Source organism: Pseudonocardia sp. CA-142604, from assembly GCF_050948475.1.
Taxonomy (GTDB): Bacteria; Actinomycetota; Actinomycetes; order Mycobacteriales; family Pseudonocardiaceae; genus Pseudonocardia; species Pseudonocardia alaniniphila.
In genome coordinates this window covers 1249569-1306161 of sequence record NZ_CP192045.1, presented here as the reverse complement: position 1 = coordinate 1306161, position 56593 = coordinate 1249569, and the positions used below count along the sequence as shown (strand labels likewise).

58 protein-coding genes, 1 tRNA gene and 1 other RNA gene (2 of these 60 only partly in view) are annotated in these 56593 nt (G+C 69.2%); 30 read left to right on the top strand and 30 right to left on the bottom strand.

Features of this window, described 5'->3' with window-relative positions:
• The 4 genes from ACQPZQ_RS06280 to pcaD form a co-directional block, all read right to left on the bottom strand.
• On the bottom strand, window positions 1-531 hold the 5' end (the start) of the coding sequence (locus ACQPZQ_RS06280) for a sodium:calcium antiporter (RefSeq protein WP_433292933.1). 663 nt of this gene lie to the left of the window's left edge; only the first 531 of its 1194 coding nucleotides appear in the window; its start codon is at window positions 529-531; its stop codon lies off the left edge, out of view.
• Between the two features lie 301 nt (window positions 532-832).
• Window positions 833-2065: an acyl-CoA dehydrogenase family protein gene (locus ACQPZQ_RS06275; RefSeq protein WP_433292931.1), complete on the bottom strand. Its 1233-nt coding sequence runs from the start codon at window positions 2063-2065 to the stop codon at window positions 833-835.
• A gap of 865 nt (window positions 2066-2930) precedes the next feature.
• A complete protein-coding gene (locus tag ACQPZQ_RS06270) occupies window positions 2931-3296 on the bottom strand; it encodes an ArsC/Spx/MgsR family protein (protein ID WP_344725511.1) in 366 nt (121 codons plus the stop codon).
• Window positions 3297-3317: 21 nt separating this feature from the next.
• Window positions 3318-4124, bottom strand: coding sequence for a 3-oxoadipate enol-lactonase (pcaD, locus tag ACQPZQ_RS06265; RefSeq protein ID WP_433292929.1), 807 nt, complete (start codon window positions 4122-4124; stop codon window positions 3318-3320).
• 97 nt (window positions 4125-4221) lie between these two features.
• Between pcaD and ACQPZQ_RS06260 the strand changes: the two genes are divergently transcribed.
• Window positions 4222-5160: a LysR family transcriptional regulator gene (locus tag ACQPZQ_RS06260; protein ID WP_433292927.1), complete on the top strand. Its 939-nt coding sequence runs from the start codon at window positions 4222-4224 to the stop codon at window positions 5158-5160.
• Between the two features lie 20 nt (window positions 5161-5180).
• On the opposite strand, the gene ACQPZQ_RS06255 is transcribed toward ACQPZQ_RS06260, so the two are convergent.
• A complete protein-coding gene (locus ACQPZQ_RS06255) occupies window positions 5181-5741 on the bottom strand; it encodes a hypothetical protein (protein ID WP_433292925.1) in 561 nt (186 codons plus the stop codon).
• 168 nt (window positions 5742-5909) lie between these two features.
• Window positions 5910-6098, bottom strand: a complete 189-nt coding sequence (locus tag ACQPZQ_RS06250; protein ID WP_433292923.1) for a hypothetical protein — start codon at window positions 6096-6098, stop codon at window positions 5910-5912.
• Window positions 6099-6258: 160 nt separating this feature from the next.
• Here ACQPZQ_RS06250 and ACQPZQ_RS06245 point away from each other — a divergent pair, with 160 nt between their 5' ends.
• The 8 genes from ACQPZQ_RS06245 (at window position 6259) to ACQPZQ_RS06210 (ending at window position 14259) form a co-directional block, all read left to right on the top strand.
• Window positions 6259-6882, top strand: coding sequence for an EF-hand domain-containing protein (locus ACQPZQ_RS06245; RefSeq protein WP_433292921.1), 624 nt, complete (start codon window positions 6259-6261; stop codon window positions 6880-6882).
• 74 nt (window positions 6883-6956) lie between these two features.
• A complete protein-coding gene (locus tag ACQPZQ_RS06240; protein ID WP_433292919.1) occupies window positions 6957-7109 on the top strand; it encodes a hypothetical protein in 153 nt (50 codons plus the stop codon).
• A 29-nt stretch (window positions 7110-7138) separates the two neighbouring features.
• Window positions 7139-7993, top strand: a complete 855-nt coding sequence (locus ACQPZQ_RS06235; protein WP_433292917.1) for an alpha/beta fold hydrolase — start codon at window positions 7139-7141, stop codon at window positions 7991-7993.
• Between the two features lie 243 nt (window positions 7994-8236).
• Window positions 8237-8992, top strand: coding sequence for a class I SAM-dependent methyltransferase (locus ACQPZQ_RS06230; protein WP_433292915.1), 756 nt, complete (start codon window positions 8237-8239; stop codon window positions 8990-8992).
• A 123-nt stretch (window positions 8993-9115) separates the two neighbouring features.
• Window positions 9116-9586 carry a DUF6924 domain-containing protein gene (locus ACQPZQ_RS06225; protein WP_433292913.1) on the top strand — a complete coding sequence of 157 codons (471 nt, stop codon included), beginning with the start codon at window positions 9116-9118 and terminating at the stop codon, window positions 9584-9586.
• Window positions 9587-9870: 284 nt separating this feature from the next.
• Window positions 9871-10827: a cyclase family protein gene (locus ACQPZQ_RS06220; protein WP_433292911.1), complete on the top strand. Its 957-nt coding sequence runs from the start codon at window positions 9871-9873 to the stop codon at window positions 10825-10827.
• Between the two features lie 204 nt (window positions 10828-11031).
• A complete protein-coding gene (locus ACQPZQ_RS06215) occupies window positions 11032-12315 on the top strand; it encodes an IS256 family transposase (protein WP_433292910.1) in 1284 nt (427 codons plus the stop codon).
• Between the two features lie 483 nt (window positions 12316-12798).
• Window positions 12799-14259 (top strand): DUF2252 domain-containing protein, encoded by a 1461-nt coding sequence (locus tag ACQPZQ_RS06210; protein ID WP_433292908.1) that lies wholly within the window; start codon window positions 12799-12801, stop codon window positions 14257-14259.
• A 167-nt stretch (window positions 14260-14426) separates the two neighbouring features.
• On the opposite strand, the gene ACQPZQ_RS06205 is transcribed toward ACQPZQ_RS06210, so the two are convergent.
• A tRNA-Ala gene (locus ACQPZQ_RS06205) sits at window positions 14427-14499 on the bottom strand.
• A gap of 83 nt (window positions 14500-14582) precedes the next feature.
• Between ACQPZQ_RS06205 and ACQPZQ_RS06200 the strand changes: the two genes are divergently transcribed.
• A complete protein-coding gene (locus tag ACQPZQ_RS06200; protein ID WP_433292906.1) occupies window positions 14583-16598 on the top strand; it encodes a S9 family peptidase in 2016 nt (671 codons plus the stop codon).
• Between the two features lie 57 nt (window positions 16599-16655).
• Here the strand turns inward: ACQPZQ_RS06200 and ACQPZQ_RS06195 are convergent, their stop codons facing one another.
• On the bottom strand, window positions 16656-17405 hold the full coding sequence (locus tag ACQPZQ_RS06195; protein WP_433292904.1) for a DsbA family protein: 750 nt from the start codon (window positions 17403-17405) through the stop codon (window positions 16656-16658).
• 1 nt (window position 17406) lies between these two features.
• The gene (locus ACQPZQ_RS06190) at window positions 17407-17871 is read right to left on the bottom strand and encodes a MauE/DoxX family redox-associated membrane protein (RefSeq protein WP_433299045.1); all 465 of its coding nucleotides are present in this window, start codon (window positions 17869-17871) and stop codon (window positions 17407-17409) included.
• 190 nt (window positions 17872-18061) lie between these two features.
• Between ACQPZQ_RS06190 and ACQPZQ_RS06185 the strand changes: the two genes are divergently transcribed.
• The 3 genes from ACQPZQ_RS06185 (at window position 18062) to ACQPZQ_RS06175 (ending at window position 19899) form a co-directional block, all read left to right on the top strand.
• Window positions 18062-18790, top strand: coding sequence for a VIT1/CCC1 transporter family protein (locus ACQPZQ_RS06185; protein ID WP_433292901.1), 729 nt, complete (start codon window positions 18062-18064; stop codon window positions 18788-18790).
• 188 nt (window positions 18791-18978) lie between these two features.
• Window positions 18979-19389, top strand: a complete 411-nt coding sequence (locus ACQPZQ_RS06180) for an AtzH-like domain-containing protein (RefSeq protein WP_433292899.1) — start codon at window positions 18979-18981, stop codon at window positions 19387-19389.
• Between the two features lie 105 nt (window positions 19390-19494).
• Window positions 19495-19899, top strand: a complete 405-nt coding sequence (locus tag ACQPZQ_RS06175; RefSeq protein ID WP_433292897.1) for an SRPBCC family protein — start codon at window positions 19495-19497, stop codon at window positions 19897-19899.
• Between the two features lie 57 nt (window positions 19900-19956).
• Here ACQPZQ_RS06175 and ssrA read toward each other — a convergent pair.
• From ssrA to ACQPZQ_RS06135, 8 genes are all read right to left on the bottom strand, one after another.
• Window positions 19957-20328, bottom strand: a transfer-messenger RNA (tmRNA) gene (gene ssrA / locus ACQPZQ_RS06170).
• A gap of 82 nt (window positions 20329-20410) precedes the next feature.
• Complete coding sequence (locus tag ACQPZQ_RS06165; RefSeq protein WP_433292895.1) at window positions 20411-21298, bottom strand: hypothetical protein; 888 nt, start codon at window positions 21296-21298, stop codon at window positions 20411-20413.
• Window positions 21299-21353: 55 nt separating this feature from the next.
• Complete coding sequence (locus ACQPZQ_RS06160) at window positions 21354-22283, bottom strand: amidohydrolase family protein (RefSeq protein ID WP_433292893.1); 930 nt, start codon at window positions 22281-22283, stop codon at window positions 21354-21356.
• Window positions 22280-22765 carry an SsrA-binding protein SmpB gene (gene smpB / locus ACQPZQ_RS06155; RefSeq protein WP_277398644.1) on the bottom strand — a complete coding sequence of 162 codons (486 nt, stop codon included), beginning with the start codon at window positions 22763-22765 and terminating at the stop codon, window positions 22280-22282. The genes ACQPZQ_RS06160 and smpB overlap by 4 nt, the downstream gene beginning before the upstream one ends.
• Window positions 22766-22827: 62 nt before the next feature.
• Window positions 22828-23730, bottom strand: coding sequence for a permease-like cell division protein FtsX (gene ftsX / locus ACQPZQ_RS06150; RefSeq protein WP_433292890.1), 903 nt, complete (start codon window positions 23728-23730; stop codon window positions 22828-22830).
• Window positions 23731-23732: 2 nt separating this feature from the next.
• A complete protein-coding gene (gene ftsE, locus ACQPZQ_RS06145; RefSeq protein WP_433292888.1) occupies window positions 23733-24422 on the bottom strand; it encodes a cell division ATP-binding protein FtsE in 690 nt (229 codons plus the stop codon).
• A gap of 180 nt (window positions 24423-24602) precedes the next feature.
• Window positions 24603-25709 carry a peptide chain release factor 2 gene (gene prfB / locus ACQPZQ_RS06140; protein ID WP_241034929.1) on the bottom strand — a complete coding sequence of 369 codons (1107 nt, stop codon included), beginning with the start codon at window positions 25707-25709 and terminating at the stop codon, window positions 24603-24605.
• Window positions 25710-25734: 25 nt separating this feature from the next.
• Complete coding sequence (locus tag ACQPZQ_RS06135) at window positions 25735-26250, bottom strand: PadR family transcriptional regulator (protein WP_344721485.1); 516 nt, start codon at window positions 26248-26250, stop codon at window positions 25735-25737.
• 257 nt (window positions 26251-26507) lie between these two features.
• On the opposite strand from ACQPZQ_RS06135, the gene ACQPZQ_RS06130 reads away from it, so the two are divergent.
• The 6 genes from ACQPZQ_RS06130 to ACQPZQ_RS06105 all read left to right on the top strand — a co-directional run bounded on the left by ACQPZQ_RS06130 (window position 26508) and on the right by ACQPZQ_RS06105 (window position 35177).
• Window positions 26508-27995 (top strand): xylulokinase, encoded by a 1488-nt coding sequence (locus tag ACQPZQ_RS06130; protein WP_433292885.1) that lies wholly within the window; start codon window positions 26508-26510, stop codon window positions 27993-27995.
• A gap of 254 nt (window positions 27996-28249) precedes the next feature.
• Window positions 28250-29227, top strand: coding sequence for an ABC transporter permease (locus ACQPZQ_RS06125; RefSeq protein WP_433292883.1), 978 nt, complete (start codon window positions 28250-28252; stop codon window positions 29225-29227).
• Between the two features lie 19 nt (window positions 29228-29246).
• Window positions 29247-30254 carry an ABC transporter permease gene (locus ACQPZQ_RS06120; protein ID WP_433292881.1) on the top strand — a complete coding sequence of 336 codons (1008 nt, stop codon included), beginning with the start codon at window positions 29247-29249 and terminating at the stop codon, window positions 30252-30254.
• Window positions 30251-32413: an ABC transporter ATP-binding protein gene (locus ACQPZQ_RS06115; RefSeq protein ID WP_433292879.1), complete on the top strand. Its 2163-nt coding sequence runs from the start codon at window positions 30251-30253 to the stop codon at window positions 32411-32413. Before ACQPZQ_RS06120 ends, ACQPZQ_RS06115 begins: the two co-directional genes overlap by 4 nt.
• Window positions 32414-32501: 88 nt before the next feature.
• Window positions 32502-34202, top strand: coding sequence for an ABC transporter family substrate-binding protein (locus tag ACQPZQ_RS06110; RefSeq protein WP_433292877.1), 1701 nt, complete (start codon window positions 32502-32504; stop codon window positions 34200-34202).
• Window positions 34203-34214: 12 nt separating this feature from the next.
• Window positions 34215-35177: a hypothetical protein gene (locus ACQPZQ_RS06105; protein WP_433292875.1), complete on the top strand. Its 963-nt coding sequence runs from the start codon at window positions 34215-34217 to the stop codon at window positions 35175-35177.
• Window positions 35178-35184: 7 nt separating this feature from the next.
• Here ACQPZQ_RS06105 and ACQPZQ_RS06100 read toward each other — a convergent pair whose 3' ends face one another.
• On the bottom strand, window positions 35185-35739 hold the full coding sequence (locus tag ACQPZQ_RS06100) for a DUF2087 domain-containing protein (protein WP_433292873.1): 555 nt from the start codon (window positions 35737-35739) through the stop codon (window positions 35185-35187).
• A 259-nt stretch (window positions 35740-35998) separates the two neighbouring features.
• Between ACQPZQ_RS06100 and ACQPZQ_RS06095 the strand changes: the two genes are divergently transcribed.
• The 4 genes from ACQPZQ_RS06095 to ACQPZQ_RS06080 are packed head-to-tail and all read left to right on the top strand — an operon-like array spanning window position 35999 to window position 41709.
• Complete coding sequence (locus tag ACQPZQ_RS06095; protein ID WP_433292871.1) at window positions 35999-36988, top strand: ABC transporter permease; 990 nt, start codon at window positions 35999-36001, stop codon at window positions 36986-36988.
• A complete protein-coding gene (locus ACQPZQ_RS06090) occupies window positions 36985-37929 on the top strand; it encodes an ABC transporter permease (RefSeq protein ID WP_433292869.1) in 945 nt (314 codons plus the stop codon). Before ACQPZQ_RS06095 ends, ACQPZQ_RS06090 begins: the two co-directional genes overlap by 4 nt.
• Entirely contained in the window at window positions 37926-39998 is a 2073-nt protein-coding gene (locus ACQPZQ_RS06085) for an ABC transporter ATP-binding protein (protein ID WP_433292867.1), read from the top strand. Before ACQPZQ_RS06090 ends, ACQPZQ_RS06085 begins: the two co-directional genes overlap by 4 nt.
• 37 nt (window positions 39999-40035) lie before the next feature.
• Entirely contained in the window at window positions 40036-41709 is a 1674-nt protein-coding gene (locus ACQPZQ_RS06080) for an ABC transporter family substrate-binding protein (RefSeq protein ID WP_433292865.1), read from the top strand.
• 52 nt (window positions 41710-41761) lie between these two features.
• On the opposite strand, the gene ACQPZQ_RS06075 is transcribed toward ACQPZQ_RS06080, so the two are convergent.
• Window positions 41762-42781: an acyl-CoA dehydrogenase family protein gene (locus ACQPZQ_RS06075; RefSeq protein WP_433292863.1), complete on the bottom strand. Its 1020-nt coding sequence runs from the start codon at window positions 42779-42781 to the stop codon at window positions 41762-41764.
• 9 nt (window positions 42782-42790) lie between these two features.
• A complete protein-coding gene (locus ACQPZQ_RS06070; protein ID WP_433292861.1) occupies window positions 42791-43960 on the bottom strand; it encodes an acyl-CoA dehydrogenase family protein in 1170 nt (389 codons plus the stop codon).
• A gap of 200 nt (window positions 43961-44160) precedes the next feature.
• On the opposite strand from ACQPZQ_RS06070, the gene ACQPZQ_RS06065 reads away from it, so the two are divergent.
• From ACQPZQ_RS06065 to ACQPZQ_RS06055, 3 genes are read left to right on the top strand one after another with little or no spacing between them, the layout of a single operon-like run.
• Window positions 44161-44655, top strand: a complete 495-nt coding sequence (locus ACQPZQ_RS06065) for a VOC family protein (RefSeq protein ID WP_433292859.1) — start codon at window positions 44161-44163, stop codon at window positions 44653-44655.
• 57 nt (window positions 44656-44712) lie between these two features.
• On the top strand, window positions 44713-44955 hold the full coding sequence (locus tag ACQPZQ_RS06060; protein WP_241034947.1) for a ribbon-helix-helix domain-containing protein: 243 nt from the start codon (window positions 44713-44715) through the stop codon (window positions 44953-44955).
• Window positions 44956-44995: 40 nt separating this feature from the next.
• Window positions 44996-45388: a hypothetical protein gene (locus ACQPZQ_RS06055; RefSeq protein ID WP_433292857.1), complete on the top strand. Its 393-nt coding sequence runs from the start codon at window positions 44996-44998 to the stop codon at window positions 45386-45388.
• 19 nt (window positions 45389-45407) lie between these two features.
• Here the strand turns inward: ACQPZQ_RS06055 and ACQPZQ_RS06050 are convergent, their stop codons facing one another.
• Together ACQPZQ_RS06050 and ACQPZQ_RS06045 are read right to left on the bottom strand one after the other, a co-directional pair.
• The gene (locus ACQPZQ_RS06050; protein ID WP_433292855.1) at window positions 45408-46163 is read right to left on the bottom strand and encodes a tyrosine-protein phosphatase; all 756 of its coding nucleotides are present in this window, start codon (window positions 46161-46163) and stop codon (window positions 45408-45410) included.
• A 92-nt stretch (window positions 46164-46255) separates the two neighbouring features.
• A complete protein-coding gene (locus ACQPZQ_RS06045) occupies window positions 46256-46585 on the bottom strand; it encodes an NIPSNAP family protein (RefSeq protein ID WP_241034950.1) in 330 nt (109 codons plus the stop codon).
• Between the two features lie 223 nt (window positions 46586-46808).
• Here ACQPZQ_RS06045 and ACQPZQ_RS06040 point away from each other — a divergent pair, with 223 nt between their 5' ends.
• The gene (locus ACQPZQ_RS06040) at window positions 46809-47933 is read left to right on the top strand and encodes a polysaccharide pyruvyl transferase family protein (protein ID WP_241034951.1); all 1125 of its coding nucleotides are present in this window, start codon (window positions 46809-46811) and stop codon (window positions 47931-47933) included.
• A 10-nt stretch (window positions 47934-47943) separates the two neighbouring features.
• On the opposite strand, the gene soxR is transcribed toward ACQPZQ_RS06040, so the two are convergent.
• Window positions 47944-48414, bottom strand: a complete 471-nt coding sequence (gene soxR / locus ACQPZQ_RS06035; RefSeq protein ID WP_241034952.1) for a redox-sensitive transcriptional activator SoxR — start codon at window positions 48412-48414, stop codon at window positions 47944-47946.
• Between the two features lie 48 nt (window positions 48415-48462).
• Here soxR and ACQPZQ_RS06030 point away from each other — a divergent pair, with 48 nt between their 5' ends.
• The 3 genes from ACQPZQ_RS06030 to ACQPZQ_RS06020 all read left to right on the top strand — a co-directional run bounded on the left by ACQPZQ_RS06030 (window position 48463) and on the right by ACQPZQ_RS06020 (window position 51293).
• Window positions 48463-49185, top strand: a complete 723-nt coding sequence (locus ACQPZQ_RS06030; protein ID WP_433292852.1) for an SDR family NAD(P)-dependent oxidoreductase — start codon at window positions 48463-48465, stop codon at window positions 49183-49185.
• A complete protein-coding gene (locus ACQPZQ_RS06025; RefSeq protein ID WP_433292850.1) occupies window positions 49182-50255 on the top strand; it encodes an S-adenosylmethionine:tRNA ribosyltransferase-isomerase in 1074 nt (357 codons plus the stop codon). The genes ACQPZQ_RS06030 and ACQPZQ_RS06025 overlap by 4 nt, the downstream gene beginning before the upstream one ends.
• 282 nt (window positions 50256-50537) lie before the next feature.
• The gene (locus ACQPZQ_RS06020) at window positions 50538-51293 is read left to right on the top strand and encodes a transglycosylase SLT domain-containing protein (protein ID WP_433292848.1); all 756 of its coding nucleotides are present in this window, start codon (window positions 50538-50540) and stop codon (window positions 51291-51293) included.
• Between the two features lie 8 nt (window positions 51294-51301).
• Here ACQPZQ_RS06020 and ACQPZQ_RS06015 read toward each other — a convergent pair whose 3' ends face one another.
• The 7 genes from ACQPZQ_RS06015 to ACQPZQ_RS05985 form a co-directional block, all read right to left on the bottom strand.
• Complete coding sequence (locus tag ACQPZQ_RS06015) at window positions 51302-52207, bottom strand: hypothetical protein (protein ID WP_433292846.1); 906 nt, start codon at window positions 52205-52207, stop codon at window positions 51302-51304.
• Window positions 52208-52522: 315 nt separating this feature from the next.
• Window positions 52523-52750, bottom strand: coding sequence for an RNA-binding S4 domain-containing protein (locus ACQPZQ_RS06010; protein ID WP_241034956.1), 228 nt, complete (start codon window positions 52748-52750; stop codon window positions 52523-52525).
• 42 nt (window positions 52751-52792) lie between these two features.
• Complete coding sequence (locus ACQPZQ_RS06005) at window positions 52793-53773, bottom strand: anti-sigma factor RsbA family regulatory protein (protein WP_433292844.1); 981 nt, start codon at window positions 53771-53773, stop codon at window positions 52793-52795.
• Between the two features lie 154 nt (window positions 53774-53927).
• Window positions 53928-54935, bottom strand: coding sequence for a 1-aminocyclopropane-1-carboxylate deaminase (locus ACQPZQ_RS06000; protein WP_433292842.1), 1008 nt, complete (start codon window positions 54933-54935; stop codon window positions 53928-53930).
• Between the two features lie 26 nt (window positions 54936-54961).
• A complete protein-coding gene (locus ACQPZQ_RS05995; RefSeq protein ID WP_433292840.1) occupies window positions 54962-55642 on the bottom strand; it encodes a GntR family transcriptional regulator in 681 nt (226 codons plus the stop codon).
• Between the two features lie 65 nt (window positions 55643-55707).
• On the bottom strand, window positions 55708-56142 hold the full coding sequence (locus ACQPZQ_RS05990) for an antibiotic biosynthesis monooxygenase family protein (RefSeq protein WP_433292838.1): 435 nt from the start codon (window positions 56140-56142) through the stop codon (window positions 55708-55710).
• Window positions 56143-56272: 130 nt separating this feature from the next.
• Window positions 56273-56593, bottom strand: partial view of an FMN-dependent NADH-azoreductase gene (locus ACQPZQ_RS05985; RefSeq protein WP_433292836.1) — the end only. 333 nt of this gene lie beyond the right edge of the window; only the last 321 of its 654 coding nucleotides appear in the window; the start codon falls outside the window, past its right edge; it ends in the stop codon at window positions 56273-56275.

Sequence of the window (56593 nt, the reverse complement as noted above, 5' to 3'; positions counted from 1 at the left end):
ACCACCGCCACCCCCGGCCTTCCCGGCGGCGGCACCGACGAGTTCGCGGCTCGGTGCCGCTTCGATCACATCCGCGCTCCGGAACGTGGGCACCGCCCGCTGGCGCTCGCGGTAGGCGATGTAGGCGACGAACACCACGAACAGCAGGATCAGAACGATCGCCGTGGCGGTTCCCAGGCCTCCAAGTAGTGCGGGCCAGATCAGGATCAGCGGGGCGATCGCGAACAACGCGATGTAGTCCTTCGGGATCTCCACCCGGCTGGGTGCGACGATGGCCGCGATCGCGAGCACCAGGCCCGTCATCGAGATGACGGTTCCGAAGACGACGCCGAGCGCGACGTCTTCGAGGCCCTCCAGGTTGAGCACCACACCGAAGGCGAGGTCGTCGAACTCGATCCCGGTGAACAGGATGGCGAGCAGGAAGAGCGAGATCGCCAGGCCGCGCGCAGCGCCGACCAGGTAGGTGATCAGCTTCTCGGCACTGTAGATCAGCAGCGCCGCGCCAGCGGCGAAGATGAGGATGGACGTCATCCGGTTGCTCCCCCTTGAGCGAACGGACAGGCCGGTCCCCCGGGCTCCGGCCTGTGACGGTCAGTTGTCGATCGTCTCGTCACCGGGAGTAAGCAATGTTCCGGTGCCGCATCACCGATCGTCGCAAAGCATGATCCGCCGAACGACCGCCATTCGAGGTGTCGGAACGGCCCGTTCGTGGGCTTGCGTTCTCGGTTTCACAGGCCGCTTCGCAGCTTCGTTCGCAGGGTCGAGCGCCATGCTGCCGGCCCGATCAGCGATCCATCGCACGGTTGGCAACTCCACGAATCCGGGCCGTGGTTCAGATCGGCATCTCCGGCCGGAGGCCGAGCCGCATGCGCCCGACGTTCTCCCACGTGCGCTCGAACTGGAGTGTGACGTGGGTGCGGATCATGTTGAGGTCACGGAAGTAGCGCTCGATCCGTTGGCCCTTCCTCGAGGCGCTCGATCCGCTGGTGCGGAAGATCGTCTCGACCGCCTTGGATGCGAGCTCGACGATCTGCTGCTCGATCACGACGAGACGCCGGTCATCCTCGTCGCTCACGAGTTCGCCGGTCTCCATCGAGCGTCGCGCCAACTCCGTCCACATCTGCCCGACCTGGTGCAGCGCCGCCTCCGCGGTGTCGGCGTACGCCGTCGCCTCTCCCAGCAGCCGCTGGAACACCGGCAGCTCGGAACGCATTGGCGACATCGGACCCCACTGGTGCCTCGTCGTGAGGTTCTCGACGTACTCGTCGATCGCCGCCTGTGCGATGCCGACGCAGACCGCGGTCGGCTCGGAAATGAGCAGGGACGCGAGCGACCCGTAGAACGACGGGCTGGAGTGCAGGCCCCGCCCGGGGAACGGGACGACGGGGTGGAAGGCGTTCGGCCGCGGCGCCGTGTGGCGCTCGGGGACGAAGAGGTCCTCGACGACGACCCGTCGCGAGCCCGTGCCGCGCATACCGAGCGTGTCCCAGTTGTCGATGATCTGCAATTGGTCCTGGGGCATCACGGCGGCACGCGTCTCGACGACCTCGCCGCCCGGCTCTGTCACGACAGCCACGTGCCCGTTGAAGTGCGTCGCCACGTCGCAGCCGGACGCATAGTCCCACCAGCCGGTGACCCTGTATCCGCCGTCGACCTTCAACGCCGAGGTCGGGATCGCGGAGCCCGGACAGCGGACATCGCCGTCCCCGAACAGCTCGATCTGACTCTGCTCCTCCAACGAGCCGATGAGGACGGTGTGCGTGGCCGTGAGTGCGTAGACCCAGCCGCTCGAGGGGCAGCCGCGCGACAACTCGATCGCGACATGCAGGAAGGTGTCGAGATCGAACTCGTAGCCGCCGAATCGCCGCGGTTGCATGACGCGGTAGAAGCCGGCGTCGAGGTAGTCCTGCAGCGTCGCGTCGGGAAGCCGTCCGAGTCGTTCACACTCGTCCTGGCGTTCGCGCAGCTTCCCGCGCATCGCCACCGCCCTGTCGATCAGCTCACCCGGCGTGAGGTCGGGCTCCGGTGGATCGATGGAACGACGATCGGCGTCCTGCAGCGTCATCAGCTTCTCCAAGGTCGGTCATCGCAAGGCCAAATTCGCAACCGGGTGAGTTCGGCGCCGTTATGAGCGCGTGCCACCGAGGTGCGCGATGCGTCGCGCCTGCGCCCGCCACGAGCGCCGACCGGCAGCTTCCTTTTCTGCGCGAGTAGGGCCTGGATCGTCCGGCTCACCGACGCGATGAGAGTGGAGCAGATCGCCCGAATCCGTTTCCCTTCCCTACCTACACCGACATACTAAACCGAGTCGCGCTCCGCGCTGCCCGCGAGTTCGGGATGACGGAAATTTGCGATCACGGCGCGTCCTATTGGCCATCATGACCGTTTTCGGCGAGGCCGGTGAGGTTATGCGCATTCCTCCACATCCCCGCTGAGACGTGCGCAGCCGGCGAAGATGACTTCCTCCACGAAGCGCGACAGGGGACGGGCCTGGCTGGTCGGTCCAACCTCGGAGCCCGTCCGGCGACGGAGACCAGCAGGGGTTTCCGTCGCCGCACGCTCAGCCGTCGTATCCGGGAACAGCCGGTCACGGTGCTGGGGTTGCCGCCGATGTTGGGCTGGTTGCCGGCCACGGAGCGGCCGGTCAGCGCGACCGTCCCGGATTCCCGAATTCATGTTCCGGGAGGGTCGTGCCGGCGATGCACGCCCGCGATCAGCTTTGCGGGCACGCTAACGACGGCCTCCGCACATGTGACCCGCCTCGCCCGGCAGTCATTCGTTGGAAACACTGGTTCAGCCACCGGAGGGACCCCCGGCGCTATCCACCCATGGACAGCGCACAACGGCTGGTCATGATGGGCACCCGGCCGTCCGACAATGACGTTCAGGGCCGCGTGACCTTCCACGCCGCCCGTCGCGCTGAGGCTGCTTCAGCCCTCCCGGGACAGGGCATCCCGTACAGCCTCTTCGGTGCGCGCGACGACGGCCGTCCCGTCGTCCGCGGTGATGATCGGCCGCTGAATGAGCTTCGGATGCTCGGACAGAGCCTTCACCCACCGCTCCCGCGAACCTGCGTCCCGGGCCCATTCCTTGACCCCGAGCTCCTTGGCGACGGCCTCCTGGGTCCGTGTGATGTCCCACGGCTCGAGCCCCAGCCGGTCGAGCACTTCCCGGATCTCGTCCTCGCTCGGCACGTCCTCCAGATAACGGCGGACGGTGTAGTCGGCCCCCTCGGCGTCGAGCACCGTGATTGCACTCCGGCACTTGGAACAGGCCGGATTGATCCAGATCTCCATGCGGCCACGGTATCCGCGGTATCAGGGCTGTTCGTCGAGGAAGGTCACCACGGCGTCCAGGAACTCCGTCGGCCGTTCGACGTTCGCCATGTGCACTGTGGGCAGGACCGTGTACCGCGCGCCGGGAATGGTGGCGGCGAGCTCTTCCCCGTGGCCGGCGGAGGTGACGGTGTCGTGCTTGCCCGCGATGACCAGCGTCGGGGTGCGGATGAGCGAAGCTGTGCGGCGGAGGTCGTAGTCGCGCACCGCAGCCCAGCTGCCTGCCACGCCCTCGCGCTGCGTGGCGAGCAGTGTGCGGCGGAAGCCGTCGACAACCCCGTTGCTGTCTTGCAACATCCGGGCCGGGAACCAGTTGTGCAGGAACATGTCCGCGGCGGCTTGCATGTCGGGGGCCGCCAGCAGTTCGGCGATCGGCTGGTCCCATTGCTGCGGCGGGCCGAGGTACGCGGCGGTGTTGGAGAGCACGAGTCGGTCGACGCGCTCCGGCACATGGATCCCCAACCATTGCGCGACGATTCCCCCGAGAGACAGGCCCAACACGTGCACCCGCTGCAGGTCCAACGCGTCCAGAAGTTCCACCACGTCGCGGCCCAGCCGGTCCAGCGAGTACGGGCCGCTCGGGACGTCGGAGGCGCCGTGGCCGCGCGCGTCGTAGCGCAGCAGCCGGAAGTGTTCGGTGAGAGCCGGCACCTGGCCGTCCCACATGTGGAGGTCGGTACCGATGGAGTTCGAGAGCAGCAGCACTGGCTTGTCCTGCTCACCGTCGAAGCGGTAGGCGATGCGAACGCCATCACCAGTGGTGATGGAGGTGAGGGTCTGAGAGTCCATGTCAGCTCCACGATCCAGCGACGATGACCCCAGCCTACGAACGTGGTTTCAGATTTCTATTACAAAGATCAGACGTGCTCTGTAGGCTGTTCCGACAATGTCCAGCTTTACGCTCCACGAGTTGCAATGCTTCGACGCCGTCGTGAGCGATGGCGGCTTCCAGGCCGCCGCCGAGCGGCTGCATCGCTCCCATCCTTCGGTCTTCGCGGCGGTGGCCAAGCTCGAGCGACAGCTAGGCCTGAGCCTGTTGGACCGCTCGGGATATCGGGTGCACCTCACCGAGGCAGGCGAGGCCTTCCACCGCAAGGTGCGCTTCCTGCTGCACGAGGCCGAGGAACTGCAGACGTACGCCGCGCAGCTGGCGATGGGCGAGGAGGCCGAGCTGCGCGTGGTGCTCGGGGACCTGTGCCCGTTACCGCCGGTGCTGGCGCTGCTCAGCCGCTTCTTCGCGCAACACCCGCAGACACGACTGCACCTGCAGTTCGAGACGGTGACCGGCCCGTGGGAGCGGCTGCTGGAGGACGAGGCCGACCTCATCGTGCACCGTGTCCCCAAGAGCGACGTGCGGATGGAGTGGATCGACCTCGGCCGCGTCGCGATGGTGCCGGTCGTGGCGCCCGGATTCCTCCCCTTCCCCCCGGCCACCGACATCACACCGCAACGGATGCAGTCCTTCACCCAGTGCGTGATCCGGGATTCGGCCCGGCACCCGTCCGAACATGGTCATTTCCTGGTCGAGGGCGCACCCCGATGTTCCGTGCCGGACCACCTCATGAAGAAGGAACTGATCCTGCACGGCATGGCATGGGGGCACTTGCCGCGGTTCATGATCGAGGCGGAGTTGCGCGACGGACGCCTGCTGCCCGTCGCCGGGCGCCACTTCCCCGGCGTGGTCGAGGAACTCGCGGCGGCGCGCCGGCGCGACAGGCCCCACGGGCCGGTCGCCGACCTGCTGTGGGACTTCCTGGCCGGCCAAGCACCGGTGCTGCAACCGACGCTGGGACGTGTGCCCAGGGCGAAGGGAACACGCGCCTAGCCGACCTGCAAGCCGCAGGTTCACGGCTCTCGATCCGGATCGCCGATTCCCAGGTCCTTGCGCATGGACTTGCGCAGATCGAACACCTGCCCTTTCGCCTTCTGCAGCATGGTGGTCGCCCGCTCCAGCGACTCATCGGTCTCCGCATGGCCACGTTCGATTCGGCGCACCATCTCGTAAACCTTCCACAGGATGTGGTTGACCTTCTCCGCCAACGGCAACAGGGCGTCCGGCAACACGAGCTGCGCTTCACCCCATTGCTCCCGCATAGCGTCACGGGCGGCCTCCATGGCGTCATTCGTCCGCTCCGTGTCGACGGCCGTACGGAGAGCGTCGATATGGAGAAGCAGCGTCGAATGGAATTGCCAGTCGGCCATATTCAGCGCGACGTAGCACGTGTGGCGTTTATCCAGCAGAGCCTGCCGTCTGCCCCGGTCCTCTTCGGCCCGCCGGGTGCGATGATCGTGCTCCAGCTCAGCCATCCGAGCACGCGCGTTCACGTGCTGGGTGAGTAGCGCGGAGCTCAGAGTTCCGATGACGCCGAGCGCAGCGATAAGTAATGCAGCGAGCGAACCTCCCACGCATCCTCCCTCGTTGAGATCGGCCCATACTCCAGTCGCCGACCGACACAACCTCGCGGTCCGAGCCGGTCGTTCGGGGAGGCTAGCGTGTCCGCCGGTAATCGAGGGAGGTCGATGCAGTCGTCGCCAATGGATTACGGGACAGCCGTCACCATTCGTGTTCCTCGATCACGTCGAGGCGCTACGCACCGCCGCCGAGCGATTCGGGTCAAGCGTCAGCCAGAGGAATCCGGCGAGCCACAGGGCCGCCTGCGGCGCGGTGGGCGTCGGCAGCGGCAGGCGCTCCGCCGAGCCCGGCAGCCACGTCTGCAAGGTGTGCAACAGAACGGTTGCGCGCTCGGTGCGCGGCGAGCGCACGGCCAACTCCTCTCCGAGTCGCCATTGCTGGTTGTCCCAGCCTCCGTCGAAAGACGGAAGTTGCCGCAACGTGAATCAGGAACGAGGCCAGGTGGTCCCCGCTTGCGACCGCCCATATCCCCCTAAAGAGTCCAGTGGAGCGGCTCCATCCGAGCGGGCGATGGCGCTGGCCGGTGTTGACGACCAAGGTGTACAAGCTCCCTCAACACTGGGCTTTCAGGAAGGGTCGATCGTGACTACGGCGACACCGGACATCGTCTCTCTGAAGTTGGGACGAGTCTTCGACAGCTACAACTCCGACAACGACGAGACCCTGGACTGGGCGGACTTCGAGCGGCTGATCGACCGATTCTGCGCCACCTACAAGATCGACAGCGTCGACTGGCGTGCCCGATCTCTGCGGGCCATGTGTCAGATGTACTGGTCGGAGCTGCTGCGGCACGCGGACGTGCCCGAGGAGGAGCTGACAAAGGACCAATTCGTGAACGCCAGCCGCAGGCTCAGCCAGGACACGAGCCGCTTCAACATGATCGATGGCGTCCCCCACGCCCTGTTCGACTGCATCGACACCGACGCGGACGGCTCGATCTCCGATGGTGAGTTCACGAGAATGCTGAGCGACATCTGGGAGGTCCAGGGGCCTGAGGCAATGGGCGCGTTTGCTCAGGTCGACACCGATGGGGACGGGACGATCGAGCGAGACGAGTTTCTTCGAGCGTTCCGTGAGTACGTCGTATCCGACGACGCGGGCGCCGCACGCAGCCTGTTGTTCGGACGCATCTGACCCGAGCACTACCGACACGTCTGACCGACGCAGACTCGTCCGCGCGGTCGTCTCGGCGCCTTCGGCGTGAACTCGTGGCGACCGAGCATGGCGAGGCCTACTCCGCGGACATGATCGGCACCCTGCTCGTCAGCGCCCCTCGGGCGTCCCGCGAATGCAAGGACGAGGGGAAGCGTGGCGAGGGCGAACTCATCGGTGTGAGCGCGTGCCCGCGGACCCGCCGATGAGTTCCGCAGCCCTGGCGGGTCGTAGTGACATGCCGACCCACACGCTGGAGACTCCCGATGTCGATCTCGTCTACGACGTGGTCGGCCCGTTGCCGACCGCTGACGGTCGGCCGCCGTTGATGATGATCGGTCAGCCGATGGACGCGAGCGGCTTCCGCGCGCTGGGCGGGTTCTTCCCGGACCGCACCGTGATCACCTACGACCCGCGCGGGGGCGGGCGCAGCGTTCGTAAGGACGGACAGGCCGTGCAGACCCCGCAGGACCAGGCCCGTGACGTGCACGCGGTGATCGAGGCGGTCGGGGGCGGGCCGGTGGAGATGTTCGCCAGCAGCGGTGGCGCGGTGGTCGCGCTCGCGCTGGTCGCCGCGTTCCCGAGTGATGTCAGGGTCCTGGTCGCGCACGAGCCGCCGATGAACCCGGTGCTGCCCGACGCCGAGGCGGCGCATCGGGCCCGCGCGCACTACCTGGAGACCTACCAGGCGAAGGGTTTCGGGGCGGGGATGGCCGCGTTCCAGGCGATGTACGCGTGGGAGGGCGAGTTCACCGAGGCGTATTTCGCTCAGCCGGACCCGGATCCGGCCCGGTTCGGGTTGCCGGTCGAGGACGACGGTTCGCGCGATCACCCGTTGTTGGCGGGGTGGGCGGTGGCGATCACCGACTACCACCCCGACGTCGCCGCGCTGTCCAACGGGCCGACCCGTGTGGTGATCGCGGTGGGCGAGGAGACCGGTGACGTATACACGGCGCGTACTGCTCGTGCAACGGCGCGGGTGCTGGGCGGGGAAGCGACGGTGTTCCCGAGTCATCATCTCGGGTTCGTCGATGGTGCTGGTCGGCCGGAGGAGTTCGCCGCACGTCTGCGCGAGGTACTCCACGCCGAATAGCGCGACGCGGACGGGCTGCTTCCGTTGGAAGCACCTGGCCCCGCCGGGTCGTGCGCCAGGGGACGGCGGCGACTCACCGAACAAATCGGCGGCCACGCCGTCGCTCGTCGGAGTCACCGGGGGCTCGGGCGAGCGGCGCCGTCGATGTGGACTACCTGTCTACGACGGGCGAAGGCCTCCTGATCGAACCGCGACGCGGAGGCGCCCGGCGCTGGACAGACCGGGTATGTCAGGGTTCACCGCGTGTCTGCCGCTCCTGAGAGTTCCGCTGGTCCTGCGGACCGAGCCGTGGCAAACGGCTACGACAGGATCGCCGAGGGGTACACGGCCGAGAACGAGACCAACCTCCTGAACGCGTACTACGAGCGACCCGCGATGCTGGAGCTTGCCGGGGACGTGACGGGCCGACGGATCCTCGACGCAGGCTGCGGCTCGGGCCCCCTGTTCGCCGCGCTGCGCGATCGAGGCGCCATCGTGACCGGTATCGACTCGAGTGCCGGGATGGTAGAGCTTGCCCGAAGGCGGCTCGGGGCCGACGCCGACCTGCGGGTCGCCGACCTGGCCGACCCGCTGCCGTTTCCCGACGGCACGTTCGACGACGTCATCGCGTCCCTGGTTCTGCACTACTTGGAGGACTGGGGGCCGACGCTGGCGGAGCTGCGACGCGTTCTGACGCCTGGCGGCCGGCTCATCGCCTCGGTCGAGCACCCGTTCGCCATCTTTCACATGCATCACGTCGCCGGGGAAAAGATCAACTATTTCGAGACCCGTGACCGGACCGAGGAATGGACGACGGGCGGGCAGACTGCCCAGTTGACCTTCTGGGATCGGCCGCTGCACGCGATGAGCGACGCCTTCGTCAGAGCCGGCTTTCGCATCAGCGTCATCAGCGAACCACCGCCCGCGCCAGGCGCCCGCGAACTGTTCCCCACCCAAGTACCGGACACGCCATCGGGGGCTTTCATCAGCTTCCTGTTCTTCGTCCTGCACGCCGACTAGCTACCGCATGTTGCTGAGGCTGCACGTCGGTTGAACGTCAGTAGACGACATGTCTGGCACCGACTGTGATCGGCATGGTTGCGATGCCCACGCGGTGTCGGTGACCACGGCTATCGTGCCGCCGTGACTTCCCCTGTCCCTGCACCACCCCGGCCGCTGTGGCCTTCCGGGTGTGCGCTTCTCATACGCACCGACTTCAGCAACGGGCGATCATGGGACGCCCTCTGCGAAGGCGTCCGAACTCCATCGGAGGACGATTTCCTGGCCACCGTCGACATCGTCGACGACGAGGCATACCGGGGTCTGACCGCAACCCAGCTGCGCGGCCTGCTCCCCAACCCGTACGGCGGCGGCCCCTACTTCTTCTTCGTCGCCGACGCCGACGCAGTGTCCGCGGCCGGTCACCCACTCCTCGTCGTGCCGGTGCCCTACCCCGAGCCGGAGTACGCCTACCTCAACGAGACCCCGCGAGCCGCGTTCCGGGTAGTGGTCGCCAGGCTGTGGTCGGTGGAGAACAACTTGTCCCTGGCAAACATGGACTGGGCCGAGTTCGCCGACAGCGTGGACGAGGACGGGGTGTTCCGCGGCTTCTAGTGTCCGCGTCGGACCATCGCCTCTTCGCTCACAGCCCGTCGCCGAAGCGACGGCCGACTGAGGTCAGCTCCACTCGGATTCGGCGACATAACCGCTGAAAGGTAATGGGTGGAGCTGAGGTGATTCGAATCCCTGACCCTTTGGGCTGCCAGCCACCCGGCCGCTGATCCGATGCTCGCCTAGCGCCTCATTGCTACCGGTGCCACAGCAGCTCACGTCGAGGCAGGGGACGGATAACCTGCCTGCGGTGCTACGACCACGTGACCTGAGGAGTCGATGCAGGGATGACAGCCGGGCGGCAGATGCCGGCACGGGACGACGTGCTCGGGTACTTCAACACACTGTCGAACTGGGGGCGGTGGGGCGACGACGACGAGCTCGGCACGCTGAACCTCATCACGGACGACGTTCGGCTGGCGGCGGCGCGGGCCGTACGCCACGGCAGGAGCGTGTCATGCGCATGGGAGATCGCAGTGCCCGGGGAAATGGAGCGGTCGACGACGACATGCCCGTGCGCCGCCGACATGCCGGGAGCCGAGGACATGCCGGTGCCCGAATTCCACGATGACCGACGCTGGGGCTTCTCGTCCGAGCAGCTTGGCATCACGTTCCACGGCAACACCGTCACCCACGTCGACTCGCCGTGCCACATCTTCTGGGACGGCACGATGTACAACGGGCGGTCTCACTCGCTGGTCGACGCCACAACGGGATCGGCGTGGGCAGCCGTCACGGCGGCGGCGAACGGGATCATCACGCGTGGTGTCCTGCTGGACGTCGCTAAGGCTCGGGATGTGCCGTGGTTGGAACCGGGGCAGGGTGTGTTTCCCGACGACCTCGAGGAGGCCGAGCGCCGCCAGGGTGTTCGGGTGCGATCCGGCGATGCGGTCTTCCTGCGGACCGGCCGCGGCCGCGTCCGGCACGAGGCCGGTGTGACGCACGGGTTCATGCAGGCCGGCTGGCACGCGTCCTGCCTCCCGTGGCTGCACGAACGGGAGGTCGCGCTGATCGGCGCCGATACCCCTCAGGACGTTCAGCCGTCGGGGTACGAGGGGGTGTTGATGCCGATCCACGCCGTGGGCCTCGTTGCGATGGGTTTGTGGCTGCTCGACAACTGCGACCTGGAGATGTGCGCGACGACGGCCGCCGAGCTCGGCCAGTGGGACTTCCACCTCTCAGTGGCGCCGATCCGCTTCGCCGGTACGTCCGGCAGCCCGGTCAACCCGATCGCGACATTCTGACGCGTCGCCGGCTCCTCAGTCGGCGAGCGCGTGAGGCAGCTCGGTGGCAGGTGCGAAGCCGTTGCTATCAGCCTTGGCCCCACCACCAGACATCGGAGCAATGCTTGAAACCTGTGGATCACGAGGGTGGGTCGTACCCTCCCGGTGATCTTGAGGCTCTCAAGCAAGGCCGGCGCGCCAACGCCGGTCGGGAAGGTACGACCCGTGCTCACCGTAGTTCCTGGAGCTGCCGACGCCGATGACGACCGCCGGTGCGGTGGTGCGTCGTTGATCGACGAGCTCGTCCGCGAAGGCGCCCGCAGGATGCTGGCCGAAGCACTGCAGGCCGAGGTCGACGACTACATCGCCCGCCACATCGGCGAGCGCGATTCCAGCGGGCGCCGGCTGGTGGTGCGCAACGGCTCCCACCAGGCTCGCGAGGTCCTGACCAGCGCCGGGGCGGTGGAGGTGATCGCGCCTAGAGTCAACGATCGGCGCGTCGATCCCGAGACGGGCGAGCGGGCCCGGTTCTCCTCGGCGATCGTGCCGGCTTGGTGCCGCAAGACCCCGAAGGTCACCGAGGTGCTGCCGCTGCTCTACCTGCACGGCCTGTCCAGCGGAGACTTCGTGCCCGCCCTGGGGCAGTTCCTCGGCTCCTCGGCCGGCCTGTCGGCGCCGGTGATCACGAAGTTGACCGAGACATGGAAGGCCGAGCAGCGCGCGTTCGCCACCCGGGATCTGTCGGGTGTGGACTACGTCTATCTGTGGGTTGACGGGATCCACGTCAACATCCGCCTCGAGGAGCACAAGCTGTGCTTGCTCGTGATGATCGGCGTTCGCGCGGACGGGCGGAAGGAGCTCGTCGCGCTGACCGACGGCTACCGGGAATCTATGGAGTCCTGGGCGGATCTGCTGCGCGACTGCGCACGGCGCGGTATGCACGCCCCGGTCCTCGCGATGGGCGACGGCGCGCTCGGGTTCTGGGGCGCGCTGCGCGAGGTGTTCCCGACCACGCGGGAGCAGCGCTGCTGGTTCCACAAGATCGGCAACGTTCTGGGTGCGCTGCCCAAGAGCGCGCATCCCGGGGCGAAGAAGGCCCTCGCCGAGATTTGGAACGCCGAGGACAAGCAGCACGCCCTCGACGCCGTCACGTCGTTCAAGGCCGTCTACGGCGCGAAGTTCGGCAAGGCGGTCGCGAAGATCACTGATGACCTCGAGGTGCTGTTGGCGTTCTACGACTACCCGGCCGAGCACTGGATCCACCTGCGAACCACGAACCCCATCGAGTCGACCTTCGCGACCGTGCGGCACCGCACGAAGATCACTCGCGGTCCCGGCTCACGCGCGGCCGGGCTCGCGATGGCGTTCAAGCTCATCGAGGCCGCCCAGGACCGCTGGCGAGCGGTCAACGCCCCGCACCTCGTCGCGCTCGTCCGCGCCGGCGCGGTGTTCGTCAACGGCAAGCTCGTCGAACGACCCGACGAAACCCATCAACCCGAAGCAGCCTAAAAGATCTTCATCCACAGGTCTTGACGATTGCTCAGACATCGGCCGCGCGGCCTGTAAGCCGGACCATGGCCGTTGGATCTGCCGACCACCAGCCGGGAGCGCTCCGCCGTCGTGACCTGGGGCGATACCTGTGGCTAGTTCTGGTCATCTTGCAGCCGGACCTACCGTCCTCGCCGCTGGACCCACAAGACTCGACACACGTCCGTCGGGCCTCCCCACCTCTCCTCGCGTTGACGCGCCCCGGCCTCGTTCGATCCGGGTGAGGTGCTGCGGCCGCCGGAGCGAGACGATCGTTTGTTGTCCTCGATCCGGGCTGCAAGGACGAGGTAGAGGCAAGCATGTCTGAGACGGCGAACCGCGACGACCCAAGCTCACCAGACGGCCTGCAGGGCTCGGAGGGCACGTTCTCGGTGTGCACGTTCGGTTACGTAGATGCGCTGGCCCGCGCCGGCCGGCACCAAGATCCGAACAGGAGGTGGGCAGATGGACGCGCAACGGATCGCCCGTCCTAGCATCGCCGAACGAAAAGCCAAGGGTAAGGACGCCCGGGGACGGACGCCTCCGTCGGGCCACTCGGGGTGGCGCCCTGCGGCGGACCGCCCTGACCCGGTTGCCCTGCTCGATGAGCAGAACGTCACCCGGGAGCCCGACCTTGTGCCGGTCCGCCATGGCCGGATGATGATTTCACCCTTCACGTTCTACCGGGGCGCGGCGAGGGTAATGGCCGCCGACCTCAAAGACACGCCGACGGCAGGTCTTGTTGTCCAATTATGTGGCGATGCCCATCTGTTGAATTTCGGCGCCTTCGCCTCGCCGGAGCGGAGGCTGCTGTTCGATTTGAATGATTTTGATGAGACGCTCCCCGGGCCATTCGAGTACGACGTTAAGCGCATGGCGGCGAGCTTCGCGATCGCGGCGCGTAACAACGGATTCTCAGCGGCCGACACACGCGCATCGACGCAAGCGTCGGTTTCGGCGTACCGGGAGGCAATGGCCGAGTTCACGGAGATGCGGACGCTGGATATCTGGTACGCCCACCTTGCCGAGGACGAGCTCATGAACGCGATCCGCAGCAAGGTCGCCGCGACAACGAAGGCGAGTGGAAAGAAGGGGAAGGCAAAGCAGGAGGCGAAGGCAGCCAAGAAGGCCCAGAAGAGGGCGAAGAAGAGTAGGGCGAAGGCGCATACCCGCGACAGTCTGCAGGCGCTTTCGAAGCTCGGCGAGGTGGTCGATGGACGGTATCGGATCGTCAGCCGACCGCCGATCGTCGTCCCCCTCCGCGAGTTGAAGGAAGCTTCGGGCATGTCACACGAGGACGTGAGCCACGCTCTCCACAAACAGCTTCTCGCCTATCAGGCGACGTTGCAGGACGATCGGCGTCACCTGCTGGCGCGTTTTGAGATGGTGGATATGGCCCGCAAGGTCGTGGGTGTGGGCAGCGTCGGCACCCGTGCGCTCATCGTCTTGCTCCAGGGACGCGACTCGCAGGACCCACTGTTCCTGCAGGTCAAGGAGGCCACGAGATCGGTGCTGGAGGGTCACCTGCCGAAGAGCCGCTACAAGCAGTCCGGCGAGCGGGTCGTGCAGGGACAACGGATGATGCAGGCCGCGAGCGACATCTTTCTCGGCTGGACACGCGGGGTGGATGTGAAGAGGCACTACTACTGGCGGCAGCTGCGTGACATGAAGGGCTCTGCGCTGGTCGAGGCGATGACACCGCTGGCGCTCACGTTCTATGCGCGCATCTGTGGGTGGACCCTGGCGCGGGCGCATGCTCGGTCGGGAGATCCGGTCGCCATCTCCGAGTACCTCGGCGACGACGACGCGTTCGACCAATCGATCATCGACTTCTCCGAGCGCTACGTGGATCAGAACGACCAGGACTTCCAGAACTTTGTGAAGGCGGTCCGATCCGGCCGACTGGAGGCGCTAGAGGGCATGTGACGAAAGAGCCTCGGCGCCGTGAGGACTCCGCGGACGGCTCGGTCAGAGCCCTGACCGCGGGCTCGACCACTCGCCCCGTCCGCGAACGTGATGGATAGACACTCACTTAGTCACTCAGACTGCTGTCGGACCAACCGTAAGATCGGTGATCATGTGTCTGACCTGGGTGGAGCTGAGGGGATTCGAACCCCTGACCCCTTGACTGCCAGTCAAGTGCGCTACCAGCTGCGCCACAGCCCCTTGCCCGAATGAAGTTACACGACTCCTCTCCGGCCTCGTCACGGGGGTCGCCGCTGGCGCTGTTGCTGATCTACGGTCAGGCAGTGAAACCCGCCGACATCGGACAACTCGTCTCTGCCGCCGATCCGAAGGTCTCCCCCGACGGGCGGTTGATCGCCTTCGTCGTCACCCGGGTCGACCTGGAGAAGAACCGCTACCGCAGCGCCGTCTGGCTCGCCACGGCCGACGGCTCCGCGCCGCCCTACCCGCTCACCACGGGCGAGCACAGCGACAGGCAGCCGAGATGGTCGCCGGACGGGCGCAGGCTCGCGTTCACCAGCCGCCGTTCGGAGGAGGAGGGCGTCCACACGCTGCATGTGGCGCCCATCGGCGTCCCGGGCGAGACGCTCACCATCTGCGAGCGCCCGGAGGCCATCGAGGAGCCCGTCTGGTCCCCGGACGGCACACGCATCGCGTTCGCGTCCCGGGAGCGCAGCGGCCGCTACAGGGACGGCGACGACGAGCGCGGGCGGCCGCCGCGACGCATCGACCGGCTGTTCTCCCGCCTCGACGGCACCGGCTGGATCATCGACCGGCCGCGCAGCGTGTTCGTGGTGCCGGCGGACGGGTCCACCGCGCCGCTCCTCGTCGCAGGCGGCCCGTACGAGCACGGCGGGCCCGCGTGGTCGCCGGACGGCACGCGGCTCGCGGTGGCCACCACGCGGGCCAAGGACTGGGACCTCGACGACGTCAGCGACATCCACCTGTTCGACGTCGCAGCACCCGGCGGTGACGGTCGGGTGCTCACCGATCGCAGCCTGTCCCACAGGCTGCCCTCGTTCAGCCCGGACGGCAGTGAGATCGCCACGCTCGCCGAGGACACCCGCATCGTGCCGTCGCACTCGCAGGTCCTCGTGACCGACGTGGAGACCGGCAAGCAGCGCGTGCTCAGCGCGCAGCTCGACCGCCAGTGCGCCCCCCACCCCGGGTCCCGCAACCCGCTCTGGCACGACGGGCACCTGCTGTTCTCGATCGAGGACCACGGCTCGGTGCACGTGTACCGCGTGCCCGCCGACGGTTCCGGGGAGCCGCAGTTGCTGGCCGGGGGCACGCGGCAGATCAGCGGGTTCGACCTTGCCGGCGGCACGTTCGCGTTCGTCGCCTCCACGCCCACCGCGCTGCCGGAGCTCTTCGTCCGCACGTCGGACGGGGAGGAGCGGCAGCTCACGTCGCTCGGCGCGGCCTTCCACACGGCGGTCCCCGTGGCCCCGCCCGAGCACTTCACCGTCCCCTCCCCCGCGGGCGACGGCGACATCGACGCCTGGGTGGTGCGGCCGACGGGCGTACCCGCCGACGCGCGGGTGCCCGTGCTGCTGTCCATCCACGGCGGTCCGATGTCGCAGTACGCGAACACGTGGTTCGACGAGTTCCAGCTGTGGGCGGGAGCCGGGTACGCGGTCGTCTACTGCAACCCTCACGGCTCCACGGGCCACACCGACGCGTGGTGCCGCTCCATCCGCCCGCCCGAGGCCCCGGAAGCGCCCGGCACGGGCTGGGGCGGCATCGACGCCGACGACGTGCTCGCCGTGCTCGACGCCGCGCTGGAACGTGACCCGTCGCTCGACGCGGGCCGTGTGGGCGTGCTGGGCGGCTCCTACGGCGGCTACCTCACGAGCTGGCTGATCGGGCACACCGACCGCTTCGTCGCCGCGTGCAGCGAGCGCGCCGTCAACAACGTGCAGTCGCTGGAGACGAGCTCCGACATGGCGGGCTTCTTCCGCTACGAGTTCGGCGCGAACCACCTCGACGCGCCGGAGCTCTACGAGCGGCTGTCGCCGATCAGCTACGTCCGGGACATCACGACACCGGTGCTCATCCTCCATTCGGAGGACGACCTGCGCTGCCACATCGAGCAGGCCGACCAGCTCTTCGTCGCGCTCCGGCTCCTGGGCAAGCCGGTGGAGTACTGGCGCTTCCCCGAGGAGGGCCACGAGCTCTCGCGCAGCGGCTCGCCCCGCCACCGCGTGCAGCGCGCCGAGATCATCCTCGACTGGTTCGGCAGGCACCTCGGCGGTGAGCGCCCGCAGATCTCGTGGGACCACCCGTCGCGCAGCGCGTAGCAGAGGGGCGGGCCACGCGGTCGTCCGCGTGGCCCGCCCCGGTCGGTCAGTGGGCGCTCAGCGTCCGGCGGCGATGGCGTCCTTGAGCCAGTTGGTGTTGTTCAGGTCGATCTTGGCGCCCTTGACGGCGACGGTGGGCGTGCCGAACTGGCCGTTGGTCTGCAGCGCCGGATCGGCGGCCGCAGTGTTGGTCTCCGCGGTGACGGCCGCGGAGTTCGTGCCGTTGTTCACGCACGTCGCGAAGTCGCCCGTGGCCCCGAGCTGGGTGCCGAAGTCGATGAGCTGCTGGTTGGTCAGGCCCGCGCCCCCCTCGGGCGGCTGCTCGGCGAACAGCTTCTCCCGGTAGGCCGGGTAGATCCCCGCGGGCACCGCGCACAGGGCCGCGTTGGCCGCGCGGGTGGAGTAGCCGGGCGGGGTGGTCGAGGGGTCGAGGATCGCGATCGTGTGGAACCGCACGGTGATCTGCCCGTTGTTCAGCGCGGTGACGATGTCGTTGCCGTAGCGCTCCTCGAACCGCTCGCACTGCGGGCAGAGGAAGTCCTCGTAGGTGTCGATCGTGACCGGGCCGTTTCCCGCGGTGACGACGGCGCCGGACGCCGTGGCGGTGTAGGTGGGCGTGACGGAACTCGAACTCCGGTTGTTGAGCAGCACCGTCACGCCGATGACCACAGCCACCACCAGGACCACCGCCACCACGATCAGCGGAGTGCGGTTTGGCTTCGGAGGGACGCTGATGCCGGCAGCGGCGAGGCGGCGGGCGGCCTCCGCCTGCCGGCGCTTCTTGTCGCCACGCTGCGCTCCGCCCATGTCAGGTCGTCCTTCCCGTGTTCTCGAATTGCGAGTCGAGCGACAGCAGCGTCCGCGGTCGCACGACCAACCAGGCTGCCAGCGCGATGAAACCCGCGTCCCTCAGTAGTTCCTGGAGGTAGGCCGTCTGGCCGGCTGCCACGGCGCCGCCGCCACCGAAACAGCCGCAGTCGATCAGCAGCCCGCGTGCCCACGCCTGGGAGACGCCTGCGATGAACACCAGGAGCAGCACGATCGACACCGCGGCCACCGCACGGAGACCGATCCCGGCCAGCACGAGGAGCCCGAGCGCGATCTCGAACCACGGCAGGATGGCCGCGACCACCTCGACGGCGGCGGGAGGCAGCACGTCGTACGCGCGAACGGCGACGTAGGTCTGGTCGGGATCGATGGCCTTGAGAACGCCCGAGGTCAGCCAGACAGCGGCCAGCCCGAGCCGCGCGACCGTACCGATGACGTCGAGCAGCCGTCCCCGAGTCACACGATCAGCCTAGCCGCACCGACCCCTCGCACGTCGGGCAGCGGCACGCGGACCTGCTTACGGACGGGTGACGTCGCCGGCCGGCGCTGGAGCGGACAACCCGTCGAGCGAGTTCGACCGAGGGCAGCCTCACCATGGTCCAACCTGGACGGTTGACGGCAGTTACGCTGGCCAAATGACGCAGCACCCCAGCTCGGCAGAGTTGGCCGCGCACGCGCAGGACCACCACCACGCCGACGTCTCCGGTGGCTGGTTGCGGGCCGCCGTGTTCGGCGCGATGGATGGCCTCGTCACGAACATCGCGCTCATCTCCGGTGTCGGAGGCGGCGGCGCCGACCGCCACGTGATCATCCTGACCGGAATGGCCGGGCTCGTGGCCGGAGCGTTCTCGATGGCCCTCGGCGAGTTCGCCTCGGTCGGCACGCAGAACGAGGCCGTCGCCAACGAGGTGGCGGTGGAACGGGAGGAGATCCGCAGGCACCCACTCGCCGAGGAAGCCGAACTCGTCGAGATGTACCAGGAGATGGGGCTCAGCCAGAAGACGGCGGAGGCGATGGCGCGCGAGGTGCACGCCAACCCCGAGCTCGCGGTCAAGGTCCACGTCGCGCAGGAGCTCGGCGTCGACGTCGACGAGCAGCCGTCTCCGTGGACGGCGGCGATCTCGTCGTTCCTCTGCTTCGCCGTGGGCGGGGTCATCCCGCTGCTCCCGTTCCTGTTCGGCTCCTCCTCGCTGGGCGTCGGGCTGCTCGTCGGGGCGGTGGGGCTGTTCGTCGCGGGGGCACTGACGTCCCGATTCACCACTCGTGGCTGGCTCTTCAGCGGGCTGCGGCAGCTGGCGTTCGGCGTCATCGCCGCGGGCGCCACGTATCTGGTGGGTATGGCGATCGGAGTCAGCGCGATGTAGCGCCGCGGTCCCGGTGCTCGGAACGGGTCGGCCGGAACGTCGGGGACAGACCGGTCTCGGCTACGCGCCGGCCGACGTGATGCTGATCCTCTTCCGGCCGACCACACCACGTGGCTGGGGCAGGGTGAGGAGATGGAGTTGCCAACCCCGCCCGGCACCCGTGAGCCCGCCATCGAGGGGGCGCCCGCATGACGGATCAGCAGGTCGTGCTCGACCGGTCGGAGGTCGTCGCGGAGGTCCGAGCGGCCTTCGACCGGTATGAGAAGGCCCTCGCCGAGGGCGACGTGCCCGTGATGAACGAACTCTTCTGGAGCGACCAACGGTGCGTCCGCTTCGGAGTGGCGGACCGGCAGCAGGGCGGAGCGGAGATCGAGGCCTGGCGTCGCGAGCACCCGTCGGTGCCGCCCGGCCGGGTGCTTCGTGACACCCGTGTGCTGGCCGTTGACGACCGGACGGCGGTGGTCACCACGCTGATCGGCTATCCCGACAGGGCAATCGAGGGCCGGCAGAGCCAGACGTGGGTGCGCTTCCCCGAGGGATGGCGCGTCGTCCATGCACACGTCTCCGAGCTCCCGCTGGACCAGCCCGGGTCGCCGTGAGACCGGCGTTCTCGTCGCGCGGGCGACCGCCCGGAACCCGCGGTCGTTCCTCGTGGCGGCGTCCGCCGGGGGGTGGGAGGCAGTCCTCCCGGGTACGTCCTCGTCATGGCTGAGTTCGAGGCGGAGCGCGCGATGCCCGCCGACGCGCAGACGGTGTTCGGGGTGGTGTCCGATCTCGGCCGGCTACCCGAGTGGATGCCCGACCCGGTCGACGTCCGGTCGACAGGTGAGGGTGAGGTCCGCGCGGACGTGCCCCCGCGCGGCGTCCACGAGCAGGGACTCGTCGACGTGAGCCCGGACCAGCTGCGTGTGGAGTGGGGCCACGCGCCCGAGTACGCAGGTTGGCTCCAGGTGGAGCACGCCAACCCCGGTCATTCGTCAGTGGTGATCCACCTGTCGTTCCTGGGCCACCAGCCCGAGACGCACAAGGGCAAGGCGGCGGCCGAGGTCCGCCAATGGCTCGACGACGCCTTGGAGCGGCTGGAGCGCCTGGTCGTCGCGCAGCGCTGAGGGCGCCACAGACACGACAGAGCCCCGCCGGCCGGATGGCCGACGGGGCTCTGTCAGGGGTGGAGGTGCCGGGAATCGAACCCGGGTCCTCCGTCGCTTCACAAGGGCTTCTCCGTGTGCAGTCCGCGCTGCCTCTACTCGGATCCACCGGTCGTGCGGACCAGCCGGTGTGACGATCCCAGTCGCTGTTTGGTGTCCCTGTCCGCCCCGCGACCGGGCGGACAGGTAAGTCCCCTAGCTGATGCCGGGGTCCGGGTCGGGGAACGCACCCGGTCCGACAGACTCACACTCGCTCAGGCGGCGAGGGCGAAGTCGCGCTGATTGGAATCGGCGCTTATAAGGTTGCGACACGTGGTTAACGAGATCATTGTCGCCTTTCTCGACACGCTTCCCCTTGATCGACGTCCGAAGTCGAAACCGTTCACCCCCTTCGGCGCCCACTCTCGGGCGTCCGTACAGAGTAACGCCTGACGCGTCCGGCTTCATCCCGGTTCCGCCCGTGACACGCGCGTCAGCGGCCCCGGCCGAGGATGCGGTCGGCGATCGCTCGCACCGGGCTGCGTTCGGTGTCTCTGGCCTGGTCGTGCGCCGTGTCGGGCTGCCCACCGGAGGGCGGGATCGTGCATTGCCCGGCGGGGTCGAGGTCCGCCAACGGTTGCTCGCGCTCCCCGCTGCGCTGGCTCGGAATCGACGCGTCTGGCGGCGGTGCTTCGCCGGGCTCAGCACTAGGCCGATCGGCCTGCGAGGCGCCCGTAGGGACGTCCGCTCGGCCGGGCTCGGTGCCGCCGACGACGCTACGACTCACGGGCGGTGTCGCAGGCCCCGAGACCTCGCGACCGGTTCCCTCATGCGCAACGCCGGAGGCCGACGCCGGACGGTCCTCCGCTCGTCCGGCGAAGTTCATCCGGTCCGTGCGAGAGGCGGGATCGGCGTTCTGCGGTGAGCGATCGTCGAGGTTGATGCGGTCGGTCCGGCCGGCGGGATCCGGCGCAGCCTGCGTCCCGCTGCCGTTGCCGAGGTTCATCCGGTCCGTCCGGACGGCGGGGTCCCCGTCCCGCGTGGAGTCCGCCGCGTCCTCCCCACGGTTGTCGGCAGGGCCGCGCGGCCCGTCGGGGTCGATCCGGTCGGCCGCGCTCCGCCGCTCCTCGGCCACCTCCCGGTCCTGCTGGGCACGGGCGGCCTGCTCACGGGCCTGCGCCTCCTCGTGCCGAGCCCGCGCCGCCCGTTCCGAGGCCTCGGCCTCGCGCCGCTCCGCGCTCGCACTGCGGATCTCGGCTTCGTGGCGGTGTTCGGCGGCCTCCAGGCGGTTCTCCTCTTCCTTGCGCCTGCGCACCCGTGCCGCAGCGAAGCCTGCGAAGGCCAGCACCGCGAAGATCAGCACGATGACGACGACAGCCACCCCGATTTCCATGCCGTCTGTTACCCCGTGTCGATGAACAACAACCGGGCAATCGTCAGAGACCGAGCAGCCGCCGCGGGGTGTCGTGCAGTACCGATCGCAGGAAGGCGGGGCCGAGCCGATCGTCGGCGGCGGCCCAGCCCGCGACGGCCTGCACCTGCTCCACGTACGCGTACGGGATGTTGGGGAAGTCGGAGCCGAAGACGACCCGGTCGGTGACCTCCGAGAGGCGTGCCGTCCAGTCGGACGGGAGCGGTGCCGTCCGCAGGCTGAACGCGGTGCCGACCATCGTGGTGTCGATGTGCACCCGTTCGTAGCGGTGCACGAGCCCCAGCGCATCGCCGAAGTCGGGCATGCCGGCATGGGCCAGCACCACCGGCAGCCGCGGATGTTCGGCGAGCACCTCGCCGAACACGTCCAGTCCGGTGTGCACGCCGGGGCGCGGGCCGTTCCCGCAGTGGACGACGGCGGGCACGCCCGCGTCGGCGAGCAGCCCCCATGCCGGCCGCAGCAGTGGGTCGCGCGGGTCGAACGCACCGACCTGGACGTGCACCTTCACCGCCCGCGCACCGGCCTCGACAGCCGCGCCCAGGTAGTCGGCCACGTCCGGCTCCGGGTAGAGCGTGGCGGTGGGCACGGCGTCGGGGGTGGCGGCGGCGAACTCCGTGACCCACTCGGTGAGCCAGCGGGCCATGCCCGGTTTGTGCGGGTACACCAGCGGCGCGAACGCCCGTACGCCGAGCTTCTGCAGCGTGGCTACGCGCTCCGCCTCGGGCGTGCGGTAGTGGATCGGCCACTCCATCCCGTAGTGGACCTTCGCCTGGTCGAAGTAGGCCCAGACCTTGCGGAGCACCGACTCGGGAAGGAAGTGGACGTGCACGTCGACGATCCCCGGCAGGCCGAGGTCGGCGAGGAATCGCGGAATGTCGTCGTCGGACACCGGCGGAGCCGGAACAACATCAGCGGCGGGCACCGCCTCCGTCATCGCAGCTCCCGTGCCCGCCCCTTGGCCGCGCGGCCGTAGGCCCGCTGGATCTCGCGGTCGGCGTCGCGCTTGGCGAGGTCGGTGCGCTTGTCGTAGGCCTTCTTACCGCGGGCGAGCGCGATCTCGCACTTCACCTTGCCGTCCTTGAAGTACAGGGACAGCGGCACCAGCGTGAGACCACCCTCGCGGATCTTGCCGATCAACCGCTCGATCTCCCCGCGGTGCAGCAGCAGCTTGCGGGTGCGGCGAGGCTCGTGGTTGGTCCAGCTGCCCTGGGAGTACTCGGGGATGTGCAACCCGCGCAGCCACACCTCGCCGTCATCGACGGTGGCGAATGCGTCGACCAGCGACGCCCGACCGAGACGCAAACTCTTCACCTCGGTGCCGAGGAGCGCGACGCCGGCCTCGTACGTGTCGATGACCGCGTAGTCGTGCCGTGCCTTCCGGTTCTGCGCGATCATCGAGCGGCCTTTCTCCTTCACCTGTCCAGAGTACGCGGACGGGCCACCCGGTTGCCGCACTCCGAGGGGTGGCGGCGAACGGGCTACAGGCGGACGTACAGGCGGAGTGTGACGTAGCCGGTGACCGCGGCGATCCCGGCGCCGATCATCACGAGGATCGGCGAGACCCAGACGATGTCGGCCACCTCGATCGGCGGCACCACACCGTTGGAGACGATCCCGCTGAGCAACTCGTCGATGAAGAGGAACTTCCCGACCAGCAGCCCACCCGCCGCGATGAGGGCGCCCACCACACCGGTGACCACGGCCTCGATGAGGAACGGCAGCTGGGTGTACCAGCGCGTTGCGCCGACGAGCCGCATGACCCCGACCTCCGTGCGCCGGGTGAAGGCCGACACCTGCACGGTGTTGGAAATGAGCAGCAGCGCCGCGACGGCCTGCACGAGCGCCAGCGCGAAGGTGACATCGCGGACGCCGCCGAGGAAGTCGAAGAGCTTCGCGACCACGTCCCGCTGGTCGATCACGTTGCGGACACCGACCTGGCCCGTCATCGCCTGGCGGACGGCGTCGGCGCCCGCCTCCTGGTCGGCCAGCCGCACACGCAGCGTGGACGGCAACGACTGGGGGCGCACGAGGTCGGCGAGCGACTGCCCTGCGAACAGCTGCTTGTAGCGCTCGTAGGCCTGCTCCTGGTTCTCGTAGCGCACGGATTCCACGAGCGGTGAGTTCTCGAGGGTCGACTTGAGACCGGAGCAGATCGGCTGGCTGCAGTCCTGGTCGTTGGCCGAGACGTCGGAGGTGAGGGCGACCTGCACCTCGACCCGGTCGCTGTAGAGCTGCTCGGTGCGGTCGATCGTGCGAACGGCCAGTAGCCCCGTGCCCACGAGACCGAGCGAGATCGCGGTGGTCAGCACCATCGCGATCGTCATCGTGACGTTGCGCCGCAGGCCGGTGATGACCTCGCGGAAGACGAAGTCGGTGCGCACCTCTACCGCCCTACGCCGTAGACGCCGCGTGACTCGTCGCGAACGACCTGTCCGAGGTCCAGCTCGACGACCCGCCGACGCATCGAGTCGACGATGGAGTGGTCGTGCGTGGCCATCACGACCGTGGTGCCCGTGCGGTTGATCCGCTCGAGCAGCAGCATGATGTCCTGGCTCGTGTCGGGGTCGAGGTTCCCGGTGGGTTCGTCGGCCAGCAGCACCAGCGGCCGGTTCACGAACGCCCGGGCGATCGCCACGCGCTGCTGCTCACCGCCGGACAGCTCGTGTGGCATCCGGTCGGCCTTGCCCGAGAGCCCGACGAGATCCAGCACCTCGGGCACGACCTTCTTGACCGTCGTGGGCGGCTTGCCGATCACCTCGAGCGCGAACGCGACGTTGCCCCCGACCGTCTTGTTGGGTAGCAGCCGGAAGTCCTGGAACACGCAGCCGATCCGCTGGCGCAGCCGTGGGACCCGCCGCCGTGGCAGCTTCGCGACGTTGAGGTCGGAGACGAAGATGTCGCCCCGCGTCGGGACGTCCTCGCGCAACAGCAATCGCAGAAAGGTGGACTTCCCCGAGCCCGACGGGCCGATGAGGAAGACGAACTCACCCTTGTCGACGGCCACCGACACGCGGTCCAGAGCGGGCCGCGTCGAGGTCTTGTAGAGCTTGGTGACACGTTCCAGGCGGATCACGGGAGCGGAGGTTACCGGCGGGTGGGAGTGGGGCCGATACCCGACCCATCCCCTTGGCGCCGGGGACCGACCGCTCGGCACATCGTGCCCGTTCGCGCGAATCAGCCCCGGGGCAGCAGCGCTCCGCGCGACAGGCCTACACGCCTGTCGCGCTCGTCCGGGGGGACGGGCAGGCCCTGCTCAGGCGTCGACGGTGTGGCTGCGCCGCCAGCGGATGCCGGCCTCGATGAAGCCGTCGATCTCGCCGTCGAGGACCGCGGTGGGGTTGCCCACCTCGTAGTCGGTGCGCAGGTCCTTGACCATCTGGTACGGGTGCAGCACGTAGGAGCGCATCTGGTTGCCCCACGACGAGCCGGTGTCCTTGAGGGCGTCCATCCTGGCCCGCTCCTCCTGACGCTGGCGCTCCAGCAGCTTGGCCTGCAGCACCATCATCGCCGTGGCCTTGTTCTGGATCTGCGAGCGCTCGTTCTGGCAGCTCACGACGATGCCGGTGGGGATGTGGGTGATCCGCACGGCGGAGTCGGTGGTGTTGACGCCCTGGCCGCCGGGACCGGACGACCGGTAGACGTCGACGCGCAGGTCCTTCTCGTCGATGTCGACGTGGTCGCTGGACTCGACGACCGGGGTGACCTCCACGCCCGCGAAGGACGTCTGGCGGCGGCCCTGGTTGTCGAACGGCGAGATCCGGACGAGCCGGTGGGTGCCCTGTTCGACCGAGAGGGTGCCGTAGGCGAACGGCGCGTGCACCTGGAACGTGGCCGACTTGATGCCGGCCTCCTCCGCGTAGGAGGTGTCGTACACGTCGGTGCCGTAGCCGTGGCGCTCCGCCCAGCGCATGTACATGCGCATGAGCATCTCGGCGAAGTCGGCCGCGTCGACACCGCCTGCCTCGGCCCGGATGGTCACGAGGGCCTCTCGCTCGTCATACTCGCCGGAGAGCAGGGTGCGTACCTCGAGTGAGGAGATGTCGTCGCGCAGCTTGGCGCGCTCGGCGTCGGCATCGGCGATGGCGGCCGCGTCGGACTCGTCCTCCGCGAGCTCGTAGAGCACCGGCAGGTCCTCGAGCCTGCGGCGGAGCTCCTCGAGGCGCCGGAGATCGCCCTGAGCGTGCGCGAGCCGGCTCGTGACCTTCTGGGCTGCTTCGGCGTCGTTCCAGAGGTCGGGCTGGCCTGCCTGGTCGGAGAGGTCGGCGATCTCGGCGCGCAGCGCAGGCAGGTCGGTGACCGCCTCGATGCTCTCCAGGGTGGTGGAGAGGTCCTTGAGGTCGGCTGCGGCGTCGGGGTTCACAACGCTCCAGGTTACGCGTCGCGACTCATTCCGCCGGGATGGCATCCAGGAGCTTGAGCATGGATCGCGTATGGGCGACCGCGAAGTCGGCCACCGCCTTGCGATAGGGGTCGGCCTCGCTCCGGGCCACGGCGCGGGCGGCGTCCAGGCGTGCCGAGTAGGCCTCGCGACTGCTGCGCACCAACTCGGCACGCTGCTTCGCCGTCAGCGACCCCGCGTACAGCAGACGCAGCACGAGGGGGCTCCGCAGCGGGTCGGCGCCACCGCCCCCGGCGAGCCAGGCCTTGAACGACCGCCGCCCGGCCGCGGTGATCGCGTATTGCTGCGATGCACGGGGACCCTGCTTCCCGAGTCTCAGCAGCCCCGCCTCCGCGAGCACCGGCAACTCCCGGTAGACCTGGCTGCGGGTGACGGAGAAGAAGGAGCCGAACCGCTGCCCCGCGGCCGCGACGAGCTGGCCCCCTGTCATCGGTCCATCGTGCAGAAGTCCGAGCAGCGCGGCGGCAGTGGCGTTGACGGCGGTCGCTCTCGCGGGCGGCATCTTCACACCGTGCCACCCCGCGGCCCGGGGCGCACCCTCCACAATGGTCCCCGTTCCGAAAATGGCATCTCGATCGGTCGGAGAGCAGTACGGTCGGTGACAAGATCGTCACTCTGCACGGTGTGACGCAGAGTGTGACATTCACCTTCCATCTTCCATTTCCGAGCTATCGGGACGAATGCGGAGATCGGTTCCGAGCGGATATCCGGACGCGTGGCAGGGCCTGCGGAACCGTCGAACGGTGTTGGATGGGAATCATGGACACCCGGGTCATGGTGGTGGACGCAGGCACGAGCGCGGTCAAGGCGGCCGTGCTGCACGACGTGCAGGTGGTGGCGTCGTCCGAGGTCGCGCTGGCCATCGACCGGCCCGCGCCGGGCCACGCCGAGCAGTCGCCCGACGCGTGGTGGGAAGCGTTCGTCACGGCCGTCCGGAAATGTGCCACGGAGGGCCCGGCGCCGGAGGTCATTGCGATCACGGGCCAGATGCAGGATCTCGTCCTCCTCGACGGCCGTGGCCGCTCGATTCGACCGGCGCTGTTGTACGCCGACCACCGCGCCACCGCAGAACTGTCCACATTGTTTGCCGAGATCGGTCCGGCGTGGCACGAGGCCACCGGAAATGTCGCCGATCCGTCGAGCTCGGCCGCGCAGTTGCGGTGGATGTCCGAACACGAGCCCAGCGCACTGGAACGCACGCGCGAGATCGTGCTGGGCTCGCCGGGCCTTATCGCGCGACGCGCCACGGGCGAGCACGTCTGCGACCTCACCACCGCCTCCACCACCGGCCTGCTCGACATCGGGGCGAGCACGTGGTGGTCGCCCGTCCTCGCGGCTCTCGGTGTCGACGAGGGGCGCCTGCCGCGGCTGGTCGACGGGACAACCGTCACCGGGCGGCTCGATGCCGGACCCGCGGCGGAACTCGGCCTGCCCAGCGGGTTACCGCTGGTCCACGCGGCGGGTGACGTCGGTGCGGCCACCGCCGGGCTGGTCGGTGACCAGCGGGACACGCCGAACGTCTCCCTGGGCACGAGCGGTGGGCTCGCCATCCTCACCGACTCGACTCCCGGGCCGAACGGCGCACTCCACCGTATGGTCGGCCCTCGGGGCGAGGGCTCCATCCTGATCGGTTCCCTGCTCTCAGCAGGCGCCACTCTCGACTGGGCGCGCCGAACGTACCTTCCCGGCTGCGACCACACGCGGGCCGACGAGCTCGCGGCGGCGGCCGGACCGACCGACCTCCTCATGCTTCCCTCGCTCGCGGGCGAGCGTTCCCCCGTCCGCGACGCCGCAGCACGCGGTGCCGTGATCGGCCTGCGTCCCACCACGACACCCGCGGAGCTCTACCGGGCCGCCCTGGAAGCAATCGCGTACTCCCTGCGGGAGATCGCGGCACTCATGCCATCCGCGGCCGGAGTGGACGAGCAACCGATGCCGCTCTCCGGTGGCGCCGGCCGCTCCCCCCTGTTGCGCCAGATCATCGCGGACGTCCTCGGCAGACCGGTGCTTCCGGTGGCCGCACAGCACGCGAGCCTGATCGGCGCTCAGCGAGCTGCGGCGCTCGCGCTCGGTGAGCCGGTGCCGGCATCGGCCATGGAGACGGCCGACCGCAGCGCGACGCTGCAACCCGGGCCGCAGCAGCACCACTACGACGCGCTCGCATCCGCCCACGCACAGCTCTGGCAGGCCTTGTCGCCGTCGTTCACCGCCATCGCGGACCTGCGGAGCGCCCCACCACGGTCGTGAGCCCGTCCCGTCCGCCGATCGGACGGGGCATGTAACGAACCGGCTCGCCGCGCCGAGCCGTATCGGCCTGGATGTCCCGAATCAGGACACGAATACGCATCTGGACGTTACGTGTGCTTGTCCGAGCCGGAAAACTCACACCGAACACACACAGTGGCCTCCAAGGTACCCGCCAGTAGTTCGGCGGGCCCACCCGTTTTCGCGCCGAGCGGACAAGCACCGGTGAGACCCATCCGGCGTCAGCAAGGAGATCGATGGCTCGCTTCCTCGTGCGCCGCCTGTTCAACTACGTCGCGCTCTGCCTCGTCGCCACGTTCCTCGCCTTCGCCCTCGCCGCACTGACGTTCGACCCGATCGCGAAGCTGCAGGAGCGCAACCCGCCACCGCCGCAGTCCGCCATCGACGCCAAGCGGGCCGAGCTGCGTCTCGACGAGCCGATTCCGCAGCGCTTCGTCCTCTGGCTCGGCGACGCCGTGCGCGGCGACTTCGGCCAGACCGTTGTCAACACCTCCATCAGCGACGAGCTCCCCCGCCGCATCGGTGTGAGCCTGCGCCTGTTCCTGCTCGGCACGGTGGTCGGGATCGGGATCGGGGTGATCCTCGGGGTGGCCAGCGCGATCCGTCAGTACAAGTTCAGCGACTACTTCGCCACGCTGTTCTCCTTCGTCATCCTCTCCACTCCGGTGTTCCTGCTCGGGTTGCTGCTCAAGTACGGCGCGCTCCAGCTCAACACGGCTGCGGGAGCCCAGCTCCTCGTGTTCACCGGGGAGACCTCACCCGGGTTCCAGGGAAGCTTCGGCGCCGCCCTGCTCGACCGGATCCAGCACCTCATCCTGCCGACGCTGACCATCGCGCTGGGCCAGATCGCGTACTACAGCCGCTACCAGCGCAGCGCGATGCTCGACGTGCTGGGCAGCGACTTCCTGCGTACCGCGCAAGCCAAGGGGCTCACGCGGCGGAAAGCGCTCTTCAAACACGGGCTGCGTACGGCTCTCGTGCCGATGGCCACGCTGTTCGCATTCGGCTTCGGACTGCTGATCACCGGAGGCACGTTCACGGAGCGGATCTTCGGCTGGTACGGCATGGGCGACTGGCTGGTCTACGGAATCGAGCAGGACGACACGAACATCACGGCAACCGTCACACTGTTCGTCGCCGTGCTGGTGCTGATCTCGGGCTGGCTGTCCGACGTGTTCTACGCCCTTCTGGACCCCCGGGTCCGGCTGCGTTGACGGCGATCAGGAGATTCCGATGACCACCACAGACGTCGGCGCCGGAACGCACGTCCCGTCGGGCGGCGGAGCACCCGTCGAGGTTCCGACGGGGACGCCCTCGAACGAGACCGAGGGAATCACTCGCGGGCGGCTCGTGCTGCGCCGGTTCCTGCGCAACCGGCTCGCGCTGGCGGGCCTTCTCACGCTCGTCCTGCTCTATGCGGTGTCCTCGCTCAGCCCGTTGTTCGCGCCGTGGGCCTACAACGAGTACGACTACACCGCTTTCCTGCAGCCGCCGTCGGCCAGCCACTGGTTCGGTACCTCGCAGATCGGCGAGGACGTGTTCGCCCAGACCATGCGCGGGCTGCAGAAGTCGCTGACGATCGGCCTGCTCACAGGACTCATCTCGATCGTCATCGCGTCACTGGTGGGAGCCTCCGCCGGATACTTCGGCGGCTGGGTCGACCGCGGGCTGATGTGGCTGGTCGACCTGCTCCTCGTGCTGCCGTCGTTCCTCATCATCGCGGTGATCTCCCCCGCGCTGCGTGGCAGCAGCTGGATCCTGTTCGTGCTGCTGCTGGGCCTGTTCGCCTGGATGATCACGGCACGGATCCTGCGTGGAATGACGATGACGCTGCGCGAACGCGAGTTCGTGAAGGCCGCGAAGTTCATGGGGGCGCCGTCGTCGGTGATCATCCGACGGCACATCCTGCCGAACATGGCGTCGCTGATGATCATCGATGTCACGATCACGGTGGGCGCGACGATCCTCCTCGAAACCGGGCTGTCCTACTTCGGCTTCGGCGTGCAGCCGCCCGACGTCTCGCTCGGCACCCTCATCCGCGACGGGAGCAACTCCGCGGTCACGACGCCGTGGCTGTTCCTGTTCGCCGGCGGCCTGCTGGTCATCGCGGTGCTGGCCGTCAACTTCATCGGGGACGGCCTGCGTGACGCACTCGACCCGAACTCCCGCGGAGGCCGCCGCCGTCCGAAGTCGGCCCAGAAGAAGTCGGCACGGAAGACGAAGAAGGTCGCCACCCAATGACGATGATCGACTCCGACATCCTGGCCGACCCCGGCCTCCCGCCCGGCCCGGGGGACGCACTGCTGGAGGTCGCCGACCTCGATGTGTCCTTCCCCAGCGAGGACGGCCGCGTGAGCGCGGTGCGAGGGATCAGCTATCGGGTGGCGCCGGGCGAGGTGCTGGGGATCGTCGGCGAGTCCGGGTCGGGCAAGTCCGTGTCATCGCTGGCCGTGATGGGGCTCCTCCCGCCGTCGGCGAAGATCAGCGGCTCCATCCGGCTGCGCGGCCAGGAGCTGCTCGGCCTGTCCGACACCGAGCTGTCGCGGATCCGCGGCCGGAAGATCGCCATGGTGTTCCAGGACCCGCTCTCGGCCCTGACCCCCGTCTACACCGTGGGCGACCAGATCGCCGAGGCCCTGCTGGTGCACGGCGGCCGGTCGATGACCGCGAAGAACGCGGCAAAGCGCTCCGTGGAGCTGCTCGACCTCGTCGGCATCCCGAACGCGGCCGAGCGGGTGAAGTCCTTCCCGCACGAGTTCTCCGGGGGGATGCGCCAGCGTGCCGTGATCGCGATGGCGATCGCCAACGACCCCGACCTGATCATCGCCGATGAGCCGACCACCGCTCTGGACGTCACGGTGCAGGCCCAGGTGCTGGAGGTGCTCAAGACCGCGCAGGAGGTGACCGGCGCAGGGATCGTGCTGATCACACACGACCTGGGCGTGGTCGCGGGCACAGCCGACCGCGTGGTGGTCATGTACGCGGGCAGGGCGGTGGAGACCGGCACCGTCGACGAGATCTTCGCGGCACCCCGCATGCCGTACACGCTGGGGCTGCTGGGCTCCATCCCCCGGCTCGACGTCGGGCGGGGCCAGCCGCTGGTGCCCATCGAGGGTCAACCGCCATCACTCGTGGCGCTGCCGCCGGGGTGCCCCTTCGGCCCCCGCTGCCCCCTGCACGTCGACGCATGCGACCAGGCCGAGCCGGAACTGCTCGTCGCGCCCGGCACGACCGCGGACCACCGCGCGGCCTGTATCCGCACGGCCGAGCTGGCCGAGGCGGACGCCGAGGGCGGCGAGCTGGCCGCCGAGGTGTTCGACGCCCACGTCCTGGACAGCTCGGAGGCCGACGCCGTGCCACGCACCGACCGCGATGTGGTGCTGGGCGTGCACGAGCTGGTCAAGCACTACCCGGTCCGCACCGGCGGGATCTTCCGGCGCACCGTCGGCACCGTGCGCGCCGTCGACGGCGTGACGTTCGACGTCCGCGCAGGCGAGACCCTCGGCCTCGTGGGGGAATCCGGTTGCGGAAAGTCGACGACCATCCTGGAGATCCTCGGCCTGGAGCCGCCGATGGGCGGCACGGTGCAGGTGCTCGGCTCCGACACGAGCGCCCTGTCGAAGGCCGACCGCAAGCGGATCCGCCGCGACATGCAGATCGTGTTCCAGGACCCGATGGCGTCGCTGGACCCGCGACTGCCCGTCCGCGACCTGATCGCCGAACCGCTCGAGGTGCAAGGCTTCTCGAAGCAGCACATCGCCGAGCGCGTGCCGGAGCTGATGCGGCTGGTCGGGCTGCGGTCCGAGCAGATCAACCGCTACCCCGGCGAGTTCTCCGGTGGGCAGCGCCAGCGGATCTGCATCGCCCGCGCGCTCGCGCTGGAGCCGAAGGTGCTCGTGCTCGACGAGCCCGTGTCGGCGCTCGACGTCTCGATCCAGGCCGGGGTGCTCAACCTGCTCGACGAGCTGAAGGCGCGGCTGGGGCTGGCCTACCTGTTCGTGGCGCACGACCTGTCGGTGGTGCGGCACATCGCTGACCGCGTCGCCGTGATGTACCTGGGCAAGATCGTGGAGATCGGCGCGGTCGACGAGGTGTTCGCCGCCCCGCAGCACCCGTACACGCAGGCCCTGCTCTCGGCGATCCCGGTGCCCGATCCCGAGGTGGAGCGGCGCCGCGAGCGGATCCTCCTGAAGGGTGACATGCCCAGCCCGGCGAACCCGCCGTCCGGCTGCCGGTTCCGCACCCGCTGCCCGCTGTTCCTCACGCTCGACGCCGATCGCCAGGCGCGTTGCATCGACGAAGAGCCGCCGAGGGTCGCCGCCCAACCCGCCCGGCCGGGCACGTCCGTGGTCGATCACGAGGCGGCCTGCCACTGGTCCGAGATCAAGACCGTCGTCTAGCTCCATCCGCCCCCGAACGCCCGTCATTCCCGGATGACGGCGCCCACCCGTCAGCAACTCCGCGACCGCGGATGGACCAGGAGGAACGATGAGACCGTCACGTCGAGGAGCGGGGTTGGTGGCGCTCGCCGCGGCCACCGCGCTCGTGCTGAGCGCCTGTGGCGGCGGGGGAGGTGGCGGCGGCACGGCCGGTGACGTCACCGGTGGCACGCCTCCGCAGGCCGGGAACGACATGAACCCGGTCGCCTACGACCAGGTGCGCGACGGCGGCGACTTCTTCTGGTCGATCAGCAGCATGCCACCGCAGTACAACCGCAACCAGCTCGACGGCACGGAGCGGGACACCGCGGACGTCATGAATTCGATGATGCCGCTGATCATGAAGGGTGACGCGCAGAGCGTCTACCAGATCGACCCGGACTACCTCGAGTCGGCCGAGCTGACCAGCACGAGCCCGCAGGTGGTGACCTACAAGCTCAACCCCAAGGCCACCTGGTACGACGGGCGGCCGATCGACTGGACCGACTTCGAGGCGCAGTGGAAGGCGCTCAACGGCTCGAACCCGGCCTTCACGGTGTCCGGCACGACCGGGTACGACGTGATCCAATCGGTGGCCCAGGGCGCCACGCCGCAGGAGGTGGTGGTCACCTACAGTTCGCCATTCGCGGACTGGAAGGGCAACTTCATCCCGCTCTACCCGCGGGAGACCAACTCCGATCCCAAGGTCTTCAACGAGGGCTGGATCAACCAGCCGATCGTCGGGCAGACTGCCGGCCCGTTCAAGTTGGAGAGCGTCGACCTCACGGCCAAGCGGCTCACCGTGGTGCGCAACGAGAAGTGGTGGGGCCAGCCGGCCAAGCTCGACCGGATCATCTACGTCGGGCTGGACAGCGCGGCGCAGCCGGACGCGTACGCCAACGGCTCGCTGAGCTTCCTGACGATCGGTCCGAGCGTGGCAACCTTCCAGCGCGCTCAGCAGGTGCCCGACACCGTCATCCGCACGGCGAACGGCCCCAACTACCGCCACATCACGTTCAACGGCGCCCCGGGCTCCCTGCTCGAGGACCCGAAGCTGCGGTTGGCGATCATGAAGGGCATCGACCGCAACGTCATCACACAGTCGCAGATCGGCCCGATCGTTCCCGCCGCCAAGCCCCTCGGCAACCACCTCTACGTGGAGGGCCAAGAGGGTTACGAGGACCACTCCGGCGTGGTCACCTTCGACCCGGAGAAGGCCAAGTCCGAGCTCGACGCCCTGGGGTGGACGCTGCAGGGCGACGTGCGCGTGAAGGACGGGAAGCAGCTCGCGATCCGCGACATCATCCCGACCGGCACACCGGTGAGCGAGGCGGAAGCCCGGATCGTGCAGCAGCAGCTCGGCGCCATCGGCGTGAAGGTGAACATCGAGGCGGTGCCCCTCGACAACTTCTTCGAGCAGTTCGTCAACGTCGGCAACTTCGACATCACCCACTTCGCGTGGCTGGGGACGCCGTCGCCGATCAGCTCGTCGAGCGGCATCTACCGGTTGGTTGAGGGCACAGTCGGCCAGAACTACGGCCGCATCGGCAACCAGAAGATCAACGACCTGCTGGTGCAGGCCAACGCGGAGCTCGACCCGGCCAAGCAGCGCGTGATCGTCAACGAGATCGACCAGGAGCTGTGGAACATCGGGCATTCGCTGCTCACCTACCAGCGCCCGGACGCCGTGGCCGTGAAGCCCAATGTCGTCAACTTCGGCGCGAAGGGATTCGCGGACTACAAGTACACCCTGATCGGCTTCACCAAGTGAGGTCATAGGCGTTTGACCAGCAGCACCGCAGCGGGCGGGGGGCGTCTTCGTGCGCTCCGCCCGCTGCGGCATGCGCTGCTCACCACCGGAATCGTCCTCGCCGTGTGCGGGGTGCTGGCCGGCGTCGCGGCGACCACGTTCGCCGCGACGTCGGCGCATATCGGGGTGGCGACCGGCCGGGCCGAGGGCGTGGTCGACGCAGTGCACGACTCCGCTGTGCAGCTCCGCTGGACCCCACCCGGACTGGCCGAGCGCGTCGACCTCGTCGAGGTGAGCAGCACCCCACCGGCACCCGGCGCCCACACCGAGGTGGCGTTCGACCCCGCCCATCCCGAGAAGCCCCTGATCCCGGGCGCCCAGGTCCTCGTGGACGCCGATCGGGCGCTCACGACGATCTCCTTCACCGTGGTGGTCGCCGCGCTCGTGCTGGCTGTGCTCGCCTGGCAGGTGGTCACGCGCAGGCGTGCGTTCGCGCAGCCGGGACGCTCGGTTCCGGTGCGCCGCGTTCGCTGGCAGGCCGGACTTGCCACCCGCAGCTATCTCGAGACCGACACCCGTCCGCAGCGGTGGATACCCGTGCACTTCGACCCCGTGCTCGTCGGCCTCCCCTCCCCCACGGTCGTCCGGCTGCACGGCGATCCGCTGCGCGACCGCATGGTTGCCGCCACCGTCGCCGGGCCGGACGGGGACCACCCGCTCGTCCCGTCGGGAGCGGTGCGTGCGGAGGAGCCGCGCGGGCACCGCACCGACAACCCGTCTAGGCCGGATGCCACTGTCGCCGTACGCGCCGCAGCGCTGGCCCGGATGAGCCGGCAGCTGCGGGCCGACCTCCCGCTGGTCGTCCCGGCTCCGTTCATCGGCCTGCTGTGGACCTACGTCGACCGCGGTGGGCTGCTGACGTGGGTGGCGGTTACCGCGCTGGCGGCATCGCTGGGCCTGTGGCTTGCCGCGATGCGCGGCTCCGACCCGAGCTGAAGTTTCCTCAGTCGCTCTCGTCGAGCACGTCGATCCAGCCGCCCGACCGCCAGTACTCGCCCGCGTCCCGGGCCAGCAGCTGGTGGTCCACGAGGTAACGGCGCAGCGTGGCGTGGTCGGCGGCACCGCCGTCGGTCCACGCTCGCAGCACGGCGTCGACCTCCCGCTCCGGGTAGCGGACGCCGGGCTCGAAACTCTGCGCCACGTGCTCCAGCACCATCCGGCGCTTGGCCCCCTGCGCGGGGAACGAGAGCAGCCGACCGTCGCGCACGAACCGGGAGACGACCTGCTCGACACCGGGGTCCGCGTAGCCGAGGTCCTCGACGGGCACGACGGGCGCCGCGGACCGCGCGGCCTCCTTGAACAGCTCTGCCCGCACCTCGAGCTTGTCGTCGACGAGCCCACCCGCCTGCAGCTTCTGCAGCGCCCGCCCGACCTCACGAGGGGCGAGGCCGGTGGTGGCTCCGACGTCGGCGGCTGTGCGTGCGCCCAGCACGAGTGCGGCGACGACACGCAGGCGATCGGGCTCGGCGAGCAACCCGACGATCTCGGCAGGAGTCACGGCAGGCGAGGTTACCGGGGCCGCGAGGGGCAGAGGCGCACGAGTTCCTCATATCGGCCGCAGGCCGCGGCCGGCACAGATGGAACACAGAGAACAATCGGCGAGAATCGAGGCCGCAACCGTAATCCATAATTCTCAGCACGGACAAAAGGCACAATGGCCTTCAACCTCTCCGGCCGACGCCCACGATCCGACCGCGCAGGTACCATTGACCATTGATCGATACCGACCTTCATGAGAGAGAGCGAGTACCAGCTGCGTGCTGAGATACCTCCTCAAGAAGACTCTCGGTTGGCTACTCATGATCGTGGTGGCCACCAACCTGACCTACTTTCTCGCCAACCTGTTTCTGGATCCGAGGGCCAACTACCTGCAGTTGAGGCCTCCTCGCACCCCTGAGGAGATCGACCGCTCACTCGCCCAGTACAACCTGAGTCCGGCCACTCCACTGCTCGACCGCTGGTGGCACTGGATCACCGATATCGTCCTGCATTGGAATTGGGGCTACTCCCCGGTCGGAGACAGCGTCAACACCCAGATCGCCTTCCGGATCGGCGTCAGCGCACAGCTCGTACTGTTGTCGACGATTCTCTCCGCGATCATCGGCATTGCCCTCGGTGTCTACACGGGATCGCGCCAGTACCGCTTCGCCGACCGGTTCCACCAAGGCTTGTCGATCATCACGATCAACGTCCCCACGGTCGTCGCGTCACTCGTGGTGGTGCTCCTCGCGATCATGCTCAACCAATCGCTCGGCAGCACTCTGCTCTTCGTCGCGGGGGCACAGTCGCCGACGGTCAGCGGGTTCTGGCCGCTGGTGCTGGACCGGATCCAGCACCTCGTCCTGCCCACCATCTCGCTGACGCTCACCAGCTACGCCGGCTACCACCTGCTGCAGCGCTCGCTGCTCCTCGACAACATCAACTCCGACTACGTGCGCACCGCGCGGGCCAAGGGCCTGACCCGCCAGGAGGCCATCCGGCGCCACGGCCTGCGCACGTCGCTGATCCCGGTGGCCACCTCCGTCGCGTTCGCGGTACCTGCGCTGTTCACCGGCGCGGTGATCACGGAGACGATCTTCGGCTGGCAGGGCATGGGCCAGTACTTCACGTCGACGATCAGCAAGAACGACGTCAACGGCGTGGTCGCCGTCGCCGCGTTCGGTGCGCTGATGACCGCGATCGGCGCGATCCTCGCCGACATCGCCGTGGTGGTCCTCGACCCGAGAGTGCGGGTGACCGGCTCGTGACCACGAACCTCCCCGGCCGGGTTCCGCCGGTCGACCTCGACAGGCAGCCGCCCACCACCGGGAGGAACCTTCAGCGCCGTGGCGGACGGCTGAGCAGGCGCCGCCTCTACCTGCGCCGGTTCCTCCGCAGCAAGGGCGCGGTGGCCGGGCTGGTGATCCTGGCCCTTCTCGTGCTGTTCGCGCTGCTCGGCGGCCTGTTCACGCCGTACTCGTACAGCGACGTCGACTTCGCGGCCCTGACGGTCCCGCCCTCGCCCGACCACATCTTCGGCACGAACAACGCCGGCAACGACACGTTCGCCCAGGCCGTGCACGGGCTGCAGCGGTCGCTGGTCATCGCGGTCTCGGTGTCGCTGCTCACCACGATCATCTCCGCGTTCGTCGGTGCCGTCGCCGCCTACTTCGGCGGCAGAACGGAGCGCGCCGTCCTCGGGATCGTGCACTTCCTGCTGGTCGTGCCCTCGTTCCTGATCCTCGCCCTCGTCTCGCAGAAGGCGGGCGGCGACTGGAGGGTGCTCATCGTCGTCCTGACGGTGTTCGGCTGGATGTACAACGCACGCGTGGTGTGGGCGCTCGCCACCTCGTTGCGCGAGCGGGAGTACGTGCTGGCGGCACGGTTCATGGGCGTCAGCCGGATCCGGATCGTCCTGCGCCACCTGATCCCCAACATCGGGTCGTTGCTGGTGGTGACCTTCACGATCGGCGTGGTCGCGACGGTGCAGGGCGAGACGGCCCTGTCGTTCATCGGGTTCGGGGTGCAGCCGCCGGACGTCTCGCTGGGCACCATGCTCAACGACGGCGCCGACACCGTGTCGAGCGCGCCGTGGCTGTTCTACGTCCCGGCAGTCCTCGTCACGCTGCTGACCGTCTCGATGGCGCTGATCGGAGACGGGCTGCGCGACGCGCTGGATCCGACGTCCCGATCCGGGGTCGGGGCGTGACCACCGTTCCGGACACAGATCCCGTGCTCTCCGTCCGCAACCTCGAGGTCTCCTTCCCCTCGGAGGCCGGGCGCGTGGCGGCCGTCCGGGGCGTCGACTTCGACCTGCACGCGGGCCGCACGCTGGGAATCGTCGGCGAGTCGGGCTCGGGCAAGTCGGTCACGTCCATGGCGGTGATGGGCCTGCTCCCCGACTACGCCGCGGTGTCCGGCTCCGTGACCTTCGGCGGCAAGGAGTTGCTCGGCCTCGACGACCGGCAGATGTCGGCGATCCGCGGCCGGGAACTCGCGATGATCTTCCAGGACCCTCTCGCGTCGCTGACACCGATCTTCACCGTGGGGCGTCAGATCGTCGAGGCGTTGCAGATCCACCAGAAACTCGACCGGACCGCGGCCTCGAAACGGGCGGTGGAACTGCTCGACCTGGTCGGCATCCCGAACGCTGCGGCCCGGGCACGCTCGTTCCCGCACGAGTTCTCGGGCGGGATGCGCCAGCGCGTGGTGATCGCGATGGCGATCGCCAACGACCCACGCGTGCTCGTCGCCGACGAGCCGACCACCGCCCTGGACGTCACGGTGCAGGCACAGATCCTCGACGTCCTCGCGCTCGCCAAGGCCGAGACGGGAGCGGCCCTCATCCTGATCACCCACGATCTCGGCGTCGTGGCCGGCACCGCCGACGACGTGCTGGTGATGTACGCGGGCCGTCCGGTGGAGAAGGCGCCGGTCGGTGCGCTGTTCGCCCGGCCCCGCATGCCGTACACGATCGGGCTGCTGGGGGCCGTCCCGCGGGTGGATCGCACCGAGCGACGCCCACTCCTGCCGATCACCGGCAACCCGCCGCTCCTGGTCGACCTGCCCGAAGGCTGCCCGTTCCGGCCGCGCTGCCCGATACCGGTGGCGGAGTGCGCCGCCGAGGAACCCGCGCTGGAGCCGGTGCCGCTCGACGGAGAGCACGCCGCTGCCTGCATCCGGTCCGCCCACATCGACGACGGCCGGGTCGACGGCGTGGCGATCTACCCCGTGCCGCCCGTGCCGGCGCCCCCGTCGGCGGCGATCGCCCGCGAGCAGCGCCCCGCCGTGCTCGAGCTCGACGGACTCAGCAAGACCTTTCCCCTGCTGAAGGGGAAGCTGCTGAAGCGGCGCATCGGCTCGGTGTACGCGGTCTCGGATGTCGACCTCGACATCCGGCAGGGCGAGACGCTCGGGCTGGTCGGCGAGTCGGGCTGCGGGAAGACCACCACGCTGCTGGAGATCATGAACCTCCGCGTCCCGGAACGGGGCAGCATCCGCATCACGGGCGTCGACGTGGCGAGCCTGAAGGGCCGGGGCCAGGAACGGGCTCTGCGGCGGAAGCTCCAGATGGTGTTCCAGGACCCGATGGGAGCGCTCGACCCGCGGCTGACGGTCTTCGACATCCTGGCCGAACCGTTGCGGGCCGTGGGCGAGGCGGACCGGGAGGCGACCGAACAGCGGATCGACGAGTTGATGGCGCTGGTCGGACTCGACCCCGAACACAGCGACCGCTTCCCCACCGCCTTCTCCGGGGGACAGCGCCAGCGCATCGGCATCGCCCGCGCCCTGGCCACCAACCCGTCGCTGGTCGTGCTGGACGAGCCGGTCTCGGCCCTGGACGTCTCCATCCAGGCCGGCGTGATCAACCTCCTGAACGTCCTCAAGGCCGAGCTCGGGCTCTCCTACCTCTTCGTCGCGCACGACCTGTCCGTGGTGCGCCACATCTCGGACCGGGTCGCGGTGATGTACCTGGGTCGCATCGTGGAGATCGGTGCCGTCAACGTCGTGTTCGACGACCCGCGGCACCCGTACACGCAGGCGTTGCTCTCGGCGATCCCGGTTCCCGACCCGCTGGTCGAGCGCACCAGGGAACGGGTGGTGCTGCGCGGCGACCTGCCCAGCCCCACCGACTCCTCCCCCGGTTGCCGGTTCGTCAGCCGATGCCCTCTGCACCCGACCCTCGACGACGGGCAGCGCGCACGGTGCACGCAGGAGACTCCCGAGCTCACGGGGAGGGACGACGTCGACCATCTGAACGCCTGCCACTTCCGCTGACGCCCCCGGCACCCCCTCATCCAGGAGGAACCCGACCATGCACGTCCTGAAGCGAACCGCTGCCGTCGCGGCCACCGCGGTGCTGTCGGTGACGCTGGCGGCCTGCGGCACCGCCGGGTCGACCGGCGGCGAGGTCAGCGCCCAGTCCCTGGCCGGCCAGGTTGCCTACGACCCGCAGCCCTACGACAACATCAGGGACGGTGGCACGCTCACCACCTCGTTGCCGGAGATCTCCCCCCAGTTCAACAGCTGGCAGAGCGACTCCACCGGATACACGCAGACGGTGTGGTCCTGGTACAACCCGATTCTCGTCACGTTCACCGCCGACGGGCAGGCCGTCTTCAACCCGGACTATCTCACCGACGTGAAGCAGGAGACCGTCGACGGGAACACCAGGGTCACCTACACGATCAATCCGAAGGCCACCTACAACGACGGCACGCCCATCGACTGGACGTCGTTCGATGCGGTGTGGAAGGCCGACCGCGGCAAGGATCCGGCCTACTTCGTCGCCTCCACCGACGGTTACGACCGCATCTCGTCGTTGACCCAGGGCGTGAACTCCCGCCAGGTCGTGGTCACGTTCTCCGGGATCAACCTGTGGTGGCAGGCTCTCTTCGGTTCCCTGCTCAACCCCGCCGCCCTCGCCCCCGGCGTGTTCAACCAGGGGTACATCAACAACCCGCACCCGGAATGGGGCGCCGGACCGTACACGGTGAGCAAGTTCGATCAGCAGAACGGCACGATCACCTTCGAGCGCAACCCGAAGTGGTGGGGTAAGAAGGGCAAGCTCGACTCGAGGACCTTCATCGCCATGGAGGACTCGGCGGCCATCAACGCCTTCAAGAACGGGCAGATCGACGCCGTGTCGGCCGGCTCGAAGGACCGGCTCGCACAGGTCGCAGGACAGCCGGGCACAGAGATCCGCAAGAGCGCTTCCCTGCAGATCGACTTCTTCACGCTCAACGGCACCACCCCTGTCCTCTCCGACATCCGGGTGCGAAAGGCGATCTTCGAGGCCGTTGACCGCGCGGAGATCGTCAAGGTCCAGCTCCAGGGCCTCGGCTACACGGCGGACCCTGTCGGTTCGATGAACCTGCTGCCGTTCCAGGAGGGATATCACGACGATCTCGGCCAGGTCGTCAGGTTCGACCCCGAGCAGGCGAAGAAGGACCTCGACGCGGCCGGATGGACCGTGGGACCGGACGGTGTCCGGGTCAAGGACGGACGGCCGCTCGAGTTCAGCTACGCCAGTACCGGCGACGACCCCATCGGGAAGGCGATCGCAGGCGCCACCGCGGCGATGATGAAGAACGTCGGCATCAAGCTGGACATCCGCCAGGTCCCGTCGAGCGACTTCTCCAAGATCATCTCCGGAAAGCAGTTCGACATGTTCTACGCCGGCGAGTCGGAGGGCAGCCCGTACGGGATCGCTTTCATCTGCCAGCTGTACTGCTCGGACACCCAGTTCATCAAGTCCGGCGTCAACGACCCCAAGAACGACGCACTGGTCCGGTCGGTGAACACCCTGCCGACGGCCCAGGAGCAGTTCGCGCGGGCCGCGGAAGCGGAGGTGGCGGCGTTCCGGACATTCGGCGTGATGCCCACGGTCAACCTGCCGGACATCCAAGCGGTCAAGACGGGCCTGGCCAACTACGGCCCGGGGCGCTACTTCAGCACCACCCCGGAGAACATCGGCTGGCAGAAATAGCGCCTCTGCGTGGATACGAGTGCACGCGCGCTCGTATCCACGCGGAGGGATGTCAGCCGGACATCGTCAGATCGGCGATCCGCGCGCGATGGGAGTCGGCGTCGCCGTACTGGCCCGCCAGCCGCTTGGCGCGCTTGTAGAAGAAGTGCGACTCGTGCTCCCACGTGTATCCGATACCGCCGTGGTACTGGATCATCGCCGCCGTCGACCCGATGGCGACGTCGCTCGCCTTGGCCTTCGCCACGGAGACGGCGAGCGGGGCGTCGGCCAGGCCGGTGTCCACGGCGTGGGCGGCGTACAGCACGGCGTGCTCGGCCATGGTCACGCCGATGTGCAGGTCGGCCAGCGCGTGCTTGATCGCCTGGAACGACCCCACGGGCACACCGAACTGCTGCCGTTCACGGTCGTAGGCGACCGTGCGGGAGAGTGCCTCGCGCGCGATCCCGGCCAGGTCGGCGGCCACGAGCACGGTGGCCCGCGCCACGAGCTCGTCGAGCACCTCCGCGCTCGCCCCTGGCAACGCCTCGCCCGCGTCGGCCTCGACCGAGGCCAGCCGTACGGTGCCGTCGTAGGAGCCCTGCCGGGTGGCGGATCCACCGTGGACGAGCGTGAGCCCGTCGCCGGAGCGCGCGACGACGACATCCGCGATCTCGCCGTACTCCACGGTGCGGAGCACGCCCGGCGCAGTGCCGCGCAGGGTCAGGGCTCCGACGGCGTCACCGACGGCGAGCCGCGGCAACCAGGCGGCTCGCTGCGCGTCCGACCCGGCCAGCCGGATCGCCTCCGCTGCGAGCACGGTGCCCCGCCACGGCCCGGGCGCCACGCCTGCGCCGAGCGCACGGGCGATCACCTGCGCCTCCACCAGCCCGAGCCCGAGGCCGTCGTGCTCCTCGGGCACGAGCACCGCCAGCCAGCCCTGCTCGGCCGCGGCCTTCCACAGTGACGCCGGGTGCCCGTCGCCGTCGGTGTCCTCGACGACGGCCCGGACGGCCTCGAGGTCGAACCGGTCGGCGAGGTAGCCGCGCACGGCGTCGCCGAACTCGCGCTGGTCGTCGGTCGGTGCGAAGAACATGACCAGCTCCTATCGCGGCAGGCCGAGCACGCGCTCGGCGGTGATGTTGCGCTGCACCTGCGAGGACCCGCCCCAGATCGTGACCGATCGCGACCACATCGACTGGCCGTGCAAGGGGCGCAGGTCGAGGTCGTCGACCGAATCGAGGGTGGCGTCCTCGCCGACGATGTCGTCGAAGACCTCCCAGAGGTCCTGGAACGTCTCGGACCACTGCAGCTTCGTCATCGACGCCTCGAACCCGAGGTCACGCCCCTGCTCCACCTGCGTCAGCACGTGCATGGCGTGCAGCCGCAGGCATTCCAGCTCGACGAGGACGCGTGCGAGCTTGTCGCGCACCACCGGGTCGCGGTCCCGGCCCAGCTTCTTCGCGACCTCGACGATCTCGTCGTACTGGCGGCGGAACTCCGTGTACTGGGCGATGCCGGACGCGCCGCGTTCGAAGGAGAGCAGAAGCATCGCGGTGCGCCAGCCGTCCCCGATCTCCCCGAGGCAGTCGGTCGCGGGCACGCGGGCATCGGTGAAGAACACCTCGCCGAACTCGCTGGCCCCGCTCATCTGCTTCAACGGCCGGGCCTCGACGCCGGCCTGGTGCATGTCGATCAGCAGCATCGAGATGCCGCGGTGCTTAGCGGAGCCTGCCTCCGTGCGCACCATGGTGAAGATCTTGTCGCCGTGCACGGCGTTGGTGGTCCACACCTTCTGGCCGTTGACCACGAAGTCGTCGCCGTCGCGCACGCCCTTCGTGGACAGGGCGGCGAGGTCGGATCCCGCGCCCGGCTCGGAGAAGCCCTGGCACCAGATCACCTCGTTACGCAGCAGCGGACCGATGATCTCCTTCTTCTGCGCGTCGGTGCCGATCGCCATCACGGTGGGGGCGAGGAACGACAGGCCGAGCGGGTTGACGGTGCGCGGGGCGCGCGCCAGCACCATCTCCTCGTCGTAGATCGCCCTCATGCCGGGGGTTCCCCCGCGGCCGCCGAACTCGGTGGGCCACTCGATGCCCGCGAAACCGGCGAGCGCCTTGTCGCGCTCCCAGTCGCGACGCAGCCGGAAGCTCTCGTCGCCATCGAGGTTCTCCCAGAAGCCCGGGCGCTGCCACTCCTCCGGGATGCTCGCCCGCAGCCAGGACCGCAGCTCGCTGCGGAACGCCTCCTCCGCTGCGGTGTAGGTCAGGTCCATGCGCTCTCCTCGTCGCCGGATCAGGCTGGAACCACCTTGGCATACCGACGAGTAACCGGCGTACCCGTCATCCCCCGCAACCCGCGGAGTCACCGGATCTTCACCTCGGATTGCGGACAGGAACTGGCCGCTGCGACGGAGACGCTCTGCCGGACAGCAGAGCAGCGGTCCGCGCGATCGATCACGGCAAGGAGACGCACATGGCGACGACGACCGTCCCCGGCGGCAAGGCCACGGTCACCCCGTATGTGGCAGCCAAGGGAGCGGCAGCGTTCCTCGACTTCGTCGAGCAGACCTTCGGTACCGCCACCGCCCTGCGCGTCCTGAACCAGGACGGCACGATCGGCCACGCGGAAGTGACGATCGGCGACTCGGTCGTCATGGTGTTCGACGCGCGGCCCGAATGGCCCGACATCCCGAGCCTCCTCAGCGTCTACGTCGATGACGTCGACGAGGTGGTGGCCCGAGCCCTCGATGCGGGAGCGGTCGTCATCACCGAGGTGGCGACGTCGCGGATCATCGGGGACCGCGGCGGGCGCATCAAGGATCCGGTCGGAAACATCTGGTGGATCCAGACGCACCTGGAAGACGTCGACGAGGCAACCATGCGCGAGCTGTTCGCCGATCCCCAGGAGGCCGCCACCATGCGGCACGCCCAGGAGTCGTTCGCCGCGGAGATGCGACGCCGGCTCTGAACGCCGCCCGGGTTGACGGTGGGTGAGCACGAAAGGAACGGCGGGTACGCTCCGCACATGCGCACTGAGCGTGTCACAGTGAGCCTTCCGGCCGAACTGGTCACCGAGGCCCGCAACGCCGTGCAGCGCGGGGCAGCGAGAAGCATCTCGGCCTACATCGCCGAAGCCGTCTCCGCCCGCCAGCTCCGCGACCGATCCCTCGCCGCACTCGCCGATCTCTACGGTGGTCCACCCCCACCCGCCGAGCTGGCCGAGGCGCGGCGGACGCTGCGCCTGGTGCCGCCGGCAGCTGCTGTCTGATGGGCGCTCCACATCGGAGTGGCGCCCTGGCAGGCGCCGCATGATCGGCGGACGCGTGCTCGACACCACCGCACTGGCCGCCTTCGCCATCGGACGACCCGTCTACGTCAGGGCGCTCGTGTGGGCCGCGGTCGAGGAGAACATCGTGCTCGCGGTGCCGAGCGCCGCGCTCGGCCGGGCCTGGGCGTTGCTCGAGCCCGAGCACCACGCGGCCCTGCAGGTGCTGCTGGACCTGCCCAACACGGTGATCGACGAGCTCGGCCCGGCCTCCGCCCTGGAGTCCGGGCTGCTGCTGGCCGCATCCGGGCACGACGACATCGTCGCCGGGCAGGTCGCGGCCAGCGCCCGCCGCCGGGGCTGGCCCGCCGTCACCGGCGAACCCGCCACCCTCCGCAAGCTCGACACGTCTGTGACGATCGAAGAGCTCCCATGAGCGTGCGAGTCGGCCCCCGCTAGTCCGCCGTGAGGCGGGTTCCGAGGCGCTTCAGGGACTCGTCGTCCAGGCCGTTGGCGTTCAGCCACCCGGCCGCTCCACCCGCTCCGTTCGTGCCGAAGTCCGCGTCGAGCCGGGCGAGCACGGTGGCCATCGCGTCGGCCCGCGGGAAGTGCCGCGAGATGTCCGCCGGCATCGGCTCGCCTGACGCCGTGGTCCACCGGCGGAAGAGCGCCTCCACCTGCTCGGCGGAGAGCGCGTAGTCGGCCACCACCGCGTCGCGCTCGACGCCGATCGCGTCCAGCACCAGCGCCACCAACACCCCGGTGCGGTCCTTCCCCGCCGCGCAGTGCACGAGCGCGGGCCCGGCGTCCGGGGCAGCGAGCAACCGCACCGCGGAGACGACGTTCTCGCCGCGGTCGGACAGGTAGCCGAGGTAGTTACGCACCAACGGGTCGGTGTCGTCGTCGGTCTCGGGGAGGGTGCGACCCTGCTCGGGGAGGAAGTTGAAGGCCACCGTCTCGACGCCTGCGCGGGCCACGGCGGTGGGCCCGTCCTCCTCGATCTCCCGGGGCGTGCGCAGGTCCAGCACGAGCTTCAACCCGACGACGTCGACGAGGTGACCGACGTCGGCCGGGGTGCAGTAGTGCAGCGACGCGCTGCGCAACAGCATCCCCGACCGTGTGGTGCGGCCGTCGCGCAGCGGCAACCCGCCGATGTCGCGAACGTTGTCGAGTCCCTCGAAGGTGAGCCAGCGCTCCGTTGATGCAGACACATGGTCACCCTCGCTCATCGGACCGCTTCGCCGCATCCCCGTGCACGTGACCGCAAGGGGAAGTTCCCGCGCAACGGCCCGATGTGCCGGGCCTAGAGGGCGGACTCGAACGCGGCCTGGCTGAGCACCCGCCTGTTGATCACCGCGACGATCGGGCCGTCGGCCTCGCTGGCGCTGCGGGCCTCCCGCCAGTCCGGGTCGGCCTGCATCGCCGCCCACTTGGTGACCATGTCGTCGTAGGAGTCGAACCGCAGCACGTACACGAGCTCGTTGTTGGAGTTGCTGCCGAGCTCGGTGAGTGTGATGAAGACGACCTCCATCCCGTGCTTGCGGAAGAAGCCCAGCGTGTGGTCTTTGAACCTCTTCACCAGAGCAGGCATGCGACCCGAAACGGTGGTGTACTCGCGGATCTCGTAGATCATCATACGATCATATGGACAGCTGACCGAATGAGCTGTAAGCATGTCCCATTGGTCGGCGACCGCGTCATAAGGGCCGTTCGGCGACCACCCCGGCCGCCTCGACTACGCGACGGCCTAGGCTTCGTTCCACGAGTGACCGCGCCCCAGCTCAGCTCCCGCACCAGCAGCTCTCCGCAACTCGGTGATGGTCACAAGAGTTGCGCCGCCGAACCCGAGGAACTCGATGACGGACCCCCGCACCAGCCTGATCCGCCAGCAGCTCGCCGATCTCGGCAGGCGGCACGCCGCCGAGGAGAGCCGGGGTGCCACCACTCCGCGGGCCACCCGCGTGCTGATCATCGGGAACTTCGGCAACGGCAACACCGGCGACGAGGCGATGCTCGCCCGCACGCTGCAGGAGCTTCCCGAGGGCACCGAGGTGCGCGTGGTGTCGCGCAACCCCCGCATGGTCGAAGCGCTGCACCGGGTGCCCGCCGTTGCCATGGAGGGCATCCCGTTCACGAAGGCGCTCAAGTGGTGCGACGGCATCGCGGTCGTCGGCGGGGGCCTGTTCGGCACCGGTTCGTCGTCGCTGGTCAACGCGCTGCCGGCGATCGTCTGGGCCGCCACGGCCCGCGGTCGGGACATCGCCTACGTGGCGGTCGGCGTCTACCCCGGCACGCCCGAGCGGGTGCTCGACCTGCTGCGTCGTTCCGTCCGCAAGCCCGGCCGGATCACCGTCCGCGACGAGGTCTCGGCGGCCACGCTCGGCCCCGCGATCGTGGCGCCGGTGGTGGGCGACCTCGCGATGGGACTCACCCCCGCCCCGGCGGCCGATGCCCGGCGCGCACTCGCCGCGGCCGGCGTCGACCCAGCGGTGCCGCTGCTGCTCGTCGCCCCCAAGGCGCTGCCCAACCCCATCCTCGTCGACTGCCTGCAAGACGCAGCCGAGACGCTCGCCCGGCGCTGGATCGAGCGCGGTGGAGCGGTCGCGGGTCTCGCCATCAGCACCCACGCCGACTACGGGCTCGGGCTCGCCCGGCGTGACGAGGTGCTGGTCGAGGAGCTCGGAGAGCGGCTCGGACGCACGGTCCCCGTGCTCGGCCCGCAGTTGCCGCCCGCGCTGGCCAAGGCCGTGGTCGGGGAGGCCGACGCGCTCTTCGGCCTGCGCATCCACGCGTTGGTCTTCGCCGTGTCCACCGGCGTGCCCTGCCTTGGCGTCGGCTGGGAGGAGCGCACCACCGCCTTCCTCGCCGAGCACGAGCAGTCGGCGATCAGCACCCGGCCGCCCGCCGAGGAGCTGCACGCGTGGGTGGACCGGTCGCTGCCGGCTCGCTGGTCGGCGCGCCCGCGGCTGCTCTCCTCGTAACCGACGTTCCTCACACACCCTCCGCCGGACTGCGCCGCAGCATCGGCGGCAACAACCGCGCCCCGGGACCGAGTTCACCCACTCGGTCCTCGGGGTTGTAGAGCCGGCAGCGCTGCAGTGAGAGGCAGCCGCAGCCGATGCACGAGTCGAGCCCGTCGCGCAGGGCGACCAGGGCTTGGATCTGCTCGTCGAGCCGCCCGCGCCACGAGCGCGACAGCCGTGTCCAGTCGGCCTTGGTCGGCGTCCGGCCGTCGGGGAGCTTGTCCAGACCTTCGCGCACCTCGTCCAGGCCCACGCCGATCGTGCGTGCGGCCCGGATGAAGGCCAGCCTGCGCAGCACGGATCGCTCGTAGCGACGCTGCCCGCCGGAGGTACGTGTGGTGTGCAGCAGCCCTTCCCGCTCGTAGTACCGCAGGGCGGACGGCGGGTAGCCACTGCGCTGCGCCACCTCACCGATCGTGAGCAGGTCGGTCGTCTCCATGCGATCTCCCCTTGACCTGAAGCTGACTTCAAGTCGCACCGTAGTCGCATGACCGATATGACCGCCATCGTCACCGGTGCGGGACAGGGTTTCGGCCTCGCCCTCACCGAGTCGCTCGCCGCCCGCGGCGCCACCGTGATCGCCTGTGCACGCGACTCCGCCAGGCTCCGCACTGCCACGGCAGGCCTGCCCGGTGTGATCGCCCTGCCCGGCGACGTCAACGACCCCGAGTTCCGTGCGGAACTCCTGCGCGCGGCGGGACGACTCGACCTGCTCGTGCACAACGCAGGCGAGCTCGGTCCCTCCCCGCTGCCCACGCTCGAGCGCTATCCGCTCGACGCGCTGCGCGGCGTGCTCGAGACGGGCGTGCTCGCCCCGCTCGCGCTCACCCAGCTCGCGTTGCCGCTGCTGCGCGCATCCGGAGCGGGCACCGTGATCACCCTGAGCTCGGATGCGGCCGTCGAGGCCTATCCCGGGTGGGGCGGATATGGCGCCGCGAAAGCCGCACTCGACCAGCTCGCGGCCGTGCTCGCTGTGGAGGAACCGGCTCTACGGGTGTACGCCTTCGACCCCGGCGACATGCGGACCGCGATGCACCAGCACGCCTTCCCGGGCGAGGACATCTCCGACCGCCCCGAGCCTGCGACGGTCGTCCCGGCCCTGCTGAGGCTGCTCGACCGCAGGCCGGAGAGCGGCCGCTACCGCGCCGCGGACCTGTCCGACGCCGACCGGCCCACCACCACCGAGACGACGGCCGGGAGCCCGGCGTGAGCGCCGCGACGACCTTCACCGTGCCGCCCGAGCTCTCGGCAACCGAGCCGCCGGAAGCGCGCGGCGTGGCTCGTGACGGTGTGCGCCTGCTGGTGGCCCGCGACCGTGGGCCGCTGCAGCACACGACGTTCCGCGGTCTCCCGCGGGCGTTGCGCCGGGGCGACCTCCTCGTGGTCAACACCTCCGACACCGAGCCCGCCGCCGTCGACGGACACCGTGGCGACGAATCACCCGTGACGCTGCACATCTCCGGCCCGGCACCCGACAACCTGTTCGTCGTCGAGCTCCGGACGCCGGACGGCCGGCGGGTCACCGACGCACGGGCCGGCGAGTCGGTACGGCTCCCCCGGGGTGTGGTGGCCTCGCTGCTGACCGCTCACCCCGACCCTCGGATCATCGACGGAAGCCGGCTCTGGCGCGCACGGATCCCCGTAGCGGGCGGCCTGCGGCCGTGGCTGACGGACGTGGGACGCCCGATCCGGTACTCCTACCTGCGCGGTGACTGGCCCATCGACACGTACCGCACGGTCTTCGCGAAGCCCGGGCCGGAGTTCGCCAGCGCCGAGATGCCCAGCGCAGGTCGCCCGTTCACCCCGGCTGTGCTGGCGGATCTGCACAGCCGTGGGATCGGCGTCGCCGAGATCGTGTTGCACACCGGTGTCTCGTCGCTCGAAGCAGGCGAGGTGCCATTGCCCGAGCGCTACCGGGTGCCCGCCGACACCGCCGACGCCGTCAACGCGACCAAGGAAGCGGGCGGACGTGTGGTCGCTGTCGGCACCACGGTCACGCGCGCGCTGGAGACGGTGGCCGACCCTGCGGGCCACGTCCGTGCGGGTGCCGGATGGACCCACCTCGTGCTGGGACCCGACCGCTCAGCGCGCACCGTGGACGGCCTCGTCACGGGCTGGCACGAGCCGACGGCCTCTCACCTGCTGCTACTCGAGGCCGTCGCCGGCCCACGCCTCGTCGGCCGGGCATATTCGGCGGCGGTCGACCGGGGGTATCTGTGGCACGAGTTCGGCGACTCATGTCTCCTTCTCACCTCGAGGACCGCTTATCGCCCCGTGTGAGTGAAAAACGATCAACGCATTTATTCGCGCGTGTCGTCCCTGCGAGCCGAACGGCAGTCGTGCTGCGGTGGCCGGGCGTTCGTGGCCTTGCCCGCGATGAGGAGCCGCCAATACAGTCACGCCAGCGTTACGATCCGATCATGAGCGCACTGAGCCGGGACTCCCCACCCGGCTCACCGGACCCCCGACCGGGCTGCTCGTCGTGAGGGTCGCTCCCCCGCGCTGAAAGGGCAGTCGTTGGCAGGACACCGCTCCCCCCGTGGTCGTCGCGCGCTCTGGTCAGTGGATCCCGTATCCGCCCGCCACAAGGCCGCATCCGCACCAGCACCCACGGGTCCGGTAATCCGCACCACCGTCCTCGCCACGGCCGCCGCGGTCGGCGCGGTCACCACCGGCACCCTCACCGCACTGATCCCCAGCCCCGGTGACACCGCCACCACCGCCGCAGCCGACGAGTTCACCACCACGTCGCTCGCGTCGGACAGCTCACCGCTCAAGTCCAATCACGTCGCCGCCCTGATCCCCGTGAGCTTCGCGGTCGACACCACCGACGACGCCTCCGACGACTCCGCCGACGAGCACCTGGCCATGCTCGACAAGGCCACCACGCTGGCCGCGCAGCTCGCCGAGCTACACGCCAAGCAGGCGCGCGAGCAGGCCGAGAACGACCGGATCTCGGCCCTGATCGAGCGCGGCGGCCTCGACGGCTGGATCGCCGAGGCTCTGAACATCATGGATATGCCGCAGTCCTACGCCCCCAGCCTCAAGAAGATCATCATGGCCGAGTCCGGCGGCAACCCACGCGCGATCAACACCTGGGACAGCAACGCTCGCCGCGGCACCCCGTCGCAGGGCCTGATGCAGACCATCCCGTCCACGTTCCGGGCGTACGTGCACCCCTCGCTGCGCGGCAGGTCCATCACCGACCCGGTCGCCAACATCACGGCGGGCGTGCGGTACATGATCGCGCAGTACGGCATCTCCACCCTCAAGGCCGGTGGACGCAGCAACAGCTCCGGCGACTACGTCGGCTACTGACCGCGCGATCACCGCGTCGGCGCGCCCTTCTTCGCCCGGAGCATGCGCCGCACCGCGGCCGTGACGCGGTCGATGCCCGACTCCTGCAGCACGAGCCGCTGATCGAGCCGTTCGTCGTCGCGAATCCCGACCACGATGGCGCTGCGGTCGCCGCTCGACACCACGATCTCGAACTCGCGCGTCATCGTCCGGTGCAGCGGCACCGCGATCGATGAGCTGTACAGGAGCTCCAGTCCCAGCTCGGCGCGCTCCCGCGTCCTCGTCGAGACGGCCACGACGTCGCTGTAGTGGAACTCGTAGGTCTCCTCGTCCTTGCGACTCCCGGTGGCGAAGTCCAGCACGCACTCGTAGATCGCGAGGTGATGCCCGGTCAGGCAGATGACCATGACGTCGTAGAGGGTGAACCTCCAGACCCGATCCTCCCCGCTGCGACCGCGCGCCCGGTTGGCCGGCCCGAACACCACGAGCGGCCCTCGACCCTGATCGGCGAGGCGGGGCCGCCTGCGGGCCTCGGCGGGCGGATCGACCTCGTCGCTGTGCAACTCCAGATCGTTCCTCGTCAGACCCAGGCGGCGCATGGCCCGTTCGGCGGCCGCATGGAGGTCCTCGTCGAGGGTGTGGTCCATCTCCTGGTCCGACGGCTTCGGCTCGGCCGCGGCGAGACGGCGCCGGTAGTCCGCCGACCCGCTGAGCCCCTGCAACGCCAGCACCAGCGCCAGCATCGCCACCAGGATCGCGAGTACCTGGATCCCCACCAGCAGCAGCGAGCCCGCGAGCACGATGGACACCACGGCGGCCTGCTGCTGGTGCCGCGCCCGGGTCCGATCGTGCTCATCGGGCGTGATCTGGAAGTACCTCTTGACGGCCTTCTTGCGCTCGTCGCTGCCCGGCCTTCGTCCCATGGGTGCGGTCATCGTCCCGCCCCCTCGTCCGCGATTCCGGCCCGAGCCTCTACGTCACGAACAGCGTGATGCTGCACGGCTCCTCCCCCCTTAGTGGCGCCGTTGCCCTTCAGGTGCGGGGGTACCTCGCCGGAGGTAGCGCAGTCGTTGCCGGTCACCCCGGCGTGGTGCACATATGCACACTTTCGTATGAACTGCGCAGCCGTATGGCACAGCGCACGGTCACCATGATCACCCGAACGGCCGAGCGTTCACTCGGCCAAGGGAGGGGAGAGCCGGAGCAGCCGATCTACGGACGGACGCGGCCGGCCGACGCGGCAGGCGGCCTCACGCAGACGCCACCCGCGCCCGCTGCTCTCCGACCGCGACGACGTCCCCGGCCCGCAGCTGCGCTCCTCGCCGGGTCTCGACCCGACCGTTGACCTGCACCTCCTCGGCCTCGAGCAGCGCCTTGGCATGGACGCCGTGCTCGGCGAGGCCGGCGAGCTTCAGGAACTGACCCAGCCGGATGGGGTCCTCGGCGATCGGGACGTCGAGGATCGGTGGTCTCGGCACGCGCCCATCATCGCGCGGAGGCAGGCTCGACGCGTTCGCGCCTCAGCGCCAGTGGCGCGCCCGTCGAACCCGAAGCCGGAACCACGCCCTGACCGTGGTGCCGCCGGCCGTGCTGCTGATCCGGACGAGATCCGCGAGCTGGTTCACGACGTACAGACCCCGACCGCGGTACTGCAGGAGGCCGGGCCGGCGCCTGCCTGCGAGAGGGTCGAGCAGCTGACCCGAGTCCTGGACCTCGACGAGGAAATGCCCGTTCTCGGTCCAGGTGCGGAGCAGGCCCGTGCCACCGCCGTGCTCGATGCTGTTGGTGAGCAACTCGTTGGCCACCATCTCGACGTCGGCGACCCGGTCCTCGTCGAGCCCCGCGCTTCGCGCCTCCGCCATCGCGATCCGCCGGCCCCCGCCCAGCAGGTGAGCGTCGACCAGCAGCGGCCGGTCCTGCGGCGGTTGCGGCAGCGGGCGGTTCACGTCGGCGAGCACGCGCTCGATCGAATAGCCGGTGCTCGCCCGGGGCGCGCCGCCGTCGACCACCACCGGGTGCGTGGCTTCCACATCGGCCAGCATCTCCGGAGTGAGGTCCGCGGCGTCGTACAGGCACAGGATCGTGGCCGGGCTACCGGCGAAAGCGAGGTTGATCAGGGCCTCGTGCTGCACGCAAGCGGGGTACTCCGCCGCACTGCGGCCGGCCCAGGTCGGCTCGCCGACGATCCGGACGCGGGTGGCGCCGACGTGCTCGTCGGCGAAGGCGAGCAGCACGTCCGGAAGGATCCGGGCCGGGTTCCGCCCGACCTCGCCCATGTTCACGAACCGCACGCGTTGGGCGGCCGCCCCGAGCTCGACGCGCAGGGGCTCCAACCGGGACGCGGGCACGGCCACCGCGACCGCCTCGTCGAGGGCCAGACCCTCGTGGACGAACGGAACCGTGCCGGCCAGGAACTCGTCCAACCCGCTGTAGAACAGCGCGGGGTGCTCGAACTGCTCATCCTGCGACGGCACCGGTTCGATCGCGTAAGTCGCACTCACGGTGCCCGCCTTCCAGATGTACGCCCTTTTCGGGCGCCTCCCGACCGCGGACACCCGAAGGACCCGTCAGCCCCATGCATCGGGTCCCGGACATTCTTACAACGGGTCGACCTTCTGGCCGAGTGGGATCGTTCGACATACCCATACGCGTCACTCAGGGAAAGACGCCGCTGTACGCGTTGAGCGCGGGCTGACCGCCGAGATGGGCATACAGGACAGTGGAATCGGCCGGAATGGTGCCGTCGCGGACGAGGTCGATGAGCCCGGCCATCGACTTCCCCTCGTACACCGGATCGATGATCATCCCTTCGAGGCTGCCGGTGAGGCGGATGGCGTCGACCGTGGACTGCACGGGGATTCCGTACTCGTCGCCGGCCCAGCCTTCGAGCACGACGATCTCGTCGTCGCCGAGATCTCGGCGCAGGCCGATGAGATCGGCGGTGGCGCGAGCGATCTTCTCCACCTGGGCACGGGTCTCCGCGAGCTTCGCCGACGCGTCGATTCCGAGGATGCGCCGGGGCCGGTCCTGTCCCGCGAACCCGGCGATCATGCCCGCCTGGGTGCTACCGGTCACGCTGCAGACGACGATCGTGTCGAAGAAGATCCCGAGCTCGCGCTCCTGTTCCTGCACCTCACGGGCCCAGTTGGCGAAGCCGAGGCCCCCCAGCGGGTGGTCGGATGCTCCGGCGGGGATCGCGTAGGGCGTGCCGCCTGCCGCCCGGACGTCGTCGAGCGCCTCGTGCCAGCTGTCCTTGAAGCCGATGCCGAACCCGGCACGGACGAGGCGCACGTCGGCACCCATGATGCGGGACAGCAGGATGTTGCCGACCTTGTCGTTCACCGCGTCGGGCCAGTCCACCCAGCTCTCCTGGACGAGCACGGCCTTCAGCCCGAGCTTGGCGGCGACCGCGGCCACCTGCCGGGTGTGGTTGCTCTGCACCCCGCCGATGCTCACCAGGGTGTCCGCGCCCTGGGCGAGAGCGTCGGGCACGAGGTACTCCAGCTTCCGGGTCTTGTTGCCGCCGTAGGCCAGGCCGCTGTTGCAGTCCTCCCGCTTGGCCCAGATGCGGGCGCCCCCGAGATGGTCGCTGAGCCGCTCGAGCGGGTGGACAGGGCTCGGGCCGAACAGCAGAGGGTGGCGCTCGAAGTCGTCGATGGACATGGCTGACTCCTTAGCTGGTGCTCGGGTTACGGCGAGGACGAGCCGTCGAGAGGCGGGGTGTCGAGCAGGGGCGCGAGCGTCTGCCAGTTGGCCCGGGTGGCGGCCGCCGCGGCGTCGACGTCACCCGCTTCGCAGAGCGCGATGATCCGCTCGTGCTGCGCGACGGAACCCCGGCCGCTCAACGAGGAGAAACGCAGGCGTTCCACCCGGCGCAGCACCGGCGTGAACTGTTCGAGCACGCTCCGGACCGCGTCGTTGGCGCACGCGGTGACGGGGACGTCGTGGAATTCGTCGTCGGCCGCGACCGCTGCGTCGACGTCGCCCCGTCGCAACGCGCCGGCGAAGCGGGCGTTCGCCGCGCGCATGGCGTCCAACTCGGCGGCGGACAGGTTCGGCAGCGCCTCACGGACGGCGAGCTCGTGCATGGCCGCCGTCACCGACTGGGCGTTCCGGACGGCACGCACGTCCAGCGGGCTGACGATCGTGTAGCGCCCAGGCTTCGTGCGCACCAGACCGGCGTGCTCCAGCCGCGCCAGCGCTTCGCGGACGGGCGTGCGGCTCACGCCCAGCCACTCCACCAGGTCGGCGTCGTTGAGCCGCTCGCCCGGGGCGAGGGTGCCGTCGACGATGGCGTCCCGGATCGCCCGGTACGCGTCCTCACGCAGGAGTGATCGAGGGACGAGACCACGATGCGACGGAACTGGCATGCAAAATATTGCATGCCGCTCGTGGCGCCGTGTCAAGCCCGTCGGACGACCACGGCCGGGAGGACTCAGGTCAACTGGTCGTCGAAGTGCTCCACCAACGGGTCCTGCACGAAATACGGCATGAGCCGCGCGGCGAACGCCATGTAGCGCACCGTATCCACGAAATTCTTCACGCTCGACTCGACGGAATCCCATTCAACGATAGCCACGAACCGCGAAGGGTCCTCGACGCCGCGCACCAATTTCACCGACCTGCAGCCGACCGACACGAGGAGCAGACCGCACACTTCACCGAAAGCGGAGGAAAACGCCTCCTCGGCTCCCAGCCGGACTTCCATCGTGACGATCTCGGTGATCATGTTCCCCCCGTCGTCGGCCTCAGGGAATCGCGGCTCCGCCGGCCAGGCGCTCCACCTGCCGTCGACGAGCAGGATCCGGTCACGGTGGACGACGACGACCCCACCGGAAGCGATCTCGTCAACCCGACCATAACGAATCACCGCTGCGCAGCCGGCCCCCGGCGACCGAACTCACTGCGATTTGCGCAGAAAGATCGCCGCGAGATCAGGCTATGCGCCGTCGCAGGGGCGGAAATCCGGATCTCGCAGCGATCATCGGGGATGCGCGGTATCAGGCTGCCGTGCGTAGCCGCTTCGCGATGCTGATCGCGTGGTCGCTTGCGGCGGCGTGAGCGTCGGCAATCCGTTGGCGGGCGAGACCTCTCAGGTGCGCCATTGCGGGGTTCGCGTCGGCGACGGTGAGCTCCGCCGCCGTGATCGCGAGGTCGAGACCCCAGACGTCGGCGAGGATGTGCGAAAGGTACGGGGTGACGTGATCCCACCCCTCGCGATCGCTCCCCGGGCCGTAACCACCGCCCCGAGCCTCCACCAGCACGGCCGGACGGCCCGGCAGGAGCGGGCGGTTGACGTCGTCGGCCCGCGGGTCGGTGAT

Coding starts and splice junctions, on each gene's coding strand:
- ACQPZQ_RS06220 (WP_433292911.1), top strand. CDS start 9,871: ATGACAGCCGGGCGGCAGATGCCGGCACGGGACGACGTGCTCGGGTAC.
- ACQPZQ_RS05995 (WP_433292840.1), bottom strand. CDS start 55,642: ATGCCAGTTCCGTCGCATCGTGGTCTCGTCCCTCGATCACTCCTGCGT.
- ACQPZQ_RS06055 (WP_433292857.1), top strand. CDS start 44,996: ATGATCGGCGGACGCGTGCTCGACACCACCGCACTGGCCGCCTTCGCC.
- ACQPZQ_RS06235 (WP_433292917.1), top strand. CDS start 7,139: ATGCCGACCCACACGCTGGAGACTCCCGATGTCGATCTCGTCTACGAC.
- ACQPZQ_RS06275 (WP_433292931.1), bottom strand. CDS start 2,065: ATGACGCTGCAGGACGCCGATCGTCGTTCCATCGATCCACCGGAGCCC.
- ACQPZQ_RS06015 (WP_433292846.1), bottom strand. CDS start 52,207: ATGACCGCACCCATGGGACGAAGGCCGGGCAGCGACGAGCGCAAGAAG.
- ACQPZQ_RS06180 (WP_433292899.1), top strand. CDS start 18,979: ATGACGGATCAGCAGGTCGTGCTCGACCGGTCGGAGGTCGTCGCGGAG.
- ACQPZQ_RS06120 (WP_433292881.1), top strand. CDS start 29,247: ATGACCACCACAGACGTCGGCGCCGGAACGCACGTCCCGTCGGGCGGC.
- ACQPZQ_RS06040 (WP_241034951.1), top strand. CDS start 46,809: ATGACGGACCCCCGCACCAGCCTGATCCGCCAGCAGCTCGCCGATCTC.
- ACQPZQ_RS06260 (WP_433292927.1), top strand. CDS start 4,222: ATGTCCAGCTTTACGCTCCACGAGTTGCAATGCTTCGACGCCGTCGTG.
- ACQPZQ_RS06270 (WP_344725511.1), bottom strand. CDS start 3,296: ATGGAGATCTGGATCAATCCGGCCTGTTCCAAGTGCCGGAGTGCAATC.
- ACQPZQ_RS06030 (WP_433292852.1), top strand. CDS start 48,463: ATGACCGATATGACCGCCATCGTCACCGGTGCGGGACAGGGTTTCGGC.
- ACQPZQ_RS06245 (WP_433292921.1), top strand. CDS start 6,259: ATGGCGCTGGCCGGTGTTGACGACCAAGGTGTACAAGCTCCCTCAACA.
- ACQPZQ_RS06135 (WP_344721485.1), bottom strand. CDS start 26,250: ATGCCGCCCGCGAGAGCGACCGCCGTCAACGCCACTGCCGCCGCGCTG.
- ACQPZQ_RS06130 (WP_433292885.1), top strand. CDS start 26,508: ATGGACACCCGGGTCATGGTGGTGGACGCAGGCACGAGCGCGGTCAAG.
- ACQPZQ_RS06060 (WP_241034947.1), top strand. CDS start 44,713: ATGCGCACTGAGCGTGTCACAGTGAGCCTTCCGGCCGAACTGGTCACC.
- ACQPZQ_RS06185 (WP_433292901.1), top strand. CDS start 18,062: ATGACGCAGCACCCCAGCTCGGCAGAGTTGGCCGCGCACGCGCAGGAC.
- ACQPZQ_RS06075 (WP_433292863.1), bottom strand. CDS start 42,781: ATGTTCTTCGCACCGACCGACGACCAGCGCGAGTTCGGCGACGCCGTG.
- ACQPZQ_RS06160 (WP_433292893.1), bottom strand. CDS start 22,283: ATGACGGAGGCGGTGCCCGCCGCTGATGTTGTTCCGGCTCCGCCGGTG.
- ACQPZQ_RS06210 (WP_433292908.1), top strand. CDS start 12,799: ATGGACGCGCAACGGATCGCCCGTCCTAGCATCGCCGAACGAAAAGCC.
- soxR (WP_241034952.1), bottom strand. CDS start 48,414: ATGGAGACGACCGACCTGCTCACGATCGGTGAGGTGGCGCAGCGCAGT.
- ACQPZQ_RS06110 (WP_433292877.1), top strand. CDS start 32,502: ATGAGACCGTCACGTCGAGGAGCGGGGTTGGTGGCGCTCGCCGCGGCC.
- ACQPZQ_RS06080 (WP_433292865.1), top strand. CDS start 40,036: ATGCACGTCCTGAAGCGAACCGCTGCCGTCGCGGCCACCGCGGTGCTG.
- ACQPZQ_RS06175 (WP_433292897.1), top strand. CDS start 19,495: ATGGCTGAGTTCGAGGCGGAGCGCGCGATGCCCGCCGACGCGCAGACG.
- ACQPZQ_RS06070 (WP_433292861.1), bottom strand. CDS start 43,960: ATGGACCTGACCTACACCGCAGCGGAGGAGGCGTTCCGCAGCGAGCTG.
- pcaD (WP_433292929.1), bottom strand. CDS start 4,124: ATGGACTCTCAGACCCTCACCTCCATCACCACTGGTGATGGCGTTCGC.
- ACQPZQ_RS06065 (WP_433292859.1), top strand. CDS start 44,161: ATGGCGACGACGACCGTCCCCGGCGGCAAGGCCACGGTCACCCCGTAT.
- ACQPZQ_RS06045 (WP_241034950.1), bottom strand. CDS start 46,585: ATGATCTACGAGATCCGCGAGTACACCACCGTTTCGGGTCGCATGCCT.
- ACQPZQ_RS06125 (WP_433292883.1), top strand. CDS start 28,250: ATGGCTCGCTTCCTCGTGCGCCGCCTGTTCAACTACGTCGCGCTCTGC.
- ACQPZQ_RS06195 (WP_433292904.1), bottom strand. CDS start 17,405: ATGGGCGGAGCGCAGCGTGGCGACAAGAAGCGCCGGCAGGCGGAGGCC.
- ACQPZQ_RS06000 (WP_433292842.1), bottom strand. CDS start 54,935: ATGTCCATCGACGACTTCGAGCGCCACCCTCTGCTGTTCGGCCCGAGC.
- ACQPZQ_RS06115 (WP_433292879.1), top strand. CDS start 30,251: ATGACGATGATCGACTCCGACATCCTGGCCGACCCCGGCCTCCCGCCC.